General features: G+C 72.0%; 39 protein-coding genes (1 of these 39 only partly in view). 12 read left to right on the forward strand and 27 right to left on the reverse strand.

Annotated features, from left to right (window positions below; all coding sequences use genetic code 11):
* Nucleotides 1-125: the final stretch of an aldo/keto reductase gene (locus tag ACH4YL_RS00530; RefSeq protein WP_398503332.1), read on the forward strand. 736 nt of this gene lie to the left of the window's left edge; only the last 125 of its 861 coding nucleotides appear in the window; the start codon falls outside the window, past its left edge; its stop codon occupies nt 123-125.
* Between the two features lie 153 nt (nt 126-278).
* Nucleotides 279-539 carry a DUF2180 family protein gene (locus ACH4YL_RS00535; protein WP_398503334.1) on the forward strand — a complete coding sequence of 87 codons (261 nt, stop codon included), beginning with the start codon at nt 279-281 and terminating at the stop codon, nt 537-539.
* On the opposite strand, the gene ACH4YL_RS00540 is transcribed toward ACH4YL_RS00535, so the two are convergent.
* The 4 genes from ACH4YL_RS00540 to ACH4YL_RS00555 form a co-directional block, all read right to left on the reverse strand.
* A complete protein-coding gene (locus ACH4YL_RS00540; protein WP_398503336.1) occupies nt 499-1,143 on the reverse strand; it encodes a tetratricopeptide repeat protein in 645 nt (214 codons plus the stop codon). The genes ACH4YL_RS00535 and ACH4YL_RS00540 overlap by 41 nt on opposite strands.
* 82 nt (nt 1,144-1,225) lie before the next feature.
* Nucleotides 1,226-1,579, reverse strand: coding sequence for a cupin domain-containing protein (locus ACH4YL_RS00545; protein ID WP_398503338.1), 354 nt, complete (start codon nt 1,577-1,579; stop codon nt 1,226-1,228).
* A 118-nt stretch (nt 1,580-1,697) separates the two neighbouring features.
* Nucleotides 1,698-2,258 carry a dihydrofolate reductase family protein gene (locus ACH4YL_RS00550; protein WP_398503340.1) on the reverse strand — a complete coding sequence of 187 codons (561 nt, stop codon included), beginning with the start codon at nt 2,256-2,258 and terminating at the stop codon, nt 1,698-1,700.
* 69 nt (nt 2,259-2,327) lie between these two features.
* Nucleotides 2,328-3,113 carry a VOC family protein gene (locus tag ACH4YL_RS00555; RefSeq protein WP_398503341.1) on the reverse strand — a complete coding sequence of 262 codons (786 nt, stop codon included), beginning with the start codon at nt 3,111-3,113 and terminating at the stop codon, nt 2,328-2,330.
* Nucleotides 3,114-3,696: 583 nt separating this feature from the next.
* Between ACH4YL_RS00555 and ACH4YL_RS00560 the strand changes: the two genes are divergently transcribed.
* Both ACH4YL_RS00560 and ACH4YL_RS00565 read left to right on the forward strand, forming a co-directional pair.
* Entirely contained in the window at nt 3,697-5,490 is a 1,794-nt protein-coding gene (locus ACH4YL_RS00560; protein ID WP_398503343.1) for a S8 family serine peptidase, read from the forward strand.
* Nucleotides 5,491-5,693: 203 nt separating this feature from the next.
* Nucleotides 5,694-8,573: an AAA family ATPase gene (locus tag ACH4YL_RS00565; RefSeq protein WP_398503345.1), complete on the forward strand. Its 2,880-nt coding sequence runs from the start codon at nt 5,694-5,696 to the stop codon at nt 8,571-8,573.
* A gap of 37 nt (nt 8,574-8,610) precedes the next feature.
* Here ACH4YL_RS00565 and ACH4YL_RS00570 read toward each other — a convergent pair whose 3' ends face one another.
* Nucleotides 8,611-9,303 (reverse strand): TetR/AcrR family transcriptional regulator, encoded by a 693-nt coding sequence (locus ACH4YL_RS00570; RefSeq protein ID WP_398503347.1) that lies wholly within the window; start codon nt 9,301-9,303, stop codon nt 8,611-8,613.
* Nucleotides 9,304-9,448: 145 nt separating this feature from the next.
* On the opposite strand from ACH4YL_RS00570, the gene ACH4YL_RS00575 reads away from it, so the two are divergent.
* On the forward strand, nt 9,449-10,891 hold the full coding sequence (locus ACH4YL_RS00575) for a M6 family metalloprotease domain-containing protein (RefSeq protein WP_398503349.1): 1,443 nt from the start codon (nt 9,449-9,451) through the stop codon (nt 10,889-10,891).
* Nucleotides 10,892-10,895: 4 nt separating this feature from the next.
* Here the strand turns inward: ACH4YL_RS00575 and ACH4YL_RS00580 are convergent, their stop codons facing one another.
* Genes ACH4YL_RS00580 through ACH4YL_RS00610 form a run of 7 tightly spaced genes read right to left on the reverse strand, consistent with a single transcriptional unit; the run spans nt 10,896 to nt 27,159 of the window.
* Nucleotides 10,896-11,792, reverse strand: coding sequence for a galactokinase (locus ACH4YL_RS00580; protein ID WP_398503350.1), 897 nt, complete (start codon nt 11,790-11,792; stop codon nt 10,896-10,898).
* 5 nt (nt 11,793-11,797) lie between these two features.
* Nucleotides 11,798-13,660, reverse strand: coding sequence for a class I SAM-dependent methyltransferase (locus tag ACH4YL_RS00585; protein WP_398503352.1), 1,863 nt, complete (start codon nt 13,658-13,660; stop codon nt 11,798-11,800).
* The gene (locus tag ACH4YL_RS00590) at nt 13,657-14,826 is read right to left on the reverse strand and encodes a glycosyltransferase (RefSeq protein WP_398503353.1); all 1,170 of its coding nucleotides are present in this window, start codon (nt 14,824-14,826) and stop codon (nt 13,657-13,659) included. Before ACH4YL_RS00590 ends, ACH4YL_RS00585 begins: the two co-directional genes overlap by 4 nt.
* Nucleotides 14,823-15,638 carry an alpha/beta fold hydrolase gene (locus tag ACH4YL_RS00595; protein ID WP_398503354.1) on the reverse strand — a complete coding sequence of 272 codons (816 nt, stop codon included), beginning with the start codon at nt 15,636-15,638 and terminating at the stop codon, nt 14,823-14,825. Before ACH4YL_RS00595 ends, ACH4YL_RS00590 begins: the two co-directional genes overlap by 4 nt.
* Before the next feature lie 7 nt (nt 15,639-15,645).
* Nucleotides 15,646-15,948 (reverse strand): acyl carrier protein, encoded by a 303-nt coding sequence (locus tag ACH4YL_RS00600; RefSeq protein ID WP_398503356.1) that lies wholly within the window; start codon nt 15,946-15,948, stop codon nt 15,646-15,648.
* Entirely contained in the window at nt 15,945-20,390 is a 4,446-nt protein-coding gene (locus ACH4YL_RS00605) for a beta-ketoacyl synthase N-terminal-like domain-containing protein (protein WP_398503358.1), read from the reverse strand. The genes ACH4YL_RS00600 and ACH4YL_RS00605 overlap by 4 nt, the downstream gene beginning before the upstream one ends.
* Entirely contained in the window at nt 20,383-27,159 is a 6,777-nt protein-coding gene (locus ACH4YL_RS00610; protein WP_398503360.1) for an SDR family NAD(P)-dependent oxidoreductase, read from the reverse strand. The genes ACH4YL_RS00605 and ACH4YL_RS00610 overlap by 8 nt, the downstream gene beginning before the upstream one ends.
* 352 nt (nt 27,160-27,511) lie before the next feature.
* Between ACH4YL_RS00610 and ACH4YL_RS00615 the strand changes: the two genes are divergently transcribed.
* Both ACH4YL_RS00615 and ACH4YL_RS00620 read left to right on the forward strand, forming a co-directional pair.
* A complete protein-coding gene (locus ACH4YL_RS00615) occupies nt 27,512-28,405 on the forward strand; it encodes a LysR family transcriptional regulator (protein ID WP_398503362.1) in 894 nt (297 codons plus the stop codon).
* A gap of 162 nt (nt 28,406-28,567) precedes the next feature.
* A complete protein-coding gene (locus tag ACH4YL_RS00620) occupies nt 28,568-29,830 on the forward strand; it encodes a Tm-1-like ATP-binding domain-containing protein (protein ID WP_398503364.1) in 1,263 nt (420 codons plus the stop codon).
* On the opposite strand, the gene ACH4YL_RS00625 is transcribed toward ACH4YL_RS00620, so the two are convergent.
* On the reverse strand, nt 29,810-31,693 hold the full coding sequence (locus tag ACH4YL_RS00625; protein ID WP_398503366.1) for an amidohydrolase: 1,884 nt from the start codon (nt 31,691-31,693) through the stop codon (nt 29,810-29,812). The genes ACH4YL_RS00620 and ACH4YL_RS00625 overlap by 21 nt on opposite strands.
* 135 nt (nt 31,694-31,828) lie before the next feature.
* Here ACH4YL_RS00625 and ACH4YL_RS00630 point away from each other — a divergent pair, with 135 nt between their 5' ends.
* The gene (locus tag ACH4YL_RS00630) at nt 31,829-32,827 is read left to right on the forward strand and encodes a LacI family DNA-binding transcriptional regulator (protein WP_398503368.1); all 999 of its coding nucleotides are present in this window, start codon (nt 31,829-31,831) and stop codon (nt 32,825-32,827) included.
* A 363-nt stretch (nt 32,828-33,190) separates the two neighbouring features.
* A complete protein-coding gene (locus tag ACH4YL_RS00635; RefSeq protein ID WP_398503370.1) occupies nt 33,191-34,111 on the forward strand; it encodes an alpha/beta fold hydrolase in 921 nt (306 codons plus the stop codon).
* Nucleotides 34,112-34,185: 74 nt separating this feature from the next.
* Here ACH4YL_RS00635 and fxsT read toward each other — a convergent pair whose 3' ends face one another.
* From fxsT to ACH4YL_RS00660, 5 genes are all read right to left on the reverse strand, one after another.
* A complete protein-coding gene (fxsT, locus tag ACH4YL_RS00640; protein WP_398503372.1) occupies nt 34,186-38,169 on the reverse strand; it encodes an FxSxx-COOH system tetratricopeptide repeat protein in 3,984 nt (1,327 codons plus the stop codon).
* Entirely contained in the window at nt 38,166-39,431 is a 1,266-nt protein-coding gene (gene fsxC / locus ACH4YL_RS00645; RefSeq protein WP_398503374.1) for an FxsC protein, read from the reverse strand. Before fsxC ends, fxsT begins: the two co-directional genes overlap by 4 nt.
* A 1-nt stretch (nt 39,432) precedes the next feature.
* Nucleotides 39,433-40,089, reverse strand: a complete 657-nt coding sequence (locus ACH4YL_RS00650) for a TIR-like protein FxsC (RefSeq protein ID WP_398503375.1) — start codon at nt 40,087-40,089, stop codon at nt 39,433-39,435.
* 196 nt (nt 40,090-40,285) lie between these two features.
* Nucleotides 40,286-42,562 (reverse strand): FxsB family cyclophane-forming radical SAM/SPASM peptide maturase, encoded by a 2,277-nt coding sequence (locus tag ACH4YL_RS00655; RefSeq protein WP_398503377.1) that lies wholly within the window; start codon nt 42,560-42,562, stop codon nt 40,286-40,288.
* A 25-nt stretch (nt 42,563-42,587) separates the two neighbouring features.
* The gene (locus ACH4YL_RS00660; RefSeq protein ID WP_398503378.1) at nt 42,588-42,767 is read right to left on the reverse strand and encodes a hypothetical protein; all 180 of its coding nucleotides are present in this window, start codon (nt 42,765-42,767) and stop codon (nt 42,588-42,590) included.
* A gap of 156 nt (nt 42,768-42,923) precedes the next feature.
* Between ACH4YL_RS00660 and ACH4YL_RS00665 the strand changes: the two genes are divergently transcribed.
* Together ACH4YL_RS00665 and ACH4YL_RS00670 are read left to right on the forward strand one after the other, a co-directional pair.
* Nucleotides 42,924-44,171 (forward strand): glycosyltransferase, encoded by a 1,248-nt coding sequence (locus ACH4YL_RS00665; RefSeq protein ID WP_398503380.1) that lies wholly within the window; start codon nt 42,924-42,926, stop codon nt 44,169-44,171.
* A gap of 172 nt (nt 44,172-44,343) precedes the next feature.
* On the forward strand, nt 44,344-45,726 hold the full coding sequence (locus tag ACH4YL_RS00670; protein WP_398503382.1) for an MFS transporter: 1,383 nt from the start codon (nt 44,344-44,346) through the stop codon (nt 45,724-45,726).
* A gap of 112 nt (nt 45,727-45,838) precedes the next feature.
* Here ACH4YL_RS00670 and ACH4YL_RS00675 read toward each other — a convergent pair whose 3' ends face one another.
* The 8 genes from ACH4YL_RS00675 to ACH4YL_RS00710 are packed head-to-tail and all read right to left on the reverse strand — an operon-like array spanning nt 45,839 to nt 53,575.
* Nucleotides 45,839-47,020 carry a 4-hydroxybenzoate 3-monooxygenase gene (locus tag ACH4YL_RS00675; RefSeq protein WP_398503384.1) on the reverse strand — a complete coding sequence of 394 codons (1,182 nt, stop codon included), beginning with the start codon at nt 47,018-47,020 and terminating at the stop codon, nt 45,839-45,841.
* Nucleotides 47,020-48,201, reverse strand: coding sequence for a 3-oxoadipate enol-lactonase (pcaD, locus tag ACH4YL_RS00680; RefSeq protein ID WP_398503386.1), 1,182 nt, complete (start codon nt 48,199-48,201; stop codon nt 47,020-47,022). The genes ACH4YL_RS00675 and pcaD overlap by 1 nt, the downstream gene beginning before the upstream one ends.
* Complete coding sequence (pcaB, locus tag ACH4YL_RS00685) at nt 48,198-49,610, reverse strand: 3-carboxy-cis,cis-muconate cycloisomerase (protein WP_398503388.1); 1,413 nt, start codon at nt 49,608-49,610, stop codon at nt 48,198-48,200. Before pcaB ends, pcaD begins: the two co-directional genes overlap by 4 nt.
* Nucleotides 49,585-50,142, reverse strand: coding sequence for a protocatechuate 3,4-dioxygenase subunit alpha (gene pcaG, locus ACH4YL_RS00690; RefSeq protein WP_398503390.1), 558 nt, complete (start codon nt 50,140-50,142; stop codon nt 49,585-49,587). The genes pcaB and pcaG overlap by 26 nt, the downstream gene beginning before the upstream one ends.
* Nucleotides 50,142-50,951, reverse strand: a complete 810-nt coding sequence (pcaH, locus tag ACH4YL_RS00695; RefSeq protein WP_398503391.1) for a protocatechuate 3,4-dioxygenase subunit beta — start codon at nt 50,949-50,951, stop codon at nt 50,142-50,144. The genes pcaG and pcaH overlap by 1 nt, the downstream gene beginning before the upstream one ends.
* A 4-nt stretch (nt 50,952-50,955) precedes the next feature.
* Nucleotides 50,956-52,146, reverse strand: coding sequence for a thiolase family protein (locus ACH4YL_RS00700; protein ID WP_398503393.1), 1,191 nt, complete (start codon nt 52,144-52,146; stop codon nt 50,956-50,958).
* Nucleotides 52,147-52,175: 29 nt separating this feature from the next.
* Nucleotides 52,176-52,820 (reverse strand): CoA transferase subunit B, encoded by a 645-nt coding sequence (locus tag ACH4YL_RS00705; RefSeq protein WP_398503395.1) that lies wholly within the window; start codon nt 52,818-52,820, stop codon nt 52,176-52,178.
* Nucleotides 52,820-53,575 (reverse strand): CoA transferase subunit A, encoded by a 756-nt coding sequence (locus ACH4YL_RS00710; RefSeq protein ID WP_398503396.1) that lies wholly within the window; start codon nt 53,573-53,575, stop codon nt 52,820-52,822. The genes ACH4YL_RS00705 and ACH4YL_RS00710 overlap by 1 nt, the downstream gene beginning before the upstream one ends.
* A 141-nt stretch (nt 53,576-53,716) precedes the next feature.
* Here ACH4YL_RS00710 and ACH4YL_RS00715 point away from each other — a divergent pair, with 141 nt between their 5' ends.
* Nucleotides 53,717-55,378, forward strand: coding sequence for an IclR family transcriptional regulator C-terminal domain-containing protein (locus ACH4YL_RS00715; protein ID WP_398503398.1), 1,662 nt, complete (start codon nt 53,717-53,719; stop codon nt 55,376-55,378).
* Nucleotides 55,379-55,396: 18 nt separating this feature from the next.
* Here the strand turns inward: ACH4YL_RS00715 and ACH4YL_RS00720 are convergent, their stop codons facing one another.
* A complete protein-coding gene (locus ACH4YL_RS00720) occupies nt 55,397-57,634 on the reverse strand; it encodes an alpha-N-acetylglucosaminidase (protein WP_398503400.1) in 2,238 nt (745 codons plus the stop codon).
* Nucleotides 57,635-57,671: the final 37 nt, after the last annotated feature.

Here is a 57,671-nt window from a genome sequence, read left to right on the forward strand (position 1 = left end):
TCGCCAAGGCACCCGTGGTGATCCCCATTCCGGGCTCCTCGCGCCCCGAGACCATCCGCGACTCGGTTGCCGCGGCGCAGCTGGAGCTCTCCGCCGATGAGCTGGCCCGCCTCGACGCGGCGTGATGAGCTGACGGGGAGCGGGAGCGGCCGGCTCCCGCTCCTCGGTCAGTTCCCGCCCTGTGCTTGATCCACGTGCTTGATCCACATGATTGACCCACGTGCTTGACCCACACCGTCCGCCGCCGTATGCAGCCGACGGGAGAGAGGAACCGCTCCATGAACTGCTACGACTGCCAGGCGGCTGACCGTGGCGTGACCGCGGTGGCGATCTGCGGAAGCTGCGGGGCTGCCCTGTGCGCCGTGCACGCGCGGACGACATCGCGGTCAGTCCATCGGGTCAACGGGATGGGCGTGGCCACGCTGCCCCTTGCCGCCCGTCGCATCACCTGCTTCACCTGCGCCAGAGCCGAAACGCAGCTGCAGACCGAGCCGCCCGCTACGTCAGGTTCGAGCGCGCCTCGTCGACCGAGCGCATGATGCCCTTGGCCTCGGCGGCCTCCGCCAGCGTGGCCGCCTCCTCGATCAGGGCCAGCGCGTCAGCACGGCGGTCCTGTCCGACGGCGATGTACGCAAGCCCGACCAGATTGGCCGCGACGCCGGGCAGGAAGCCGATCTCGCGACGGAGCCGCACCGACTCCTCCAAGCGCTCGCGGGCCGCGTCCAGCCGTTCGGCGACATGCTCCGCGATGCCCAGATGTCTCAGTGCGTATGACATGGTCAGCTTGTCGCCCACCGCTGACGCGAGGTCGAGGGAGCGGTCGAATAAGGGGACCGCGGTGTCGTTGTCGCCTTGGACGACCTGGCGGAATATGCCGACCCAGAACAGCGACTCGGCCTCGCCGCGCACATCGCCGAGTTCCCGGTACAGCTCCGCCGCGCGCTGGAACAGCGCCAACTCGGCCGGGTCCTCGGTCCGTTGCTCTAAGAACCGTGCGTGGACGACCCGGCCGCGGGCCAGTGCGAGATCGGCCTCGACCGCGTTCAAGTCCCGGTCGGCGGTTGCCAGTGCACCGCTGTCGCCGCCGAACACAGCGCGCTCATAGAGCAGCCTGGCTCGCGCTATACGTTCGTCCGCACACATCTGTGCCCCCGCCCGTCCGAGTTGTGCGTCGCGTCAGGCGTCCCACGCCGGTCCAGCGCGGATTTGCCCGCCCGCATCCTAACTACGGCAAGGTGATCTGGTACGCCTTGCGCAGGGTCTCGTGGACGGTCCATGTGGTCCGGTCACCCTCGCGCAGCACACACGCGTCACCGGGACCGACGTCGAAAGTGGGGCCGTCCTCCACGGCGACGGTGGCCCGGCCGCTGACGACGACAAAGAACTCGTTCGCCTCGGTGTCGACCACCACCCCCGGAGTGATCTGCCAGATTCCCCGGATGTGCCTGCCGTCCTCGGACTCCCACAGCACCTTGCCGGTCACCTCGGGGGTGCCGGCCACGATCTGCGCGGGGTCGAGGGGGTCCGGCTCCAGGCCGGCGTCGGGGATGTGCACGGCGAAACTGTTCAACGTGGTCATGACGCCGACGCTAAGGCATGCCGTGTGACCCGGGGCAGGGACACAGTGCCGTGCTCCCGGCCCGGCGAGCGGACGGTATGACGACCCCGGGCCGCCGGTCCGACGTCTCCCGCGCCGCCTACGCCCGCTCGAAGGTGAGGATGGTGACGCCGTCGCCCACCACCTTGGAGTCCGCCAGCCGCAGCCGCTTCTTGTCGGTCGTCTCGCCGAAGAGACGCTTCCCGGTCCCGAGGACGACGGGGAAGACCATCAGCCGCAGTTCGTCGACCAGATCGTGCTCGAGGAGCGTCTGCACGAGGCGCGCGCTGCCGTGGACGACGATGTTCCCGTCCTGGGTCTCCTTGAGGTTCGCCACCTCCTCGGCCACATCGCCGCTGAGCACGGTGGAGTTGGCCCACTCGGGCTTGTCGAGCGTCGAGGAGATCACGTACTTGGGCATGCTGTTGAACAGGTCCGCGAACTCGCCCTCACGGGACGGCCAGGCCGCGGCGAATCCCTCGTACGTACGCCGGCCCAGCAGCAGCGCGGCCGTGTCCCGGGTCTCGTCGAGTTTGAACTGGTCGCCCTCGCCGCGGTCGATCTCGAAGCTCCAGCCGTCGTGCTTGAATCCCTCGCCTCCGCCGGGCGCCTCCATGACGCCGTCGATGGAGACGAATTCGGTGACGATGATCCTTGCCATGCTGCTCCTCCTTGCTTGCCGGGCGCGGCGGAGCACCGGGCGGGTGCCCCGCCGCGCCACCGGGACCGCTCAGGCCTCAACACCCCGGATGACGGCCAACGGCGCGCCGAACGGGTCGGCGACCATGGCCATGCGCCCCACGCCCTCCACGTCCATCGGCGGGATGAAGGTGGTGGCGCCCCGCTCGGTCGCCTTGGCGAAAGTGGCGTCGACGTCCGCGACTTCGATGTACGGATGCCACTCGGAGCGCGAGCCCGCCGCCAAGTGCTCCTGCGCGAGCTGCATGATGCCGCCCTGCGAAGCGTCCTGGCCGCCACCCGCCGGAGAGACGACGGTGTAGGCGGTGCCACCCATGTCCATGTCCTCGTAGTCCCAAGAGAAGACCGTGCGGTAGAAGTCCTTCGCGGCCGCCGCGTCCGTGGTGTAGAGCTCGGTCCACGACAGCGAGTTCACATCGGTGACCGCCTCCAGGCCCGTGTTCTCACCTGGCTGCCAGACGGCGAATTCGGCGCCGGTCGGGTCGGTGAACGCCGCCATCCGGCCCGCCGTGAACACGTCGTCCGGCGCCATGCGGACGGTGCCGCCGGCCTGCTCGACGGCCTTGGCCGTGGCGTCGGCGTCGGCGGTCTGGAAGTACGGCGTCCAGGCCGAGGTCGCGCCCTCCTCGGTGAGCGGTCCGACCGCGGCGACGGTCTTCCCGTCCAACTGGAAGAAGCCGTAACCTCCGGCCTCCGGTCCCATGGAGTGCACCTCCCAGCCGAACACGTCCTTGTAGAAGGCGGCGGCGGCCGGAATGTCGGGGGTGCCCAGGTCGAGCCAGTTCGGCGCGCCCGGGACATAGGTGGTCGTCAGCATCGCTGTTCTCCTCCCGCAGGTACGCGGTGGATGACGGATCTGGTCAGGTTTCTTCAGCATGGCAGTCGCCACTGACATCCGCCGTCCCACACGCACGACACCGGGCAACCGGTCGTACGCACGCCGCCGCCACGCACCCGAGCGCCCCGAGCCGTACGCCATCGGGCCACCTAGGTGGCGATATGGACTGATATGGCCCGACGGACCGTCAGCTCACGGGCTACGCGCCGACTTCCGCGCCCAGCACCCCCGGAGGCCGCCCCGGACCCCCGCACGGGGGTGACAAGGGTTTTCCCCGTATCGGGTTCATCTCGCCTTTCCCTACTGTCTGCCGCACCGGCGGATCTCATCCTCTGACTCTTTGATGTCAGGTGCATGTAATTCGTGAGCTCTGTCGGTGGCGGCTCTTGACCAGGGGCCGTCGCGCCGGCGGCGGCGCGCGGGCATACCCGGCCCAGGGGATCACGGATCGCACCCCCACAGCGAACCGCGATTCCTGCGCCGCCGTCGCGCTCCGCGCCGTCAGTTGAAAGGGAACACCGTGAAGCCCTTGAACGGGTCCAGACGGAGACTCATATCCGTCGTGGCCGCCAGCGCCACGATCGCCGCAGTCGCCGCCACGTCCTCCGTGGCACTCGCCGCCAGCCCGACTCCCTCGCCGAAGCCCGCGCCCGCCGCGCAGTCCATGACCGCACTGCCGGCCGCGCCCGTCGAGAAGGTCATCGTCACCTACAAGGCCAGGACGGCCGAGGCCGGCTCCAACGCGGCGGCCAGGACCGACGCCGCGGCCAAGAGCTCAGAGACCGGCGAGAGCCTGTCCTTCGAGCGCCGGCTCGCCGGCGGCGCGGCCCTGGTGGACCTCGGTGGCGAGGCCTCCAAGAAGGACCTCACCGAGGTCATGGACGCCTTCCGCGCCGACGCCTCCGTCGCGACCGTGGAGCCCGACATCCGCGCCTACGCGATGGCGGTCACCCCGAACGACACCGAATACACCAAGCAGTGGGACCTCTTCGAGGCCACCGGCGGCATGAACGTTCCCGGCGCATGGGACAAGAGCACCGGCAGCGGCGTCACCGTCGCCGTCATCGACACCGGCTACGCCGCCCACACGGACCTGGCTGCCAATGTCGTGTCCGGTTACGACTTCATCTCCAGCTCGGCGGACGCACGCGACGGCAACGGCCGCGACAGCGACGCCAAGGACGAAGGCGACTGGAACGCCACGGACGGCGAGTGCGGCGCCGGCTCCAAGGCGAGCGGTTCCTCCTGGCACGGCACTCACGTCGCGGGCACGATCGCGGCAACGACCCACAACAGCAAGGGCGTTGCGGGCATCGCGTACAACTCCAAGGTCCAGCCGGTCCGGGTGCTCGGCAAGTGCGGCGGCTCCTCGTCGGACATCGCCGACGCGATCACCTGGGCGTCCGGCGGCACCGTTCCGGGCGTCGCGGCGAACCCGACCCCGGCCAAGGTCATCAACATGAGCCTCGGCGGCGGCAGCGCGACCTGCCCGAGCGTCTACCAGAACGCCATCAACGGCGCGGTCTCCCGCGGCACGACCGTCGTCGTCGCGGCCGGCAACAGCAACGCCAACGCCTCCGCCTTCACGCCCGCCAACTGCGCCGGCGTGATCAACGTGGCGTCCACCAGCCGTGAGGGCAACCGGTCGTTCTACTCGAACTTCGGCAGCATCATCGACGTCGCCGCGCCCGGCGGCGAGACCCGCCGTGCCACGGACACCCCCGGCACGGTCACCACGCCCGAGAACGGCATCCTCTCCACGCTGAACTCCGGCGCCACCACCCAGTCGGCGGAGAACTACAAGCCGTACCAGGGCACTTCGATGGCCGCTCCGCACATCGCCGGCCTCGCCGCGCTGCTGGAGTCCGCCAAGCCGGCGCTGACCCCGGCCGAGATCGAGTCCGCGATCAAGGCCAACGCCCGCCCGCTGCCCGGCACCTGCACCGGCGGCTGCGGCACCGGGATCGCCGACGCGACCAAGACCGTGAACGCCGTCACCGGGACTCCTGGCGGTGCGACGTTCAGCAACACGGCGGACGTGACGATCGGCGACCTCGCGACCGCCACCTCCAACATCACGGTCACCGGCCGCACCGGCAACGCCCCCGCCGCCCTCAAGGTCGACGTGGACATCAAGCACACCTGGCGCGGCGACCTGGTCATCGACCTCATCGCGCCGGACGGCACCGTACGCAACCTCAAGGCCTCGTCGTCCTCCGACAGCGCCGACAACGTGCTGGCGACGTACACCGTCGACGCGTCCAGCGAGGTCGCCAACGGTGTGTGGAAGCTGCAGGTCCGGGATGTGGCTTCGGGTGACACCGGCTACATCAACAGCTGGGGCCTCACCTTCTAGAACCAGCTGCCTCAACTGCATCATGGCTGGTCAGGGGCGCGTTCGCGGCAAAATGCCGCGGGCGCGCCCTGCCGCTCGTCCGGCCGCGGACGTCCACGGCTGTCCGCATGCCGGACACCGGGCCTGGACTGCGGCGGCTCGCTCCGTATTCTCTGCTCCCACGGGCAGGGGACCCGGGCAGGCCAGAAGGGGGTGGCGGATACGTGACGACGCCATACCTCCCTCTACGCCCTGCGGGCGCGGGGGGACCCCCAGCGCCGGTCGGGCGCGAGGAGATCCTCGCCCGGCTCGAGCGAGTCCTGCACAGCCGCGGGCGCGCCCTGCTCACCGGCCCCGCCGGGGTCGGCAAGACCGAAGTCGCACTGGCCACCGCCACGCGCGCCGAGTCCCGCGGCGAGCGGGTGCTGTGGCTGGCCACGCTGCCGGCCGACCGGGACATACCCGGGGCGGCCGCCGCCGCCCTCGTCGCGTCCATAGCGGCCTGCGTCTCCTGGCCCGCGGGCCGGGCCCACGGCGGCTCCGGCGCGCACGACATCCTCGAAGGGCTGCCCGGTCCGCAGCGGACCGCTGTCGCCATGCTCTGCCGCGAGGCGCCGATCCCCGAGGGCGGCTGGGACCCGATCGCCCTGCGGCTGGCCCTCGCCCAGACTCTCCGTACGCTCGCCGCGCAGGGCCCGGTCCTGCTGGTCGTCGACGGTGTGCAGCTCATCGACGCCGACAGCGCCGACCTGCTGCGTTTCGCCCTGCATCTGGCTCCGCAGACGCTGCGGGTCATCGCCGTCGAGACACCTGAGGCGTACGGCCCGGACGGTCCGGCGACCGACCCGGCCGGCGGCGGCCCGCAGCCGCTCTGGGTGCCGTCCGAGGCCGACGTCCTGAACGTGGCGCCGCTGCACGCCGACGAGATCGCCGAACTCCTCATCCACCACCGGCTGCCGTCCCGGATGGCCGGCCGCATTCACAAGGCCAGCGGCGGCAATCCACGGCTCGCGCTCGCCGTCGGCCGGTCGCTGGCCGACGCGCGGACGCCGGTGCACCACGCCGAAGCGCTGTCCCTGTCCGGCCGCGCCCGCGATCTCGCACGGCAGCTCCTCGGCGTCGCCTCCCCCGCCGTCCGCGCCACGCTGCTGCTGGCCGCACTTGCGCTGCGCCCCACGGCGTCGCTGGTCCGCCGCGCCGGCCGCCCCACAGCCGAGGCGGATCTCGCCGCCGCCGAGCGCGCGAATCTCATCTCGCTCAAGGAGGACGGCACGGTCGCCTTCACGGCCGGTGTCCTGCCGTCCACGCTGGTGCACGACGCCTGCTGGAACGAACGCAGCGGCGGTCACGCGGCGCTCGCGCGCGTGGTGGACGATCCCGTCGAGGCGGTACGGCACCGGGCACTGGCCACGGACGTCCCCGACGAGCATCTCGCGGCGGAGGTGGCTGCGGCCGCCGAGACGGCGCGCCGCCGCGGGAACAGCGCACTCGCCGCCGAACTGGCCCTGCTCGCCGCCGAGTCGACGCCCGTGAACAACGGCACCCAGCGGCTCTCCCGGCTGGTCGACGCCGCCGAGGAGGCCGCCCGCGCGGCCCGCGCGGACCTAGCGATGCGGGCTGCGACCGATCTTCTCGCCCGCGACGCCGCGCCCACCGACCGGGTTCGCGCACGGCTCGCGGTGCTCGACACGGCCGGACAGGGGCTGACCGACCTCGACGAGATCTATGTGCACGCCATGGAGGACTCCGAGGACGACACGGCGCTGCGGGCGGCGGTCCAGCTCCGTCTTGCGGTGAAGTACGTGCTGGCCGACGGCGATCCGGTACGGTCCAGGGCCGCGGCCGTCGAATCCGCCGCGCTCGCAGGCTCGGTGGGCGACCGGCAGACGGCGTCGCGCGCGCTGACCGTGCAGGCCCGCATGGACCGGGTGCTCGGCTCGCCGGACGCGGAGCGGGTGCTCGCCGAGGCACGGGCGCTCGAGGTGTTCGAGCGGCCGCTGGGCATCCGTAACGCCGCCCAGATACTGACGATCCGTCATGCGCTGTTCGACGACCGGCTGTCCGACGCACGCGACCAGCTCAACGCGCTGCTGCCGCTGGTCGAACGGCGCGGCCCGGTCGAGGACGCCATCGAACTCTTCCGTACGCTCGCCGAGGTCGAGGCCCGGCAGGGCCAGTGCGCCGCGGCGCTCTCGCACGCCGGGCGGTCGCTCGCGCTGACGTTGGAGGCCGGGCTCTCGCCGGGGCCCGCCTGGTACGCACTGGCCCTCGCGGAGACCGCGGGCGGCAGCTTCGCCCGCGCCGCGAGCTACGCCCGGCGCAGCGTCCAGGCATCCGAGGAGGAGGGCGACCATGTCTTTCTCTCCCGCAGCCTGTACGCACTGGGCAGGGTCCAGCTCGTGGCCGGAGACGTGGCGAACGCCCTGGAGACGCTGCGCCGGGTGCAGGCCGCCGAGCTCGCCCAGTCGACGGTCGACCCGTCGATGCTGCGCTGGCACGAGGAGCTCGCGGAGGCGCTGCTGGCGAATGACGCCCCGGAGGAGGCCGCGGCCCTGCTCGCCGATGTGCGTCCCGTCGCGGAACGCCTGGGCCGGGCAACGGTGTTGCTCGGCTGCGACCGGGCGTACGCGCTCTATCTGGCGGCGGGCGGCGGCTACGAGGAAGCGGCGGATCTGCTGACCCGCACCGCCGACCACTGTGCCGCGGCGGGTCTGCCGCTGGAGCGGGGCCGGGCGCTGGTCGCGCTCGCCCGCGTCGAGCGCCGCCGGCGCAGACGGTCGGCCGCGCAGAACGCACTGCAGGCGGCGGCCGCGGTCTTCGAGCGGGCCGGCGCGCTGCCCTGGCTGGCGCTGTCGACCGAGGCGCCCTCGCGCCCGGCCGAGCCCGACCAGGCCCGCGGCGGCGCCCCCGCGGCCCTCACGGAGGCGGAGCTGCGCCTCGCCCTGCTGGTCCGCGAGGGCGCGAGCAATCAGGAGGCGGCGGCCAAGCTGTACCTGAGCGTGAAGACGGTCGAGGCACGGCTCACCCGCATCTACCAGAAGCTGGACGTCCGTTCGCGTGCGCAGCTCGCCAGCGCGTTGAACGCCTGGCCGGCGGCCGACTGAGGTCCCGTCATCGTCACCGTCACCGACGTCGTCATCGTCATCGCTGGTCGCCGGGCGTCAGGCGCTCGAGGAGCGCGTCGACGCCGGCCGTGAGCTGGGCCTCGCCGCCGCGGACCGCCAGCGCGGGCCCCAAGGCCCGGAGGTTGGGGAAGTCACGGGCCGGAAGGCGGTGCAGACCGAGACGGAAGGCTGGGTCCGGCTCGTCCGGGTCGTCGATCACCTCGCGCAGCTCGACGACGACATAGCCGAGGACCCAGGAGACGAAGGCCCGGTACAGCGTCAGAGCGTCGGCGTCGCTCAGGCCCGATGCACGCAGGATGGCGAGCAGCCGTTCGTGGCAGCGCAGGACCGACAGCGGTCTGCGCGTCAAAGGGACGGTCAGCGGGCGGGTCGCCACGAGCGGCACGACGTGGGGGTGGGCGAGCGCGACCCGGTACATCGCCAGCGCGATCACCTTCAGCGCCTCGCGCCGTTCGGTCGCGGTCACCGTGGTGTCGCCGACGGCCGCCGCCCTGGCAAGGCTCTCCTCCAGCTCGATGAAGATCGTCTCGACGAGACCGTCGAGCAGGTCGTCCTTGCTCGGCGTGTAGCGGTACAGGGCCATCGGCTCGACGCCGAGCTCGTCGGCGACCCGCCGCATGCTCAGGCCCGCGAGCCCTTCCTCATCCACGATCCGGAGCGCCGCGCCCAGGACGCGCTCCCGGGTCAGACGGGTCCGGCCACCGTTCATGCGCTCACCTCCCCGGGCGGATTTCCGGACCTTGACGTGGTCGGGAAACAGGAGCAGCGTTGTACGTATACGACATAAACGTCTGAAGTAAGCATACGACGCAAAACGTCACATCCGTTTCCTTCGAGGCAAGTGAGTGGTCGACATGCGACAGACAGTCAGGCCCCTGAATCCCCGGCTCCAGCACACCGGCCCCTGCCGGGTGCCCCTGTCGCCCAAGGCACTGGCCGATCTCTACGCCCAGTTCCTCGGGCTCAAGGACCAGCGCAGGCTGCCGGAGCGCATCACGTTCGAGGACTACTACTGGTCCTGGCGCTCCGGGCGGCGCGGCGAGAGCGGCGTCGGGCTCGACGACGGCGCGGTCTCCCTGGGGCCGAGCACCGAGAAGCAGCTGATCACCCGGCCGGACACACCGCTGAAGGGCGACATCGACACTCTGGTGCTGCTGGTCGACTTCCCCGACCGCCCGCACGATCCGGATCTCGATCCCACCCACTTCGACCGGATGCTCTTCAGCTCCGGCACCTTCCCGACCGGCAGCATGCGGGACTTCTACCGGCAGATCAGCGGCTTCGATCCGGCGGCGGACACCGGCATCGACATCCAGGGCGAGGTGCACGGCTGGTTCCGGCTGCCGCAGACGCTGTCCTTCTACGCGGACGGGAACTCGGGCACGAACGAGACGGGCTTCCCCCGCAACTCCCAGGGCATGGCCCGGGACGCCGTACGGGCCGCGCTCGCCGAAGGCATCGACTTCACCCGCTACGACGTGCTCGGCGAGGGCATGGTCACCGCGCTGTTCATCATCCACGCGGGACGCGGAGCGGAGGAGACGCGCAAGGCAGGCGACCTCTGGAGCCTCAAGTGGGGCATACCCAGAGGCGTGAAGGTCGGCCCGAACCTGGATGTGCACACCTTCCTCACCGTGCCCGAGGACTGCGCCATGGGCGTCTGCGCCCACGAGTGGGGCCATCTCGCGGCGCGCTGGGCCGACTTCTACGACACCGGGCAGCTCGAGGCCCGCGTCTCCAACGGCCTCGGCGACTACTGCCTGATGGCTTCCGGCAACTGGGGCGACTCGGGCCTGACGCCGTGTCTGCCCAATCCGATGCTCCGGATGTTCCACGGCTGGACCGAACCCGAGCTGGTCACCGAGACCAGGAACGGCATCGTGCTGCGGCCGGCGGCCGAAGGCGGCAACAGCGCCTTCATACAGAACGCCGGGCGGATGAAGGACTCGCAGTACGTGTTCGTCGAGTACCGGCGCAGCCGGGGCCAGGACGCGTTCCTGCCGGACCAGGGCGTCGCCGTGTACGTCGTCGACGAGGCCATCGAGGACGTCAACGACGAGTCGGCGCTCGCCATCGAACTGCTCCAGGCCGACGGCCGTCGCGACCTCGCCAGGATCTTCGGCCGCGGCAACCGCGGTGACGCCGACGACCTCTACCCGTCCAACGGCAGGACGACCATCGGCGAGACCACGGTCCCCGCTCTCAGCCTGCCCGACGGACGCTGGACCGGAGTGACCGTGAAGGTCGCGGGCACTCCCGGGGCGGACACGATGACGATCGACGTGACCCTCGACTGACCGCTCACTCCTCCCGGCGGGCCGCGCCCGCCACGGTGATGTTCACCAGCCGCGGTACGCGCAGTCCGCGGGCGCGGAACTCCTCGGCCACGGCGGTACGGACATCCGTCAGCCGCTCCCGCGGCAGCAGGACCATGGCGCTGCGCTCCGGCCGCCGCCCGGGCCACCAGGCGGCCGTCGCACCGGCACGCCGTGCGCAGGCCACCGCGCGCTCGATCTCGTCCGGCTCGGGGTCGTCGCCGCGGGTCACCAGCAGCGTGAGACGGGCGCCGTGGGCGTCCGGGTCGAAGCGGACTCGCTGCCGAGGGCCGCGTCCGAGCAGCAGCGCCCGCCCGGGCCGCGCGAACAGCGCCGCCTCGCGCAGCACTTCGTCCCCCTCGGGGACGGCCGCCCGGGCCAGCGCGGCCAGCCTGCCGCGCGGCAGCCGGCCTCTGGCGCGGCCGGCGTGCAGATCGGCGACCGCCAGCGCGACGGCGCACTCCAGCGGTTCGGCGCTGGAAAGCCCGGTCGCCGCGGTCAGCGTGGAGTGGATGTGCAGGTCGAGGCCGCCTCTGCCGTATCCGACGCGGGCCAGGGCGCGCAGCAGCGCGTAGGTGCGAGCCGCCCACTCGGGGTGCGGCAACGGCGGTCCGCTGAGCGGGAGTTCACAGCTGTGTGCGGGATGCGCGAGCGAACTCAGCCGTACGATCCCGTCGTCGCGCGGCGCGGCGGCGGCGGCCACCGGCCACCCGGCCGCGGCGACGAGCCGTGGCGACCCGAGATGGAAGGCGTGCGGAGCGCTCCACACGGTGGCGGGCGGCTGGTCGTGGGCGGCCTCGAGGGCGTAGGCGACCAGCCGGAAGAGAGGGTCGGCGGTGTGCCGGCGGGCGATGCCGAGCGGCCCGATCGGCTCAGGGCTCACCGCCGTCACCTCGCCCCGTGGAGCGGCGGTGTGCGGCGGGCCAGCAGGCGGTAGGCGTTGCCGCCGCTGCCTGTGGCACGGGCGGCCGCCGCGCGGGCCTTGTCCAGGACCGCCGCCGCGGCGAAGCACGGCAGTGCCGCCGTCCAGACGCCACGGCGGATCGCCCGGCCGGTCAGCGTCGCGCTGCCGGGACCCCAGGGGGCGTACGGATTGGGCGCGATCCGGTTCGCGACGAGAAGGACCGCGCCGACGAAGTCGCACGCCTGGTGGGCCGCGCCGTGTTCCTCGGCCAGCACGGTGAATCCGCGGGCTTCCAGCGCGTCACGGAGGTTGGAGATCGGCATGAGGTGCTGGTGCTGGGGCTGGAACAAGGGGATCCAGTACGGGCTGAGCAGGCGGCCGAGGCGTGACTCGGGGTCGGGGAGCTCGATCAGCAGGTGCCCGCCGGGCGGCAACACCTGTGCGGCGGCGTCGAGTTCGGCGAACGGGTCCCGGGTGTGCTCCAGATAGTGATGCATGCTGATCGTGTCGTAGCGGTGCACGAGCCCGGCAGCGAGCTCCGGGAACTGCCCGCAGTGCGCCGTTTCGATCCAGCCCCGGGCCTCGGCGCCACGCACCTCCGCGCCCATGTCGAGGCCGTCGAAGCGGGTGTCGGGCCAGACCTCGCGCGCGCTGTTGCAGAAGTGGCCGTGCCCGGTGCCCACATCGAGCCAGGCGGACGGTGTGCCGAAGGGCTTGAGCATTTCCGCGCGTCCCAGATACGAGCGGCCCATCGTGCCGAACACGTGGGAGGCGCTGCCGACGCTGAGGCCGTCGTAGAAGTCGCGGTAGTAGAAGTCGAGTCCGTCCAGGGACAGGCGCGGGTTCTGGAACACATGCCCGCAACCCCCGCACTCCTCCAGGGTGAAGCTGCCCGGCTTGGCCTGGAACAGATCGGGCATGTGGGTGCGTACGGACAGATCGGCGGAGCCGCACCACGGGCAGTCGGGGCGGCGCGGTTCGAAGAACCGCTCGGTGCCGGCCTTGAGTTCGGCCGCGTAGAGGGGCCGCAGCGCTTCCATCTCCGGCGAAAGACCGGCCGGTGACGGGTTGCCGCTGGTGGCCGTACGCACCGCGATGTGGAGGGAGTGGAGGGGCCGCGCCGCGGTGACGCGTGGCAGATCCGCCGGACGCAGCGGGCTGTCCGGACCGCCGAGGATCAGCGAGGGCTGCAACCAGTACAGCGCGAGGGCCGCAGCACCCCAGCGGCCGTCCTTCACGGCCGTGCGAGCCAGCAGGGCGAGACCGGCCAGCTGGCCCGCGGTCACCAGGCCGGGAGGCAGTCCTTGGGCACGTAGCTCCGTTGCCCGCCGCGCGGGTTCGTAGGCCGGGACGGCCAGGCCCGGAGCGATGGCGATGCCCGTGGTGGCCGGGGCGTATTCCTTCAGACGGCCCAGCAGAGTGTGCAGTTCGGCGGCGGCGAAGTCGCCGTCGGTCTCGACGCCGGCGCGAGCACGGACGTCCTCGGCGACAAGCACCGCCTGTCCCGCGCCGCGCGGCTGGGTCGTGCGTGTATAGCGTCCGCCGCCGACCTCGAGCAGGCGCAGCAGGCCGAGTGCACGTTCCGCGTCGAGGCTGCCCGGCAGCAGGTCGAGGACCTCGAGCCCGGTGCGTTCCGCGTAGGCGACGGCGGCGCTCACCGTGGCCTTGTCGACCGCGACACCCTGGGCGGTGAGCAGGTGCCACCCGTCCGTGGGGTGAGAGTCGGCGGTCACATCCAGGACGGGTACGGCGGCCAGCCGGCGGCGGGCACGCATCGTGCCCGCGGTGAGGCCCGCCAGGACGGCGATTGCGGTCCAGGGGACGCGGCGGGTACGAGACGGTGTCATGACAGCTTCTCCAACCTGTCGGCCGCGGCCGCGGCGCCGCCGGCCGCCGCGAAGGATGCCTGGATGCGGCGGGCGGCCCGCCGGTGGTGCGGATTGTCGAGCACCGCGGTGAGCGCGGCGTGGATCTCGTCGGCACGAGGCCGGCCGAAGCGCACCCGGATTCCGGCTCCGGCCGCCGCGACCTGCTGGGCGATGATCGGCTGGTCGTCCCGTACCGGCGCCACCACCAGCGGCAGGCCGTGGGCGAGCGACTCGCAGACGGTGTTGTGCCCGCCGTGACAGATCACGGCGTCGAGATGCGGCAGCAGGGCGAGTTGGGGGACGTACTCCTGGAGCAGGACCTGGTCCTCGCGCACCTCGCCGACCACGTCCGCGGGCGCTGTGACGATCAGCTGCACCTCGCCGGCCAGGCGCTCCGCGGCCGTCAGGACGGCTGCGTAGAAGCGGCCGCCCGCCTCCCTGTTCAGTGTGCCGAGCGAGACCAGCACCCGGCGTCGTACGGGATCCAGTCGCCGCCACGGGAACGACGCGGGGTCGGACGGACGGGAGCCCAGGGCGGGTCCCACAAAGGCGTGGTGATCGGGGAACGCGCCGTCCCCGCCGACCAGTTCAGGAGTGGAGAAGGCCAGCACGAGCCGGTCCGAGAACCGCGGATCCCAGCCGGCGGGCGCTCCGCAGTCGGCGAGGAATGCATTGATCCGATCCGTCACCCACTCCCCCACCTTCGGGAATCCTGCGAACGGCCCGGTGAACTCGGCCGTGGTCGTCGCGGACGTCACCCACGGCAGTCCGCGCCGCCGCGCGACCACGGCCCCGGCGAGCGCCTGCTGATCGACTACGAGCACATCGGGGCCGTACGCGTCGACCGCCGCCTCCACTCCGGGAACCATGGCGTGGGCGAGCGGGATCAGCGCCTCCTCCCACAGGAAGCGCAGAGCGGCCACGCCGCGCAGATCGCGCCAGCGGCCGTGCAGCGCGCCATAGCCTCCGGGTCCGGCGTGGTCGCCGGACGGGAGGAGCGTGACGTGGGCGGGCAGCAGGCCGGACAGGACTTCGGCGGGTCCGGTCCACGCGACCTGGTGTCCGCGCGCGGTGAGTTCGGCGGCGACGGCGACGGTCGGATTGACGTGTCCGGCCAGCGGCGGCACGACGAACAGCGCTCTCATACGGTCACCGCCTCGGGCTGCCGGCGGGCGGCGGCGGCCAGCCGGTCGAGCACGACCCGACGGAGCTCGTCGGTGCCTCCCTGCAGTACGTCGTGGCCCAGGCCGGGCAGGACACGGACGGTGCAGTCGGGTGCGTGGCGGGCCAGTTCCTCGGCACCGGGGACGAGTTCGGAGTGCTCACCGCACACGGCAAGCACCGGACGGCGCAGATGAGCGAAGTCCTCGGCGGTGAAAGGCCGGCCCGCCGCGATGTCGTCGATCAGCGACGTGCGGTTGAGGAGTTCGTCGGCGGTCGCCGTCAGCCGGGCGGCCTTGCGCGCCCCGAGCGAGGCGAGCTCCTTCGGGACCTGGCTGCCTTCGAGGTCCAGAGCCGCGACGGAGAGCGTGTCGAGCATGTTCTCGATCCACGGGCCGCTGAGCGGAGCCTCGATCAGGATCAGACCGGCGACGAGATCCGGCCGCGCAAGCGCGGTACGCAGCGCGATCGTGCCGCCGTAGCTGTTGCCGACGAGGGTCACCGGGCGGGTGTCGAGCCCGAGGGCTCCGAGCAGGGCGGTCAGGTCCTGCACGGCAGTGCCGGTGTCGTAGCCGGTGGGCGGGCGCTCGGTGCGGCCGTGGCCGCGGAGGTCGTACAGGACGGTGTCGTGCCCGGCCCGGGCGGCCGGGACGGCGAGGGTGGCGTAGAAGCTGGAGAGGTTGTCGACGACCAGGCCGTGGAGGAAGACGGCGGTCGCGCCCACGTCACCGGACACGTCGGCGGCCGGCAGCCGCTGGACATGGAAACGCAGGGAGTTGGCGAGGATCTCGGCCATCGCGTGCTCAGCCGGCCGGAGCCGACACGGGTGTGCCGGAGATATGGGCCACGAGGTCGCCGACCGTCATCGCCAGGATCTCCTCCATGTCCTTCTCGGCCAGGAAGGAGATCAGGTCCACCGCGGTGCCGTACCGCTGCTGGAGCAGTTCGGCGAGCGCGACGAACTCGATGCTCTCCAGCGCCAGGTCCTCGTTGAAGGTGGTGGCGAACGTGACTTCGTCCGCGAGGAGGAACTCGTCGCCGACGGTCTGCACGAGCATCGTGGTGATCTCGGCGAGTATGCGTTCCGCCGTGGGGTCGGATGTCATGGCTGGGCTCCGTCCGGGTCGGGGGTGGGGGGTACGGTCCAGGCGACGACGTGCGGGGTGGGTGCGGTGTCCGGCCGGGACAGGTTGTGCACGCTCTCGTCGTGCACGGTTGCGGTGCGTACCGCATGGGCGCGGCCGTCCGGGGAGACCACGCGGAGCCCGGCCGGCCCGTCGGTGACGGTCCATTGCCGCAGGCGTCCGCCCAGGCCCGTGCCCTCCGCCTTGGCCGCAGCCTCCTTGGCGCACCAGAGCGTGGTGAGCGCGTGCGCCTCGCCGTGTCCGTCGCGGGCGGCGAGCTGTCCGGCGAGGTGCCGTTCTTCGGCGGTGAGCGCGATACGGCTCAGGGCGGCCGGGTCCTCGGTGACGGTCTCGATGTCGATGCCGACGGCGTGAGCGGGGTGCGCGTAGGCCACCGCGAGGCGGTCCTTGTGGGCCAGCGAGAGCCGCAGCCCGGCGGCGAGCGGGCCCTCTGGGTAGGGGCGGCCCGCCTCGTCGTTGCCAACGGTGACCTCCACCGGGAAGAGCGGGCCGGCGCCGCGGTCCCAGAGGAGCCCGCGTACGGCGTCCTTCGCGGCGATCCGGCCGAGCAGCCAGGCGGCGCGGGCTCGCGGCGCCCGCTGCTCGTACACGGCCCGCTCGGCGGCCCCGAGATAGCGCCGCATCACCAGCTCCTGCGAGGCGGGATCGGTCCAGCGGCGCCGGGCCAGACACCAGCCGCCGGGCTGTGGCTCGCCGATGCCGCAGATCTCCGGCGTGAACTTCATCGGCCACACCCGCTCGTCGGCGGCGAACCGCCGGTATGTCCAGCCGTCCAGCCGGGCCAGCACGGTGCCGTCGGCACGGACGAGCTCCACGTCACCCTGGACGGAGTCCGCCCGCACCGAGCGGATGCGGGCGGTGGCGCGGATCAGCGAGCCGTCGCGAGGTACGGGCCCGTACAGGCTGACCCGCTCCAGCGACGCGGGAAACACCAGCCGGTCGACCGGCAGCCGCAACTGCATCCAGTGGCCGAGGAGTTGACCGGCCGCGTCCAATAGCGCGCCGGGAGCCGGCAGGGCGCGCAGCACTCCGCGGATGCCGTTGTCGGCGACGGCGGTCACCTCGTGGACACCGGCGAAGGCGGGACCGTGGAACATCCACCGGTCGCGGTAGAGGGCTTCGGCGCTGACAGGAGGCGGGCCTTCGCGGGTCAGCGCGGAGGGATCGGGCGCGGGAGCGGTGGGATGGCCGGCGTCGAGAACGACGGTGACGCTCGCGCACCCGCCGATCTCGACGCGTACGCGCCCGCCTGCGGGCTCCGGCGTCACGGCGAACTCCGCGTCCACGGGCGGCGCGACGGGCAGCCAGCGCAGCGCCCGTACGTCCTCGAAACCGGCGACGGTCGTGGTCTGCCCGGTCGCCTCGCGTGCGGCGTCCGCGGCGAGGTCGAGGAGGGTGGTCATGGGCACGACGGGGAAGCGGTCGGAGGGTTCGGGCCAGGCGTCGGGCTGGAGATAGACGCAGTGGTCGCGGACGTAGGGCATCGTGTCGAGCGACAGCCGCCGGGTCGTGGCTCTGTGCGCGGGCGGAGTACGACAGCCGTCGGCGACGGCGCGGGCCGCGTCTTCGGCCTCGTCGAGCACGGCGTCGAGGGCGGACAGCAGCCTGGGCCGGGCGGCGAGCCGAGTGCGGGCGGTCCGGGACGGACCGGCCAGTTGGAGCGCGGGCGCGGCGGCACCGAGACGGATGAGAGGCGAGCCGAGATCGAGAGGCAGGGAGCCGGTCGCGGCGGCGACGGGCTTCGCGACGGCGGCTGCGGCCGTAGCCGCCGGCTCGGTGCTCATCAGGGCAACGGACTCCGGTTCGTGCCCGGCCAGACCGTTCCAGCGGACGTCCCGGCCCTCCGTCCACAGCGCCGCCGCCAGCGAGCGGAGTTGGGCCAGGCCCCCGTCACCTCGGGACGCACCGGCCGAGACCGCCAGGTGGGGGCGGCCGTGCAAGGTGTCCGAGACGAAGCCCGGGATGCTGCCCGGTCCCAGCTGGACGAAGGCACGCACGCCCTCCGCGTACAGGCGGGTCGTCAGCTCCCGGAAACGCACCGGCTCCAGCAGGTGGCGGAGCACCACATCCCGTACCTCGCGCTCGTCCTCGGGGTACGGCGCGACCGTGGTCGCAGACCAGACCGGCAGCGTCGGGGGCCGCAGCGGCAGTCGGCCGAACGCGGCACGGACCTGGTCGAGGTACGGCGCCCACATCGGCGTATGGAAACCCGAACGGAACGGGAGCTCCTGCGTGAGCACACCCTGACCCGCCAGCCGTCGCAGCGCCTCCCGCACCGGGCCCCTTTCGCCGCAGAGCACCGACTGATGGGGACAGTTGTCATGGCTCACGGCCACCGAGTCCAGGCCCTCCAACGCCTCGGCGGCCTGCCCCGATCCGCAGCCGAGGGCCGCGTACACCAGATCCGGAACATCGAGATCGCCCGGCCGCAGCGAGTCCAGGAAGGTGTCGACGGCCCGCTGCGGATACATTCCGGCGGCCACCATCGCGGTCCACTCGCCGAGGCTGTGACCGGCCAGCAGGTCGGCCTCGATGCCGAGTTCCGGCAGGACGCGGGCGAAGAAACGGCCGACGGCGATGGCGTCCACCGCCCGCTCCATCAGCGTGCCGCCGCCGGTCAGGGCGGGCCGGGACAGGCCGAAGTGGTCGGCGACGTCATCGACGTACGGCGCGAAGTCCGGCTCCAGGCCCGGGAAGACGAAGGCCAGCCGGCCGTCGCGCGCGAGCAGTGGGCTCGGCGTGAACCAGACGCCGCCGCGCCCGCGCCACGGCTTTCCGCGGGCGACGACCGCGGCGGCCAGCGCCCGGCGCTTCGGGGTCAGTCCGAGGATCGCGAGACGGCAGGGACCGTCCTGTCTCGGCCCGGCCTGAGGCAGCGCCTCGACCATGCGGGCGAGTTCGGCGGGCGTCGCGGCGGCCAGCAGCGTGACATCGGCCGATACGGACTGTCGGGCGCGGCCGGCAGGCACGACCGCTCCCGGTGCCTCCTCCAGCACCACATGGGCGTTGATCCCGCCGAAGCCGAACGCGTTCACCCCGGCGCGCCGCGGCGCGCTCCCCCGCCGCCAGGGCTCCGCCGCCGTCACCGGACGCATCCGCGTCGCGGCAAAGCCCTCGTGCGGCTCGTCCAGATGGAGAGTCGGCGGCAGCGTTCCGTGGTGCAGTGCGAGTACCGCCTTGATCAGCCCGGCCATCCCGGACGCTTGCATGGTGTGGCCGAGCATCGACTTCACCGAACCCATGGCCACCGGTTCGGCGCCCGGTGCGGGCGGGCCGAACACCTTGGCGAGTGTGGCGAGTTCGGCCTCGTCGCCGACCGGCGTTCCGGTGCCGTGGGCCTCGAGCAGGCCGAGCGCGTCGGGCGCTGTCGGATCGAGGCCGGCCGCCGACCAGGCCTTTTGCAGAGCACGGACCTGGCCGTCGACCAGCGGGCTCATCAGGCTCGCGGCCCGGCCGTCGCCCGCGACGCCGACTCCTCGTACGACGGCATAGACGCGGTCTCCGTCGCGTTCGGCATCGGCCAGACGTTTGAGGACTACGACGCCGGTGCCTTCGGACAGCAGTGTGCCGTCGGCGCGGCGGTCGAACGGGCGGATGTGCTGGCTCGGACTGAGCGCCCGCAACTGCGTGAAGACGCTCCAGAGCGTGGCGATATGGCAGTGGTGCACGGCTCCGGCGGCCACCACGTCGCAACTCCCGCTCGCCAGCAGGCCGACCGCCTGCTCGACGGCGATCAGCGACGAGGCGCAGGCGGCGTCGAGCGTGTAGGCGGGGCCGCGGAAGTCGAGCCGGTTGGCGGCGCGGGCCGCGGTGAAGCTCGGCACGAGGCCGATGGACGCCTCCGGCTGTTCGGGACCGAGTCCGGCCTGGAAGGCATCGCGCACGGCGGCGATCCTGTCCTCGCCGAGTTCGGGTGCGAGTTCGCGCAGGGTCGCGGCGAGCTGGTGAGCGGTGCGTACGCGCTGGTCCAGCCGGGCGGTGGCGACGCCCATGAAGCCGCCGCGGCCGAGGATCACACCGATGCGGGACCGGTCGGCGGGCAGCCGCTCCTCGCCGCCCGCGTCGGCCACGGCCTCGGCGATCACGCGCAGCGCGAGCAGCTGATCGGGCTCCGCACCGGCCACGGCGGCGGGCATGATGCCGAAACGGGTCGGGTCGAAGGCCGTGAGGTCGTCGATGAATCCGCCGCGCCGGCAGTAGAAGCGGTCGCTCCGGGCGAGGCCTTGCGACCCGCCCGGGTCGTAATAGACCTCAGGGTCCCAGCGGTCGGGCGGCACGTCGCTGATCGCGTCGGTGCCGGCGAAGAGATTGCGCCGGTATGCGCTCAGGTCTCCCGCTCCGGGGAAGACCGCGCCCATCCCGACGATGGCGGCGTCGGTGGGGCGCGGCCCGCCGTCAGCCATGCGAGCCGTCCCCGGCCAGGAGCACGACCTGTCCCTCGGTGCCGTGTGCCAGCTCCGCGAGGAACGCCTCGGTTCCCGCAGCCGGATCGAGGAGCGGGATGCCGCGGCTCGCGTACATCCGTGCCAGCTCCGGTGTGACCATGCCGCCGGCCTCGGCCGCCCACGGGCCCCAGTCGACGGCCAGCACTCGGCCCGGGAAACGGCGCGACCAGGCAGGGGTGGCGGCGAGCGTGTCCAGGGCCTCGTTGGCGGCCGCGTAGTCGCCCTGACCACGGTTGCCGAAGACGCCGGCGACGCTGCCGAAGAGCACGAGGAAGCCGGGGACCGGTCCGTCGCCGTGGTCGGCGGCGGCGCGGGCGAGGTGGCGGGCGCCGTCGACCTTGGTCGCGAAGACCCGCGCAAAGGATGCCGGGTCCTTGTCGGCGAGCAGCCTGTCCTCGATGGTTCCGGCGCCGTGCACGATGCCGTCGAGACGGCCGTGGCGGGTGCGGATGTCGTGGACGACGGCGTGCACTGCTGCGGCGTCGGTCACGTCTGCCACGTGGTAACGCACAGAGGCGGCCGTGCTGTTGAGGGCGGCGAGCGCGGCACGGACCTCCCGTGCGGCAAGGACGCGGGTCGCGGCGTCCTCTATCTCGGCGGGTGTGCGCAGGCCCTTCCCGAACAGGGCGGCACGCAGGGACACGCGGTCGTGGGCATGGGCGACGGCCGGGTCCTCGGCGTCGTCGGGCCGTGGTGTGCGGCCGATGAGTTCGATGTGGCAGCCGGTCGCGTCGGCGAGGGCGAGGGCCGTACGGGCGGTGATGCCGCGGGCTCCTCCGGAGAGCAGGACTACGGCGTCGGGGCCGATCGGGAGCGGTGGCGTCGGTCCGGTGACCGGCAGTGGTGCGGAGGCGGTGCGCAGGGTGTTGCGGGTGCCGTTGGTGTAGCCGATGACCAACGGCTCATCGGGCGCGCACAGTTCGGCGATCAGATGCGCGGCGATCCGCTCGGGTCGGTCCTTGGGGTCGACGTCGACGGCACGTACGGCGGTTCCGGGGTGTTCGATCGCCGCGGTCCGGGCGAAGCCGTACAGTCCGGCGCCGGGGACGGGGTCGGGCGAGCCGGTCCGGCCGAAGTCTCCGCCGCGGCCGGTGACGAGCAGGAGCCGGTGCGTTCCCGCGGCCAGGATGTCGCGCAACGCGGCGAAGCTCTCCGGGAGCACGGGAACGGGGGCGGGCCGCAGGGCGCTGAGGTCCACCACCCCGTCCGCTCCGGCGGCGTCCGCGAGCCGGTCCGGGTGGAGGGTGCGCACCTCCGCGCCGTGGGACTCCAGCGCGGCGGCGAGGGCCGCGGCGACCCCGAGCCCGTCGTCGACGACGGCGAGCCGCAGTCCGGGGAGCACGTCGGCGGGGTTGCGGGCGTCGGGCGGTGCGACGGGGACGACTTCGACGACCAGCCGGTCGGGCCGGGCGGGCCGCGGGACGGAGGGCGCCCCGCTGCCCGCTGGGGTCAGGGCCGGGCCCGGTCGCGGCGCGCCCTGGTCGGCGGCCGGCACAGGTCCCGTGGCCGCGACAGGTTCCGCCGCCGCGTCCCGCGTCACGATCCAGTCGACGATCCCCCCGATGGTCTTCAGCCGCGACAGTTCCTCGACAGCCGACTCCGCCGGGCCGTCCGCCCCGCGCGGGAGTCCGATCCGGTCGGCCAGCGCGCCGATGATCTCCACTCGCTTGATGGAGTCGACCGACAGATCGGCCTCCAGATCCAGCGTCGGGTCGAGCATCTCCCTCGGGTAGCCGGTGCGGACATGGACGATTTCCAGGACCGCGTCCAGGAGTTGTTCGGGCGTCAGAGGAGGAGCACCGGCAGCAGGCTCCTCGGAGACCGGTCGCACCGAAAGCGGCACCGGAACCGGCCCCGCCTGCGGCTCCGGCAGCCGTTCCGGCACAGCCCTCGGAGCCGCTTCCGCTCCCAAGTAGCCCAGCAGCACGTCCCGTTGCGCGGCCACCAGTTCCCGTGCCCCGCGCAAGTACTCCAGGACCGCGTCCTCACGGCGGTCCACGGTCTCCGCCGCCGGACGAACCGGCGTCACGCGCTGCGCGGGGAGCAGTCCGCCGGCCACCGGAACGCCGTCCGCCGTGCGGACGAGATGGCCGTCGACCAGCCATCCGGCCCGGCGCGGCGGCTCGGCGGGCAGCGCCGAGGCGCGGCCGGCGAACAAGGGCTCCGGGTCGAACGGCACGCCGGCCGCGGCGAGTTCGCCCAGCGCGCTCACCAGGCGGGTCAGACCGCGTTCGCCCACGATGTCGATCGGTACCGCGGTGTGCGGCCGGTCGCCGAGGATGCGGCCCACCAGGCCGGTGAGCACCCTGCCCGGGCCCGCCTCCACGAAGGTCCGCACGCCAGACGCGTACATCGCTTCGATCTGTTCGGCGAACCGCACGGGTTCGGCGAGCTGACGCGCCAAGAGCGCCCGTACGGACGCGGCCTGAACCGGGTAAGGGCTCGCGGTCGTGTTGGACCACACCGGGAGCGCGGGACCGGCGACGGACGAAGCGGCCAGCTCCCTCTCCAGCGCATCCGCCGCGCCGGCGACGACCTCGCTGTGGAAGGCGCAGGCGACCGGGATGCGTTCGGCCCTGATTCCGCTGTCCCGCAGCGTGCCGATCGCGGCTTCGACCGCGGCGGTCGGGCCGGATATGACGCTCTGCGCCGGGGCGTTGTGGTTGGCGAGGACGCATCCGGGCGGCAGTTCGGGCAGCTCACTCGGCGCCGCGGACACCGCGGCCATCGCTCCCGGGTCGTCGCCCGCGGCGGCGAGGATCGCCTGAGCGCGTCGGTCGCTGAGCCGCAGCAGGGTCTTGGTGTCGTACGCGCCGGCGGCCCAGAGCGCGACGAGTTCGCCGTACGAGTGACCGGCGGTGCAGTCGGGCCGTATGCCCAGCGAGGTGAGCAGCTGGTGCGCGGCGGCGCCCGCGATGCCGAGCGCGGGCTGCGCGGTGCGGGTGTCGGTGACGGCGGCGCGCTGGGCGGCGCGCTCCTCGGCGGTGAAGGCCGCGGGCGGGAACATCGCGGCCGCGAGGCGCGGATCCGCCTCGTACAACAGCCCGCGCAGGTGGGGAAAGGCGATGAAGAGATCGTTCAGCATGCCCGGCCGCTGGCTGCCCTGGCCCGGGAAGAGGAAGGCGGTCCGGCCGCCCGGCGCGGGCGCGTCGTCGCGTACGTGGATCCCGTCGCCGGCCGTGAAGGAGCGGGCGTTGCCCAGCTTGGCGGCCAGGTCGTCGAGGTCCGTGGCGACGACCGCGACCTGGACGGCTCCCTCGCCGCGCGAGGCCTCCGCGGCGAGGTCGCGCAGCGGCCACGGCCGTCCGGCCGCGTCGTTCTGCTCCAGTCGCGCGGCCAGACGGTCAAAGGCACCGAGCGCGGCGGCCCGGTCGGCTCCGCGGAAGCAGAACAGCTCTGCGGGCCAGGCGTCCAGTCCGTGCTCGGGCTCGCCGCCGCCGTGACCGTCTCCGTGTCCGGCCAGAACCGCGTGGTAGTTGGTGCCGCCGAAACCGAAGGCGCTGACGCCCGCGAGCCGCCTTTCCGCGGGCGAGGTCCACGGCCTGGCCTCGGTGTCGAAGCAGAAGGGGCTGGCGTCGGGCTTCCAGTCCGGGTTGGGGCTGGTCAGATGCAGGGTCGGCGGCCGCACGCCGGAGTGCACGGCCCGTGCCGCCTTGATCAGCCCGGCCAGGCCCGCCGCACATTTGGTGTGGCCGAGCTGCGACTTGACCGAGCCGAGCGAGCAGAAACCCGCCCGGGAGTCTTTGAAGACCTCGGTGAGGACGGCCAGTTCGGTGCTGTCGCCGACGACGGTGCCGGTGCCGTGTGCTTCCACGAGTCCGATCTCGGCGGGTGCGACTCCGGCGCGCCGGTAGGCGCGTTCCAGTGCCCGTCGCTGCCCCTCGGGCCGGGGCGCGGTGAGGCCGAGGGAGCGTCCGTCGCTGGACGCGCCGACGGCCTTGACGACGGCGTAGATGCGGTCGCCGTCGCGCTCGGCGTCCGCGAGGCGTTTGAGCACGACGCAGGCGACGCCTTCGCCGAGCGCGATGCCGTCGGCGGACGCGTCGAAGGGCCGGCAGCGGCCGGTGGGCGACAGGGCACGTACGGAGGCGAACATCAGGTAGTCGTTGATGCCGTTGTGCACATCGGCGCCGCCGCAGAGCACCATGTCGCTGTCCCGGTCGCGCAGTTGCTTGCAGGCCAGGTCGAGTGCGGCGAGCGAGGACGCGCAGGCGGCGTCGACGGTGCAGTTGGCGCCGCCGAGGTCGAGGCGGTTGGCGACGCGTCCGGCGATGACGTTCGCGAGGACGCCGGGGAAGGAGTCCTCGGTCAGCTTGGGTAACTGCTCGTCGAGTGCGGGCGGCAGTTCGCCGAGATAGCCGGGGTGCAGGGCGCGGAATCCGTACGCACCCGCGAGATCGGTGCCCGCTTCGGCCCCGAAGACGACCGAGGTGCGGGAACGGTCGAACTGCCTCCGGCCCGCGTATCCGGCGTCGGCGAGTGCGCGCGCGGCGATGTCGAGTGCGAGCAGCTGCACCGGTTCGATGCTGCCGAGCGAGGCGGGAGCGATGCCGTGCGTGAGCGCGTCGAACGGTGCCGCCGGCAGGAAACCGCCCCACCGCGACGGGGTCCGCTCGCCCGCGCGTGCCGGGTCGGCGTCGTAGTGGACCTCGGGATCCCAGCGGTCGGCGGGGACTTCGGTGACCGAGTCGGTGCCGGCGACGATGTTGGACCAGTACGTGGCGAGATCGTCGGCGCCGGGATAGCGGCAGGCCATGCCGACGACGGCGATGTCCAGCGGCTGGGCGGGCTCGGGCGCCTGCGCCGCGGCCCGCAGCTGCTCATGTCGCTCTTCCAGCAGCCGTGTTGCGCCGTCGGTGACCTGGGTGTGCAGTTCGGCGACGGTGGTGATGGCGGTGCGTGCGGCGGCGATCTGGCCGAGCATGTACAGGCCCTCACCGCGCTGCTCGGCCTCGTTCACCGGCACGAGTCCGGTCTCGGTGCGGCGCAGGCCCTTGCTGGCGAGCCGCAGCCGTCCGAGGTTGAGTTGCTCCAGCTCGGCCCAGATCTCGCTCTGGCTCGCGCCGTCCTGCCGCAGCCGTTGCGCGGTGGCGGTGAAGGCGTCGACGTACGGCGTGGTGGCGCACCGGGTCGCATGGCCCGGGGAGGTGTGCAGCAGCGTGGTGGCCTCGCAGCCGATCGCTTCCTGCTGGAAGCCCGGCAGTACGGCTCCGGCGGTGACGGCCTCCTCGGTGAACAGGTAGGCGGTGCCCATGAGGACGCCGATCCGGGCGCCGCGTTCGGCCAGCGGGCCGGCGGCCGCCATGGCCATCGCGGCCGACCGCTCGTCGTGGATGCCGCCGGCGAAGAGCACGTCGAGTTCGGCGGCGTACGGGCACGAGAGCAGCCGCTCGATCTGTTCCTCCCAGAGCGGGAAGGCGGCGCGCGGGCCGATGTGGCCGCCGCACTCCAGCCCTTCGAAGACGAACCGCCGCGCGCCTTCGGCGAGGAACTGCTCCAGCAGGCCTGGTGAGGGCACATGAAGATAGGTCCGGGTGCCTGCGGCCTCCAGCGGAGCGGCCTGGGCGGGCCGGCCGCCGGCGATGATCGCGTACGGAGGCCGTGCGTCGGCGACCGCGGCGAGCTGTTCGCGGCGCAGTTCGTCGGGTGCGAAGCCGAGCAGTCCGACGCCCCAGTCGCGGCCGGCCAGGCGTGCGGCGGTCTCGGTGAGCAGTTCGCGTACGTCGGGGCCGTTCATCACGGCCAGCGCGAGAAAGGGCAGCCCGCCCGACTGGGCCACGGCGCAGGCGAAGGCGGGCCGGTCGCTGACGCGGGTCATGGGTCCTTGGGCGACGGGCAGATGGCCGTCGCCGGGGCGTGGCCGGAGCGGACGGGCCCGTACGGCCGCCTCGAGGTGGTCGGTGATGGCCGCTCGCACCGCCTGCACGACTGAGCCGGTGGTGCGGTGGCGCTCGGCCAGCCGGGCGGCGGCCGCTCCGTCCTGGCCGACGGGCAGCGGCTGGGTGTGCAGGCCGCGGGCGCCGAGCTGTTCGGCGACTTCGCCGTGAACGGGTGCCAGGTCGGGGCGGATGTAGACGCGGTGGCCGCCGACGACTGCCGTTTCGCTGCCGTCCATGGCCCGGATCGCGGCCTCGACGTCGGCGGGCAGTCCGTTCGCGCCTTCGGTGGTGAGCGCGAGCTGGCTGTCGAGCACGACGCCGGCGGCTCCGCCCGCGACGGCCGCGGCGGCCGTGTGCGGCCCGATGCCTCCTGCCGCATGGACGGGCACGGTCAACTCGATGTCGGACAGCAGTAGTTGAAGCAGCACGAACGTGGTGAGTTCGCCGACGCGGCCGCCGGCCTCGTGCCCTTTGGCGACCAGCCCGGACGCTCCGGCGGCGACGGCGGCCCGGGCCTCGGCGACGTCGACGACCTCGGCCCATACCCTGCGCGCGCCCCACCCGCTGGTTCCGCTGCGCCAGTGCTCTGCGGCGAGCAGGACGGTGTCCACTGCGTCGGGCAGTTCGCCCGGTGCGACGGGGCATCCGGCCGGTATTCGTACGCCGTACCGTCCGCGCAGCTCGTCCATCGCGGCCCGTGCCCGTTCGCGGTCCCTGCCGAGGTCGAGCAGGCCCAGCGCACCGGCGCGTTCCGCGGCCGCGACCAGCCGCGCGTTGGGCTCTTCGAACGGGCTCACCACGACGACGAGATCCCGGGCGGCACGGCGGAGGGTGGGGTGAGGGATCACGGGCTCTCCTTGGGTTCCGAGCAGGGCCGGGCGAGGGAGCGAGCGTGGCGCAACTGCCTCATCTCCGCGGAACGCCGGCGGCACGGCACCGCGGATACGCAGGCATGACAGGTCGTACCGCGACGGGTCCAGGAGGTACGGGCTCCGGCTCGTCGAGAGCGGTACCGGGCGGTAACCCGCCATGCCGCGTTGAATCCTGCGGCGGTCGGCCTTCAGAGTCAACGCTCAGCCGCGAGCCATGCCACAGAGGTATGGACGGCCGCCTTGCGGAGCCTCAACTCCCGTATGCGGACGGAAATTTGTTCACCATCGCGCTCTTACACCTGCAACACCTCAGGACTACCGTCCGCACATGACCCCCACACTTCAGCAGCTGCGTTACCTCGTAGCCGTCGCGGACTGCCGGTCCATCACGGCCGCGGCGTACTCGGTCTACATCGCCCAGCCCGCTCTCTCCCGGTCCATCCAGGCACTGGAACGCGACTTAGGGGTGGAGCTCCTGGACCGTAGGAGCCGGGGCGCGACGCTCACCGCGGAAGGCGCTCGTGTCGTGCGGCTGGCCCGCACCGTCCTCGACGCCGTGGAGGCGATCGAGGACATCCGTCCGGCGCACGCGGGCAGCTCGCGCGCCTCGCTGACCGTCGCCGCGACCCCGACCCTCTCGCTGGATCTCGCCGCCGACCTGGTGCCATCCTTCGCCGAGCGCCATCCGGCCATCGATGTGCGCCTGCTCCAGCACGAGAGCCAGGAGGCACTCGTACGGGCGCTGACCGACGGCGCGGCGGAGCTGGCGCTGGTCGATCTGCCGGTCGACAAGGAACTGTCCACGCACCACCTCCAGGACCGCGAGTTCGTGCTGATCTCGCCGCCCGGCTCCGGACTGCCCGATCCGGTCCCGTTCCGGATGCTCGGCGGTCTGCGGATGGTGCTGCCGACGCCCGGCACCGGGCGGCGCACGGAACTCGAGGCGATGTTCGGCCGACTCGGCGTACGGCCAGTCGCCGCGGTGGAGTCGGACGAGCGGCCGGCGTGGGTGAGCAGCGTCGCGGACGGACGCGGCTCGCTGATCTGGTACCGCGACATGGTCCTGCGAGCCTTCGGCCGTGGCGTCGAAGTCCGCTCCTTCACCCCTCCGCTGCTGCGCGCCGTCGGCATCGTGCACCAGCGCCGCCCGCTCAGCCGGTCCGCCCGCGCGTTCCTCGCGCACGCCCGGCACAACGCACCGGTACGGGAGCCCGCCGGGTAGGGCGAGGGGCCCTCATGCCTCCCGGGCATCGGTCGCCGCCGGACCATCTCCAGTCCCGCTCTCCCCTCCGTCAACCGGCGCTGACCAGGCAGTTGGCCATGTCGTGCAGTGTCGGGATCTGCTCCTTGCCGCGGCTGCGGAACGCCATGAGGATGGAATGTCATGGCGACGGTTGCACTGGTGGGCACGCTGGACACCAAAGGCGTGGAGTACGGCCGGCTGCGGGACCATCTGCACCGGCACGGCATCGAGACCATCCTCATCGACACCGGAGCGCTCGGAGAGCCGCGAGTGCGTCCGGACATATCCCACGCCGAAGTGGCCAGCGCGGCGGGCGTCGACCTGGCCCGGCTCCAGGAGCAGGAGCGCGGCGCGGCGGTGTCGGCCATGGCGCGCGGCGCGACGGCCGTCGTCCTGGATCTGTTCGCCGACGGCCGGCTGCACGGAGTGCTGGCGCTCGGCGGCAGCGGCGGTACGTCGATGGCGACGCAGGTGATGCGTGCGCTGCCGATCGGCGTGCCCAAGCTGATGGTCTCCTCGATGGCTTCGGGCAATGTGGCGCACTACGTCGGCGCCAGCGACATCACCTTGATGTACAGCGTCGTCGACATCGCGGGCATCAACCGGATCTCGGCGCCCCTGCTCGCCAACGCCGCGGACGCCATGGCGGGCATGGCCGAGGGCTATGCCCGCGGTCCGCGTGCGGTCCGCGCAGCGGATCTGCTCGCCGAAGGCAGGCCGCTGGTGGCGGCGTCGATGGCGGGCGTGACCACGGCGGGCGTCGACGCGGCACGCGAGCGGCTGACCGAACTCGGCTACGAGGTGCTGGTGTTCCACGCCAGCGGATCCGGCGGGCGGTCGCTGGAAGCGCTGGCGGGACAGGGCCTGTTCGCCGGCGTGCTGGACCTCACGCTCAGCGAACTCGCCGACGATCTGGTCGGCGGCATCCTCACCGCCGGACCCGACCGTCTTCAGGCCGCGGGACTTCGCGGCGTGCCTCAGGTGGTGAGCCTGGGAGCGCTGGACATGGTCAAGTTCGGGCCGCTCGACAGCCTGCCGGCCGAGTTCCACGACCGTCACGTCCGGGTCCACAACCCCTCCATCACCGTCATCCGCACGACGGCGCAGGAGTGCGCCGAACTGGGCCGCCGGGTCGCCGCGAAGCTGCGCACGGCGACCGGTCCGACGGCCGTCTTCGCGCCGTTGCGCGGACTGTCGACGCTCGGGGACCCCGGCGGGCCGTACCACGACCCGCACGCCGACGCCGCGCTGGTCGCCGCGCTCTCCGCCGGACTCAACAACACAAACGTCGAATTCCGGACCTTCGACACCCACTTCAACGACCCGGAGTTCGGACAGGCGGCCGCGGACCGGCTGCACGAGATGATCGTCGGTCAGTCCGGATCAAACGCCGCCACGGCCTGAGCCGGCCGTACAGCCGCAGGCGTCGTGCCGGCCGCCGTGCACCCGGGCGAGTGCGGCCGGCCGGGCCGACCTGTTCTCGGCGGCCGGTGACTGTGCTTCATGCACCGGCTGTCCGTTGACGAGCGTCAGCCGCACACCGGTGGCGCTGAGCTCCTTGACCGGCACCCGGGTGACATCGCGGTCGAGGACGACCAGGTCGGCGGCCTTGCCGGGGGTGAGAGTGCCGATGTGCCGTTCCATGCGCAGCTGGTACGCGGAGCCCGCGGTGTGCATCCGCAGTGCGGTCGACCGGTCGAGCCCCTCCACCTCCGGGTGGAGAGCGCCTTGTTCGGCCACCTCGCCCTCCCGGTCGATCGCCGTGCGGATCTGGTTCCAGGGGCTGAGCGGATCCACCGGCCAGTCCGAACCGCCCGCCAGCACCGCTTTGTGCCGCCGCAAACTGCGCGCCGGATAGAGCAGCCGGTGGCGGTCCTCGCCGATGTACGGCAGCAGCGCCTCCATCGTCCAGACATCGCGCATCGCCCACTGCAACTGCATACAGGCCACCACGCCCAGGCGCGCGAAGCGCCCGAAGTCGTCCGGGTGGACCAGCTGGAGATGTGCAACGGTGTGCCGGTTGCCGCGTCGGCCGTTGGCGCGCCGCGCCGCCTCGTAGCCGTCGAGTGCGGTACGCACCGCACGGTCGCCGATGGCATGCCCGTGCAGTTGCCAGCCCGCGCGGTCCAGGGCGGTGGCGAGCCGGCCGTATTCGGCGGCGGTGACATACAGGTCGCCGCGGTTGTCGGTCGGCCTGCCGTGTCCGTCGAGATAGGGCGTGAGCAGTGCGGCGGTCTGCGCCGGATGCTCGATCACGCCGTCCAGGAAGACCTTGACCGTTCCGAAGTGCAGTCCTGCCACCTCGCCGTACTGCTTGCGCAGTCCGCGTACGTACGTGAGCGCAGCGGCCGGGTCCTTGGTGTGTTCTGCGTCGAGCCGCAGGGCGGGCACGATCCGCTGGAGCAGCCGCCCGGTGCGGGCGAGACCCGCATAGGTGTCGAGATCGCCGGCGCCCGCGGCGGCGTCCATGAACGTGGTGATGCCCATCGCCGCCGCCCGGGACAGGGCCTTGGCGCAGGCGTCGAGCAGTGTGGCCTCGTCGGGCCCGGGGATCAGCCGGGTCACCAGGTCCTGGGCGGTGTCCTTGAGCAGTCCGCTCGGCGAACCGTCGGCGCCGTGCACGATCTCGCCGCCCGCGGGGTCGTCAGTCGCCGCGGTGATGGCGGCGAGGTCGAGCGCGCGCCGGTTGACCCAGGTGTTGTGCGCGTCGCTGCCGAGCAGGGCGATCGGGCGGCGGGTGGGCAGAGCGTCCAGGATGCGGTGGTGGGTCTCGGTGCCCGTGGGCAGACCGACCGGGTTCCAGTCCTCGACCACGAGCCAGCCGTCGGGCTCCTGACCCGCGCTTTCGGTGAGGAACCCGCGCAGCTTCTCCTGGAGCTGCTCGACGGTGAACGACTCGTTGGCGAGCGAGGGGTTGAGTGAGCGGGCGCCCGCGCCGAGGGGGTGGGCGTGGGCGTCGACGATGCCGCTCATCACCGTGGCGCGCCGGGCGTCGACGACCTCGGTGTCCCGGCCCGCCAGCCGCCGCACGACGGCCGAGGGGCCGACGGCCAGCACTCTGCCGTCGCGCCCGACGGCGATCGCGTCGTGCACCGGTGCGTGGCGCTCACCGGTCAGGAGGCGTGCGTTGTGGACGACCAGCGCGGCCGAACGCCGCCGGGAGGCGGTCGCGGGGACGGCGGTCGCGGACGCCGCCGGTGTCAGGGCCGCGGCGGCTCCTGCGCCAGCGGCCGCCAGCAGTCGACGGCGGGACAGGTCAGGGCTCACGGCTGCTCCCAGAACTCGGCGGGACTCGGTTGCGCCGCACCCTCCGTGATTAATTCCATAATCACCAGCACCCTCGGACTACCGAAATGCGTTGTCCACTCCCGCTTCTGCAACGGATTCCGTAGGCTGTGCCACGTGACCCGAGTGACCATCGCCGATGTCGCCCGAGCCGCCGAGGTGTCCACGGCAACGGTCTCCAACGCCCTCAACGGCACCGGCCGGCTCGCCGATTCGACCCGCGCCCGCGTCCGTACGGTCGCCACCGCACTCGGCTACGGCTCCACCGGTGCCGCGCCGCGCACCCTCGGACTGGCCGTCACCACCTACGGTGAGCGGCCCTGGAACTTCGCCGACGTCCCGTACTTCGCCCGGGCCATCAGCGCCGCCACCGCAGCCGCCCACGAACGTGGCTACGCGCTCATCGCGCTGCCCGCCACACCCGACGAAACGGTCTGGCGGTCGATCGCGGTCGCCGGAGTGCTGGTCCTGGACAGCCCGGCCGACGATCCCGTGGTCCGCGTGCTGCGCGCCCGCGGCATTCCGCTGGCCTTCGACGGCCGCCCCGCCGGAGTGCACCCGCACGAGGCATGGGTCGACAACGATCACCGCGCCACCACGCACCAGGTCCTCGACCATCTCGCCGACCGAGGCGCACGCCGGATCGCCCTGATGGCCGGTCCCGGCGAGGAGCACTACACCCGCAGCTGTCTGGCGGCCTATCGCCGGTGGTGCGTTGAACACGACACCGAACCGCGCACGATCGCGCTGACCCCCGAGGACGACGAGGGCCGCGACCTCGACCCGCTGCTCCGCGGGCCGGGGCGCCCGGACGCGGTCTACGGCATCTACGACCCCTGCGGCCGCCGGGTACTCGCATCGGCCGCGCGCTGCGGACTCCGTGTGCCCGACGATCTGCTGGTGGTGTGCGCCAGCGAGGACCCGGCCTATGCGACCACCGACCCGCCGCTGTCCACCGTGTCACTGGCCCCGCAGGAGACGGTTGCGCTCGCGGTCGCCGCGCTCGTCGAGATCGTCGAACACCCGGACCGCGAGCCGGAGCCGGCGATCGTGCCCGCGCACCTCCAGATCCGGGCGTCCACCGGCCCCGGCGGCTCACGAGCCCGGGGCGCTTGAGCCGGGCCACCGGAGCAAGGCTGACCGGACGGCGCGTCGCGTACGGAGTAGAACTCCCCCTTGTGGCCGAATCTCTGACGCTTGGTCAGAGCACGGAGGAGACAGGTCCGGCCCGCCGTCGTCGTCGGCGGCCCAGGGAACCGCAGGGGCACAGAAGGCGTCAACCACGGAAATGCAGGCTCACCCCCGCAATCCCGGAACGCCTGGGGGGTTCGCCGCGCGCTGTCCAGGCCCGTCGGCTACCTTCGTAACCGCCGACGCTGGCAACTCGGCTGATTAGAGCGCTGCCAACGGCACCAAAGTCCACGATCCTGGACTCTGGTGCCGTTCCGGGCTTAAGCCGCTGGCAACGGGAGGCAACGGGTGTTCGGTTTGGTGAAAGCGCCCGACCGCGACGGGAAGCTGGCGTACGAGGAATGGGGCGACCCCAAGGGGTACCCGGTCTTCCTCCTGCACGGCACGCCCGGCAGCCGGCTGGGCCCCAAGCCGCGCACCTTCGACCTCCACAAACTCGGCATCCGGCTCATCGCCTACGACCGCCCGGGATACGGGGAATCCGGCCGCTACGTGGGCCGTGATGTCGCGCATGCGGCGCAGGACGTCATCGCCATCGCCGACCACCTGAGACTCGGCCGCTACTCGGTCGTCGGCCGCTCCGGCGGCGGACCACATGCTCTGGCGTGCGCCGCGCTGAGCCCCGACCGGGTGGCGAGCGCCGCCGCGGTGGTCACCGTCGCTCCGCCGGACGCCGAAGGCCTCGACTGGCTGGCCGGCATGGCCGACTCCAATGTGATGACGTACGAAATGATGGAGAACTCGCCCGGTCTCACCCAGGTGGGCGCACTGCTCGCCCGCAATGCGGACGCCATCCGGAGAAACCCGTCCTCGCTCCTCAGCTCGCTCAGCCAGGAGATGCCCGATGTGGACCGGCTGGTCGTCGAGGACGCCGGCATCCGGGACCTGCTGATGCTCAACTACCTCTCCGCGGTGGGCGAGTTCACCGGTGCGAGAACCGAGCTGGAGGATCCGCCGGAGCCGACGGGCTGGCTGGACGACCTGGTGTCCTTCCGCAAGCCATGGGGCTTCTATCCGGAGAAGATCGAAGAGGTGCCCGTCCTGCTCTGGCATGGAGAGCAGGACGTTTTCTCGCCCGTGAGCCACTTCCGCTGGCTTGCGGAACGCATTCCGCACGCGTGCGCGGTGCTGCAACCATCGGCAGCGCATTTCGCCGCACTGCCGGCGCTGCCGCCGATCCTGGCCTGGGTCCGCGACAACGCCGCCTGAGCACGAGTCCTTCGAGCATCGCACCGAGCCCGCCCCGGCCCCGCCCTGGAGCAGCGCCGCCTGTCAGATCGGATTCAGATCGGATGCGGCTCGAGTTCCAGGCCGGTCCGCCGCCAGGAGTGCAGGGCCACGGTCTTCGGGTGGTCGGCGCCGAGCAGGTTGGCCATCTCCATCAGCACCTCGTCGCGCATGGTCTCGCCCGCGCTCTCGTCACCCAGTTCCCGCAGCAGCACGGCGAGGTTCCCGGCGCACACCAGTGTCGACGGATGCCTCGATCGCAGCACTTCCCGGAGCTGGTCGAAGACCGACTCGTACGTCCTGCGGGCCTCCTTGTGCCGACCGCACTCCGCCTGCGCGTTGGCCAGATTGACCCGGGAGACCAGCACATGCGGATGGCTCTCGCCGAGGATCTCGGTGAACGCCGCCACCACCTGCTCGGAGATGGTCGCGGCTTCGGCGGCCTCTCCGGCGGCCATCAGATGCACCGCATAGTTCGCCGAGCACGCGACGGTGGACGGATGGTCGTCGCCCAGCCCGCGCTGCAGGCCGTCGAGGACTCGGCGCACCAACTCCAGACCGTCGTCCTTGCGGTCGAGCGCCATCAGATCGCTGGCCAGGTTCATTTCGATCAGCAGCCGTTCCGGCGAGTCGCCGGCTTCGCCTTCCGGCATGTGTTTCAGCACATGCCGCGTGAACTGCTCCGCCTCGCCGGGACGGCCCGCGCCGCGCAGCGAACCGGCAAGCCCCTTCACCGTGTTGAGCACCGTCGGCGCGCCTTCGGTGAGTTCGACATTGCGCAGACAGCGTTCGTGAGCGCGCTTCAGCAGGCTGACGGAGGCGGCGTAGTCGCCGCAGTCGCGCAGATCGCGTCCCAGATTGACCGCCGATTCGATGGTCAACGGATGGTCGGGCAGCAGGATTTCCTCGCGGGTCTCGAACGTCTTGCGGTCGAGATCGCAGGCCGCGTAGTAGTCCCCGGAGGCGCGCAGCGAGACCGCGAGGTTGTTGGCGGCGGTCAGGGTGCGCGGATGGTCGTCGCCGTAGAAGTCGCTGTATCGCTGGTGTGTCTCGCGGTCGTGCTCCAGCGCTTCGGAGAACCGGCCGAGTCCGCGCAGATCGGCGGCGATGCTACTGGTGGTCATCAGGACGTGCTGGTCGTCCTTGTCGTCGAACAGTGCGATCTGCCGATCGCGCACCGACTCGTCCAGGGCCAGGGATTCCTCGTACTTGCCCTGTGCGCGCAGGATGTTGCCGATCTGGAAGCGCATGTGCAGCGTCCAGCGTTCGTCGGGTTCACCGCCCGCGCACCAGCCGTTGACACATCGCTCGCTGAATTCCAGGGCCTGGGCGAACTCGCCGCGCCGCCGCAGCTGGCGGACGCGGTCCACCATCAGTTCGCGGACGCCGTCGTCGTCGGTGGTGTGCGCCCACGCGGTGCCGAGGTGCGGCCAGAGGATCCGGTACTGGTCCCATGTGTTCGGGTCCTCCGGGTCGTCCTTGCCGGGCCGCGCCGCGACGAGCGCACGGTAGACGACCTCACGCGCGTCCTGCTGTTCCTGCTCGGTCATGCTGCGCCGCATGGAGAGCTGGACGAGCCGGTGCACCTGGACGCTTCTGGCCTTGCGGTCGACGCGGACGAGGGCGAAGCGGCTCAGTTCCTGGTAGGCCCGGGCCACGGTGCGGCCACCGCCGAGGGCTCGCGCGATCTCGATGCCCTCCAGCAGGTCCATGGAGATGGGTTCGGGGCTGAAGAACGAGCACAGTTGGAGGAGGCGTACCGCCGGCGGATAGCTCTCGCGCAGCCGCCCGATCGCGAAGTCCCAGGTGCCGCCCGTGGTGTTGGTGAGGACGGCGAGATCACCGTCGCCGCGTTCCTCGCCGCCCGCCGCCGACCGCTGGAGCAGCTTGATGTACTCGCGGGCGCTCAGGCCGGTCTGCTTGATACCGGCCGCCGCCTGTTCGACCGCGATCGGCAGGTCGCCCAGCGCGTCGGCGACCAGGTTGGCTTCCTCCGGGCCGAAGTCCGGGAGCCGGCGGCGCAGATGGCTGACGCTCTCGGGCCGGCTGAAGACGCCGACCTCGATGGTCTCCGCGTATCTGCTCCAGCCCTCGGAGCGCTGGCTGGTGACGAGGACATGTCCCGAGCCACCGCCGGCGAGGAAGTCGGTGAGGCCGCCCGCACCGTCGGCGTTGTCCAGGATCAGCAGCCAGCGGTGGTAGGGCTCGCCGCTGTCGAGCGCTTCCCGTACCGCCCTGGCGGCGTCGGTCGGGTTCGTCCGCTCGGACAGTCCGAGCGGACGGGCCATCCCCGCGTACTGCTCGACCGCGAGGCGCTGCTGCTCGGCCTGGATGTGCCAGACGACGTCGTAGTCGCCCTTGTAGCGGTGTGCGAACTCCTGGGCCAGCAGCGTCTTTCCGACCCCTCCCATGCCCCTGAGCAGGATGGTCTGACTGCGTGTCCGCAGGCCCTCGCGGATGGTCTCCAGCAGCTCGGTGCGGCCGGTGAACGACGTGGTGCGCAGCGGGACCGACCAGACGGGCGGCTCCGCTCCCGGATAGCGCGGAGCCAGCCGGTCCGCGCCGGTGAAGTGGGCGCGCGAACGCATTTCGGGCGCGGTGTCGAAGGCACGCAGCAGCGACTCGCGTGCGGTGTCCTCGGTGTCGCAGCGCGTCAGGTCGACCAGCCGCTCGGTGAACGGCGCGCTCAGGGACACGTCCTCCACCCGCACCGGCACCAAGTGGCGGCGGTTGGCCAGCCGGTCCGGTGAGAACAGCGCCTCCCAGGTCGTCCTGAAGCGGGAGGAGCGCAGATACGCGCCGGACAGCACGGCGAGCGTGTGGGAGGTGGACTCGACGCCCCGCTCGGTCTCGGTCTTGAGCCGTGCGCCTTCGTCGGTGCCTTCCTGCGCCAGATGGACCCGGAATTCGGCGGCTTCGAGCGCGGCCCGGATCCAGTCGGCCCAGGTGCGGTCCTGCGGGACGTAGCTGATGTACACATCGGAGACGTCGAGCGGACGGCGGCGGGTGTACAGGTCGAGGTACTGCTGGCGCAGGCCCTCCTCCATACGCGGCATCGCGGTCACCTCGCCGTCGGAGACGACGGCGGTGAGCCGCTCGTACGCGGCGAGCAGCGACGAGGGGTTGGCCGGGGTGTCGCGGAAGGGCGCGAGTAATTCCTCGTAGGAGTACGCGGGCCGGTACGGGATCTCCACCTTGCCCCAGTAGTCGTGCGGTGGGATGCCGGTGTGCCGGCCCAGCAGCCTGCCGAACCGCAGCCGGATCTGGGCGCGGGCGGCATCCAGCCGGTCGGCCTGGCCGTTGGTGTCCTCGACCCGCATGGGGACGGGCAGGATGCGGATGTTCCGGTTGCCGTACATCGCCTCGATGCGCTCGGCGACCGCGGCCGCGCCGTCGATGCTCTGGCTGCTCGGGGTGAAGCAGGTGACGAGCGTATGGGGCAGGTTCACGGTGCAGATGTCGGAGATGTCGCTGAGGCCGGTCCGGCTGTCGATCAGGACGTAGTCGTAGTTCTGGACGAATCCGCGCTTGAGCGACTCGATGAATTCGGTGGCGAGCGGGCCGTCCATGAACGGCTTCCAGTCGAACTGCGAGAACGCGCTCAGATAGCCCTTGGTCTTGGTGCCGGCCGGGAGGAAGTCGAGCCGGCCGTTCTGCGGGAAGTCCCAGATGACGGGGATGACGCAGTGGTTGAAGCGGGCTCGCTCGGCGACCCAGGTGTCGTCGACGTCCGGGACCTTGTCGGTCATGCCCCAGCCGCCGAGGTACTGGCCCTCGCCCTGCCGCTGGAGCTCCAGCACCGACTGGCTGAACCGGGTGACCAGGTCGATCACGCCGGGTGTGGTGAGGAGCTTGTCCCGGTCGAGGAACGGGTGCAGAAAGCGGTCGAGGCCGGGGGCGTCGAGGTCCCAGTCGACCACCAGCACCCGTTTGCCGGCCGACGCCAGGATCCAGGCGGTGTTGGCGAGTGCCATCGTCCGGCCCGTGCCGCCCTTGTACGAGTAGAACGTGATGATTCTGCCCGCGTCCTCACCGGTCATGGCCTGGCCTCCGCGCCGCCCTCGTCGGTACCGAGTCCGTCCGCACCGACCCCCGGCAGTCTCCCCTGCGCCGTACTCCGCGGGGACGATTGCGGATGAATGTATCGCAGATATCTCATGTAGGCCGACTCCGCCAACTCGCCGAACCACAGGGCGAATGCGTCGGCCGTGACGAGCCCTCGCACGGCGTCCTGCTGCCCTATTCTTCCCTCTCGCAGATAGCGGGTGAAGGTCGATTCGAGGAGTCCGCGCAGTCTCTCGGAGTGCTCCTTGGTCTGCGGATCGTCGTCGGCCAGTGCGGTCAGCACGGCGGTCCACGGCCGGTGCGCCTCGTCGAACGCCCTGGCCTGGCCGGCCACTTTCGCGTCCTGGAGCGCCCAGGGGTCCACGATCAGGATCCATGGCGCGGCCGGTGTGTCCGCGCTCCGCAGATCGACCAGCGCCTTGTCGAACGACACCACTTCCGGATCGAAGCCGAGATTGCGGGCCAGTTCGGTGACCTGCTCGGCGACCGGCCCGCCCGCCACCGGACCGTACGGCCGCCAGTCGAGCGGCCGTGGACCGTATCGCGACGCCTCGCGGCCGATCGGCAGCCGGTCCTCGGACGGCGCGAGCACGGTGACCCGCAGCGGAGGGCTCGGCGGCGTGGCCGCGAAGGCGTCCGGAAGCCGGGCGAGAGAGGCCGCGTCGAGATGGTCCGGAGCCGAACTGCCGGGCGCGACCGCGGCGATGCGCTGTGCGATCCAGTCGATGACCTGGCGGGCCTGGCTCACTCCACGGGTCTGGCTCTCCTCCAGATCCAGCAGCTCCTGGCTCTCCTCCAGGTCGAGCAGCTGGTGCAGCCCCATGGCCGCGTAGCCTTCCTCGGCGTCGCCGGTGCCGTCGGGGACGGCAGGCGTCTCCTGCACGGCCTCCGGAACGGAGGCGGCGGGGTAGGGCGTCCAGAGCACGGGCACGATGCGGGGCGCGGGGACCGAGGCGGACCGCCGGGTGATCGCGGACCACTGGCGGCCGCAGAGCGGATCGGTGAAGTACCGCTTGGAGTAGAGCGGTACGAAGACCCGGCACTGGGACAGGGCTCGTAAGGACTCCTCCCCGGGCGTTCCCTCGTGGGCGACGAATCCGGCCGCGGACTCGGCGACTCCGGCGTGTGCGGCGACTCTGCCGCGCAGCTCCTCGTAGAAGTCGAAGACCAGCTTGTCCGGGTCGTGGCCCGAACGGCCGCCCGGGATCCGCGCGTAGCTCAGGAAGAAGAGCGGCATCTTACGATCCCTCCTCGAAGACATTCCGGAGGTCGTCGAACAGTCCTGTGTCGCACGGTTCGAGGCGCGCCTGCTGGGCGACCTTCACGATGGTCTGCGCGATCGCCCAGACGGCCCTGCGGTACTGCACTGCGTAGCCCGCCTCACGCAGTCCGTAGAGACCCATCTTGAGGTATTGCTGTCCGAGGTCCGGATGTGTGTACTGGACCGCCTGGGCGACCGGCGGCAGATCCAGGTGTGAGGGGCTCAGCCACAGCACGGGGACGATCGCATTGACCGTGTACGGCCGGGTCTTGTGCTGGAGCGCCTGGCGCCGGGCGAAGGCGTCCCACTCCTTGCCGCACCATTCTCTGGAGAAGTACCTCTTGGCGTAGACGGGCACGAACACCCGGCAGGTCGCCAGGGCCCGCTTGAGGTTTCTCTCCCAGTCCGTGCCGGGGTCCATCCGCCGGTCCAGGAAGCCGGGCGGTTCCGTGCCGTCGTGGTCGGTCAGCTGCATGACATGGCGGCATAACTCCCGGTGGAAGTTGAACAGGTCCCGGTCCGGGTGGTCGCCGCTGCGCTCGTCCTCGGTCGATGGAGTACGCGCATAGCTGAGAAAGAAGTAGGGGTCCAGGTTCTCGGGCGCCGACGGCGCGGACGCGAACGGATGGGTCATCGCGTCGCCTCCCCCGTCGTCGCCCGCCGTCTGCCCGGTCGCGAGTTGCCTCGGTACCGGGAATGGTCCTCAGGAATCCATTGGAGCCTGAAACCAACTGCCGGTGCTAGAGGGCGAAGCATGCCACTGGCGGCGTGGGCCGGTCCATGGTGCCTCCCCGGCGCACCCGCCGGCGTGCGCCCGCGCGCGGAGCGGTTCACGGCCGTGCCCGGCCGAGCGCCCGGGCTGTCGTCCGCAGACCGGCCAGCAGCCGCTCGCCCACGGCGGTCGGTGCGCCCGCTGCGGACAGGGTGTCCAGGGCGGACCGGACCGCATCGAGCCAGTAGTCGGCGAGCCGGACGGCTTCGTCCCGGTCGGCTTCGCGCAGCGCCTGTTCGGCACGGGTCGCCCAGACATCGGCGACCGCCAAATGTGCGTACGTGCCCTGAAGCACGGCGTCGAGCGGACGCGGGTCGGGACGCCAGGCGACCAGGTGCCGGCCGCCGCCCGGGCTGAGCAGGTCGTACATGTCCTGCAGCGCACCGAGTTTGACGTGCTGGAACTCGTGGATCAGCAGCAGCGCCAGCGCCTCGGCGGACGGCGGCAGCGCCATGCCGAACGCGCCGAACGCGTGCCGGGACGTCTCGGCGACCACATGCCCGGACGGCGCGACGAGCGGGGTCACCGCGCGTAGCCCCGCGGCGAGCCCTTCGGCATAGCGCGGAAAGCCGGCGCGCACGATCCGCCAGGCGGCCTCGAACGCCGTCTGCCACTCCTGGAATTCGGCGTCGGTGAGCCGGGGCCGGGCCTCGACCTGATACGGGGCGCGGTAGGGGTCGAGGTCGTCCAGTGCCACCCTGATGCCGTCGGCCACCAGATGGCGCAGGGGCTGCCAGACGAGTCCCTCCGGCAGCGCGTCCAGCGGCCTGCCTGCGAACAAGAGCCGGCCCGACTCGACGGAGACGGTCACCTCGCCCCGCGGCTCGGACACCACCAGCCGTCCCAGGAGCGGCAGTTGCACAGTTTTGTCCCGCAGCGGCACCGTGAGGCTCAGCCGCCCTCCGCTTCGTGCGGCGGCCGACAGGGCGATCTCGGCGGGCCGTCCCGGGTCCGCGCCCTTCCCTTCGCAGACCGCCAGCGCCCACACCCGCAGATACGGATCGGCGAGCGCCGCTTCCACTGCGGCCCCGGAGAGCGCGAGGACCGCCTGCCAGCCCTCGGACGGCTCCGGATCGGCCCGGTGGGCGGCCGCGAGCAGCACCCGACGCAGGCTGTGCTGCGCCTGTTCCAACTCCTGGAGGGCCGCCGTGCCGCCGTAGCCGGCGGCCAGCTCGTCGAAGTGCGCGGGACGAAGCCCGTGGGCCGGCCGGCTGTCGTCGGCCCGTTCCACATGCCTGATCAGCTTCAACAGATCGGCGCAGTACACGGACGGGTTGTCGAAGTCGCCCGAACCCTGCGGGCCGGTACGGAAGCGGTGTCCGTAGAGGCCGCCGCCGCACACCGCGACCACCGGGCACGCCCGGCACTGCGCCGAAAGGCCGTCCAGGCCCTGCCGCTGGGCCTCGACACCGGGATGCGCGGCGGCGGCGTCGAAGCTGTCGCGCGCCACATGGAAGCCGGTCTCCGGAGCGCCGTGAGCGACGGTCTTCAGCCAGTCCGCCTGTTCGATCGCACCGTCGGTCTCCACCACCAGCAGGTCCGAACTGCCCAGGCCCAGTGCCTCGGTGAGGCTCACACCGCCGTTGGCGAGCCGGGTGATCGACTCGAACATCCGGATACGGACCGGCTTTCCGTCGGCCGTCCACTGATTGTGGACGGCGATCAGCCAGTCCGCGTAGTCCGTCCCGCCGTACGGACGCGACGGCGGCCGGTCCCAAGTGGCGTGCGGCAGCAGGAAGTCGATGCCCGGCGGGTCGAGTTCGACCAGCGCCTTGTAGACGGCGACCGGGTCGTTCTCCACGTCGACGGTGCACAGCAGCCCGCCGAAGGCCCGCTGGTAGGCGGACTCGCCGAGCTTGCGCACGGCACGCACCGCACCGTCGAAGCTGCCCGATCCGTCGGCCCTGATCCGGTGCCGGTCGTTGGAGTTGCGGTCACCGTCGAGCGAGACGCCGGTGACGATTCCCTCGTCGGCGAGCATGGCGCAGAACTCGTCGTCCAGCCGCAGCCCGTTGGTCTGCATCCGCAGGTCGAGCGTGCTCTCGCCGTCCAGCGCCGCGCGCAGTTCGCGGGCGAAGCCACGCAGCCGCTCACGCCCGGCCAGCAGCGGTTCCCCGCCGTGCAGCACCACATGGACGCGGGGCAGTCCGTGGGCGGCCGCGTGCTCGGCGATGCGTCCCGCGGTGAGCCGCAGAACCTCCTCCGACATCGTGACGGGCCGACCGCGCCAGCTCTGGTCCGCGTGCATGTAGACATAGCAGTGATCACAGGCCAGGTCGCAGCGGCTGTGGACCTTGATCACGAACTGGCGGAAGGGCCGTGTCCCCGCGGGCACTTGAGCGTTCCTCCAGACCCGCGTTCTAGGTTGACAGCTGGGTGGATCCTGAGGACTGGAAAGCGGACATCGTCTCACCGCGCGCCGAACCCACCCGTGCCAGTACGGCGATCTGAGCCTCCTCGGAAACCCGGCCCAGGGGGGTTCCGCTGTGGTCCGGGAGCACTCCAGGGATGGTCGCGGGCTGCAGCTCGTCGCTGTCCATGGGGTCTCCTCGACTGTACGGCTCCGGGCGGCATTCCTTATCGTGATGCCCCGTCAACGCGACTACAAGACGCCCACCGGCCAACTCGTACATGCATGCGGACGCGGCGGAGCGTGCCGCGCACGGCTGGCCGGGCTTCCCGGACATACTGCGATCATGCGCGTGGCAATCATGACGGCGGGTTCTCGAGGCGATGTGGCTCCCTACACGGGCCTCGGCCATGGTCTGGCGCGCGCTGGGCACGACGTCACGCTGGTCACGCATGAGCGCTTCGCGCCACTGGCCGCGGCGGCGGGCATCGGATTTCATGCGCTGCCCGTCGACCCGCGCGCCGAGCTGGAGTCCACGGCGGGCCAGGGCCTGCACCGCAGCAGCACCGGCGCCGGGAAGCTGGCCCGCATGATCTCCATGGCCCGCGCGCTGGTGGGGCAGCTGACCGATGATCTGCTGGCCGCCGCCCGGGCGAGCGACGTGCTTCTGCTGTCCGGTTCGCTGGGGCCGCTCGGCCACACCATCGCCGAGGGGCTCGAACTGCCCAGCATGGGCGTCTATCTCCAACCGATCGCCGCCACCGGCGAGTTCGCTCCGCCCGTCGGCGGCACGCGCTCCCTGGGCCGGGTGGGCAACCGGCTGGCCGGGCGAGCCGTGAACGCCGCCGTGGACCATGTCTTCGCCGCCACCGCACCCGAACTGCGGGCCCGTCTCGGTCTGCCGCGCACCGGAGCGCGCGCCGCACGCCACGCCCGCGAGCGGCAGGACTGGCCCGTCTTCCACGGTTTCAGCGAGCTGGTCCTGCAACGGCCGCGCGACTGGCGGCCCGGACTTCGGATCGCCGGATACTGGTGGCCGCACGACCCTCCGCAGCCGCAGCTGCCGCCGCGGCTTCGGGACTTCCTGGCCGACGGCCCGTCGCCGGTCTTCGTCGGGTTCGGCAGTTCCACGGTGCCCGACACCGAGCGGGCGAGCGAGACGGTGGTGCGCGCCCTGCGCGCGGCGCGACTGCGGGGCGTCGTGCAGAGCGGCTGGAGCGGACTGCACGCCGAGGGCGAAGACATGCTCACCGTCGACGAGATCCCGCACAGCGCGGTGTTTCCCGCGATGGCCGCGGTGGTTCATCACGCGGGCGCCGGGACCACGGCCGCGGCCCTGCGCGCCGGAGTCCCGGCAGTCCCCGTACCCATTCAGTTCGACCAGGCCTTCTGGTCCGCCCGGCTGGCCGCGCTCGGCGTCTCACCGGGGCCGGTGCCGTTGCGCCGTCTCAGCACGGAAGTTCTCACCGCGGCCCTGCGCCAGGTGACGGCAGATCCCGACTACGGTCAGCGCGCCCGGGCCCTGGCGGCGCGACTGCACCAGGAGGACGGCGTGGGTCCGGTCCTCGCCGCGGTGGACCGCCTCGGCGCATAGCGCCCGCTTCGACGAGGGCGCCGCGACTTCCGCGTGCACATGCATTGACACCGTCCCGCCTCACGCGGACACTCAACGCACCCCGAGCAGTGAAATGAAGTTCACCAGGCGAACAAGCCGCTCAACTGAACGAGCCGCCCGCACCACACCCGCTCGCACCCAGGGAACAGACATGACTTCCACCGAGACACCGGGCACGCCCGCCCCGGACCCCGATCCGCCGTCGCACACCTTCCGCAGCGTCCTCCCCGTCCTCGCGCTGTGCTGGCTGGCCGTCTTCTTCGACGGCATGGACGTCAACATCTACGGCGCCGTGATGCCGCACATGCTCGACGACCCAGACCTCGGACTGACGCCGGCGACCGCGGGCACCATCGGCAGCTGGACCACCTTCGGCATGCTCATCGGCGCGCTCGTGGCCGGGAACCTCACCGACTGGCTGGGCCGCAGGTCCCTGCTCATGGTCAGCGTGACGCTCTTCTCGCTCGGCTCCGCGGTCTGCGCGATGGCCGGGTCCCCCGCACTGTTCGGAACCGGCCGCTTCATCGCCGGCCTCGGCCTCGGCGGTCTCATGCCGCTGTGTCTGGCGATGGTCATGGAGTTCGCGCCGCCCCGCCGGGCCGCGTTGACGACCGGGCTGCTGATGACCTCGTACCACTTCGGCGGCATGGCGGCCACGGGACTCGGCCTGACCGTCGCGCCGTCAGCGGGCTGGCGCTGGGTGTTCTGGGCGGGCGTGCTTCCCGCGCTGATCGCCGTACCCCTGCTGTACAAGCTGCTGCCCGAGTCCCCCGGCGTCCTCCTCGCCCGCGGCGACCGCGCACAGGCCACGGCGGTCGCCGACCGCTACGGGCTCCCGCGGCCCACCCCGGTCGAGGCCCCGGCCGCAGGCGCCAAGGGCCGCTTCGATTCGGTGCTGGCCCTCTTCAGGCCCGAGTCGCGCTGGGCCACGCCGCTGTTGTGGCTGGCCTCCTTCTGCGGACTGCTGCTCGTGTACGGCGTCTCCACCTGGCTGCCGCAGCTGATGCGGGCCTCCGGCTACGGGCTCACCTCGTCGGTCAGCTTCCTGCTCGTCATCAACGCGGGCGGCATCGTCGGCATGCTCATCGCGGGCCGTACCGCCGACCGGTTCGGGCCCGTGCGGGTCTCGGCCATCTGGTTCGTCCTCACCGCGGCCGGTGCGCTGCTGCTGAAGTCGCACCTGCCGCTCGGCATCACCTATGTCGTGGTGGCCCTCACCGGCATCTGGCTGTTCAGCGCCCAGGTGATGGTCTACGCGGCCACCAACACGGTCTACCGGGGCAGCGAACGGGCCGCGGGCCTCGGCTGGGTGACCGGCGTCGGCCGCACGGGCGCGGTGCTGGGACCTTGGCTGGGCGGCGCGCTCGCCCAGGGCGGCAACGAGAGCTGGGGCTTCACCGCGTTCGCCATCGCCGGGCTGCTCGGAGCGGTGGCCATCTCGCTGGTCCCGCTGGCGGCACGGTTCGGCAGTCGCGACGCGGCCCCGGGGGCCGTGAAGTCGGGTGCGTCGACCGTCACCGCCGCGGACGCCTGACGCGTCGCTGCGGCAATTGCGGAGGCCCCCTCACGCCCTGGGGCGTGAGGGGGCCTCTTGGGCGACTGACGTGCGGAACCGGAGCAGGCGCCCCGGTTCCGGGCCGTCGCCTCTAGCCGATCGGCAGCCCCGTGTAGTTCTCCGCCAGTTCCGCCGCCGCGTGCGCCGAGCTCGTCAGGCGCGTGAGCTGCGACAGCTGCAGCCTGGTGTCGAACGGCGACTGGGCCGGATCCGTGTGCAGCGTCGTCGTCATGAAGTACGAGAAGTGCTCGGCCCGCCACACCCGGCGCAGACAGGTGTCCGAGTACGCGTCGAGCAGTTCGGCCGACCCGGTGTTGTGCTCGTGGATCAGGGCCCGCGCGAGGACGATCACGTCGGAGGCGGCGAGATTGAGACCCTTGGCGCCGGTCGGCGGGACAATGTGGGCAGCGTCGCCCGCCAGGAACACGCGGCCGTACCGCATGGGCTCCGTCACCGAACTCCGCATCGGCAGCACCGCCTTGGCGGAGACCGGGCCGCGCTCCAGCTTCCAGCCCGGATCGGCGTCCACGGCGAACCGCGCGTCGAGTTCGTCCCAGATCCGCTCGTCCGGCCAGTCGGCGGGATCCGTGTGGTTCGGAACCTGGAGATAGAGCCGGCTGACGGCCGGCGAACGCATGCTCGCCAGTGCGAAGCCGCGCGTGGAGTGCGCGTAGATCAACTCGTCGTAGACGGGCGGCGCTTCGGCGAGGATGCCGAGCCAGGAGTACGGATAGGTGCGCTCGTACGTGGTCCGCACCGACTCCGGAACCGCATTGCGCGCCACGCCGTGGAAACCGTCGCAGCCGACAACGTAGTCACAGGTCAGCGTCTGCTCCCGGCCTTCGTGGACATAGCGGATGACCGGCCGGTCGCCGTCCGCGCCCTCCACCGAGCGCACCTGGGCGCCGAACAACAGCGGGCCGCCGTCGGCGAGTTGGAGTGCGATGAGGTCCTTGACGACCTCGGTCTGCGCGTACACCATCACGCTCCGGCCGCCGGTGAGCGCCGGAAAGTCCACGCGGTGCAGACCGCGGTCGAAGCGCAGCTCGATGCCGTGGTGGACCATTCCCTCGCGGTCCATGCGCTCGGCCGCTCCGGCGGCGCGCAGCGCGTCCACCGTGCCCTGCTCGAGGATGCCTGCCCGCTGACGCTGCTCGACGTATGCGCGGTCGCGCGACTCCAGCGTCACGCTGTCGATTCCGGCGTTGCGCAGCAGCCGGGCCAGCAGCAGCCCCGCGGGGCCGCCGCCGACGATGCCGACGGTGGTGTGCATCAGCGCTCCTTTTCGTTCTCTGGGTTCTGGTCGTGGGCGCGCAGCACCTCGTCCGCGACGGCGAAGGCGGCGTTGGCGGCCGGGACACCGCAGTAGACGGCGGTCTGCAGCAGGACCTCGCCGATCTCTTCGGGCGTCAGTCCGTTGCGCAGGGCGGCGCGGACATGGAGAGCGAGTTCGTCCTTGTGGCCGCCCGCCACCAGCGCGGTGAGCGTGATACAGCTGCGGGTGCGACGGTCGAGTGTGTCCCGGGTCCAGATCTCGCCCCAGGCATAGCGGGTGATGAAGTCCTGGAAACGGGCGGTGAAGGCCGTGGTGGCGGCCACTGCGCGGTCCACATGCGCGTCGCCGAGCACCGTGCGGCGCATCGTCATGCCGTCGGATCCGCCCGGGTCATGGCCGAGACGGCTGAGATGGCTGAGATGGGCGAGCAGGGCGGTTTGCACGGCCCTCGGCTGCTCGACATTGGCCAGGTGGGCGGCGCGCGGCAGTTCGACGAGCTGGGCGTCGCGGATCCCGTCGGCAAGCCGGCGCGCGTGGGGCGGCGGCGTGGCCTTGTCGTCGCGGCCCGCGACGACCAGCGTCGGCGCGGTGATACGGGCCAGGTCGGAGCGGAGGTCGAGGCCGGCCAGCACCTCGCAGCACGCCGCGTAGCTCTCGGCGTCGACGGACCTCTGGTCCGCGGGCAGAGCGTCGGCTGCCGGGTCGCCGCCGGTCGCGAAGGCCGGCGTGAACCAGCGGTCGCGTGCGGTGTCCGCGAGCGGTCCGACGCCCTTGGCACGGACCAGTTCGGCCCGCTCCAGCCAGGGTTCGGGCTCGCCGAAGCGAGCGGACGAGCAGACGAGCGCAAGCGAGGTGATCCGCGACGGATGGTGCGCGGCGAGCCAGGTGCCGACGGCTCCGCCGAGCGAGATGCCCGCATACGCGAACGATTCATGGCCGAGCGAGTCGGCGAGATCGAGGACCAGGCGTCCGAGATCGGCGATGGTGGCAGGCGCGGGAAGCAGTCCGGCCGGCGAGGCTCCGTGGCCCGGCAGGTCCCAGCGGATGACCCGGTGCCGTTGCGCGAGCGCCTGTGCCTGCTTGTCCCAGACGGCGAGCGAGGTGCCGAGCGACGGCCCGAGGAAGAACGCCGGTGCGCCGGGCGGTCCTTCGGCGCGGTGGTGAAGTTTTCTGGTCATGGGGTGTCCTGGCGGGGGTGGCGCTCCAGCGCGCGGTCGGTGAGCGCCGCGGCGGAGCCGAGGTATCCGAGGGGATCGGTGAGTTCGCGCAGCCGGCCGTCGCCGAGGGCTTCGGTCACGCGCGGGTCCTGGCGCAAGGCGTCGGCGAGGTCCGTGCCGTGTCCGGCGGCGCGGCGCGAGGCCTCGGCGAGCAGCTGTTTGGCGGCGGCGCGCCCGATGAGCGGGGCGAGTTCGGCGTTCAGCCGTTCGCTGAGCATCCGGCCGCCGGTCAGATCGAGATGGGCCCGCATCCGGTCCGGCAGGATCCGCAGGCCCGCGCAGAGCTCGGCCGCGGTGTGGGCCGCTCCGCCGGTCAGCCGCAGGGCCTCGCGCAGCGGCTGCCACTCCGCGTGCCACGGTCCTGCGGACCGTTCGTCCTCGGCGGTGAGCGAGCCGAGGAGGATCGCCGAGAGCGCCGGGACCTGGCGGGCGGCGGACGCGACCAGGGTCGCCCTGACCGGGTTGCTCTTGTGCGGCATGGCGGAGGATGCGCCGCCGGCCGCCTCGGCGACCTCGGCGATCTCCGTGCGGGACAGCACCAGGACGTCGGCCGCGATCTTTCCGAGTGCACCTGCGGTGAAGGCGAGCGCGCCTGCGAGGTCGGCGATCGGTGTGCGCAGTGCGTGCCACGGCAGATCGGGCGCGGCGAGGCGGAGTTCACCGGCGTACGCGGCGGTCAGCTCCAGCCCTGCGTCCCCTTCGGCATCCGGCGCGTAGGCGTGGAAGGCGGCCAGTGTGCCCGCCGCTCCCCCGAGTTGGGCGGGCAGCGAGGCGCGGACGCGGGTGAGGCGGTCATGGGCGTCGAGGACGAGCGCGCGCCATCCGGCGGCCTTGAGGCCGAACGTGGTGGGCACGGCATGCTGGGTGAGTGTCCGGCCCGGCATCGGCGTGTCGCGGTGTGCGGCCGCCAGGCCCGCGAGCGAGGCGGCGGTGTCCGCCAGATCGGCCGTGATCAGGTCCAGCGTTCGAGCGGCGACCAGCATCAGAGCGGTGTCGAGGATGTCCTGGCTGGTGGCACCGCGGTGCACGAACTCGGCTTCGTCCGGGGCGAGTTCGGCCACCACGGCGGTGAGGTCGGCGACGAGCGGGATGACCGGGTTGCCGCCGCTCCGGGCCCTGAGCGCCAGCGAGCGTACGTCGAAGCGGTCCGCGCAGGCGGCCTCGGTGACCGCCCGACCCGCCTCTTTCGGGGCGAGTCCGAGCGTGGACTGGGCGCGGGTCAGCGCGGCTTCGGCGTCCAACAGCGCCTGGAGAACGGCCCGGTCACCGGTCGCGTACTCGGCCGGGCTTCCGGCTCGTACGGGAGAGAGCAGGCCGACGTCCTGCTCCGCGTCGTCCGGTGCGTCATCGCCGGGAGTCGTGGAAGTCAAGGAAGACCGTCTCCTTCTCCCCCTGCAGATGAATGTCGAAGCGGTGGACCCGCTCCCCCTCCGGTCGTGCCATCAGGGTCGCCCTGCGGCCGGGCGGCAGCGCGGACAGCAGCGGATCGGTGGCCGGCTGCTCGAAGTAGGCCCGGGTGAACAGGTGGTGCATGAGTCCGCGGGCGAAGACGCAGACCGCGAGATACGGCGCGTCGGCGTGCGGCGGCAGGGTGCGCACGGCCCAGTGGCCGTCCGCGTCGGTGGCCACCCGGCCGAAGCCGGTGAAGTCCACGCCGCTGCGGCCGAGGAAGCCGCCGGTGACGGGATCGCGTCGCAGGGAGCCAGGCTGTGCGCCGGACGGCACGCGCTGCCAGGTCTCCAGCAGCGCGTCCGGCACCGGGTCGCCGTTTCCGTCGCGTACGTACCCGTGCAGCGTCAGCGTGTCGGGATGGCCGGCCGGGGCGATGTCGCCGCCGCCCGGGAAGGGCAGGGCGTAGCCGTAGAACGGGCCGACGGTCTGGGACGGAGTGGGCTGCGGCATCAGTGGTCCTCGGGGTCCGGGAGCGTGGCGGCCGGGCCGTCGAGGACGATGTCCCAGCGGTAGCCGAGCGCCCATTCGGGACGGGACAGCTCGTGGTCGTAGGCGGCGACCAGCCGCGCGCGGGCGTCGGCGTCGGTGACGGACTGGAGGATCGGGTCGTACGGGAAGAGCGGATCGCCCGGGAAGTACATCTGGGTCACCAGACGCTGGGTGAACTCCGTGCCGAAGAGCGAGAAGTGGATGTGCGCGGGCCGCCAGGCGTTCTCGTGGTTGCGCCACGGATACGCGCCCGGTTTGACGGTGGTGAACGAGTACCGGCCGTCGCCGTCGGTGAGGCAGCGGCCGACGCCGGTGAAGTTCGGGTCGAGCGGCGCCGGATGCTGGTCGCGCTGGTGGGCGTACCGCCCGGAGGCGTTGGCCTGCCAGACCTCGACGAGTTGCCGGCGGACGGGCCTGCCTGTCCGGTCGAGTACGCGCCCGGTGACGACGATCCGTTCGCCGAGCGGTTCGCCGGCGTGCTGCCGGGTCAGATCGGCGTCGAGTTCGGTGACGTCGGTGACCCCGAAGACCGGTCCCGACAGCTCGACTGCCTCCGGATCGTGGCCCATGGCGATGAGCGGCTGGTGGGGGTGGCGCAGGACGCTGCTGCGGTACGGCGTGAAGTCCCGGCCCGGGTGCTGCGGCGGCGCGGCGCCCTCGGCCGCCGCCTTCCGGGCGGCCTCGCCGGCTGCTTCGTGGGCGGCGGTGATCTCGGCGCTTATCTGCCGCTGTGTCAGCACTGCTGATGTCACACGGGTCGTGGCGGTCATCGGGTCACTTCTCCAGTACGAGCGCCAGGCCCTGGCCGACGCCGATGCACAGGGCCGCGAGGCCGGTGCCGGAGCCCGCGGCGGCGAGCTGGTGGGCGACGGCTCCGGTGATGCGCGCGCCGGACGCGCCGAGCGGATGGCCGATGGAGATGGCCCCGCCGCGCGGGTTGACCACGGCCGGGTCGAGGCCGGGCCACTGGCCGACGCAGGCGAGCGCCTGCGCGGCGAAGGCCTCGTTGAGTTCGAGAGTGGTCAGCTCTTCGACTCCGCGTCCGGCCTTCTTGAGCGCGCGGTGGACCGCTTCGACGGGTCCGGCTCCGAAGTACTGCGGCTCGATGCCGGTCACGGCGGTGGCCCCGATCCGGGCCAGCGGTTCGCGGCCGGTGGCGCGCAGTCCGTCCTCGTCGGTGAGCAGCAGCGCTGCCGCGCCGTCGTTGAGGGGCGAGGAGTTGCCCGCCGTGACGGTGCCGCCGTCGCGGAACACGGGCTTCAGCTTGGCGAGTGCTTCGGTGGAGGTGTTGTCGCGGATGCACTCGTCGCGGGCCAGGTCGACGCCGTCGACCGGAACCACCTCGGCGTCGTACAGCCCGGCGTCCCAGGCGCGGGCGGCCTTCTGGTGGCTCTCGAGCGCGAACGCGTCCTGTGCCTCGCGGCCGATGCCGTACCGGTCGGCGACGAGTTCCGCGCCTTCGCCGAGTGCGACGGTCCACTCCTCGGGCATGCGCGGGTTGACCATCCGCCAGCCGAGAGTGGTGGAGTACATCTGCTGATGGCCGGCCGGGAAACCGCGGCCGGGCTTCGGCACCACCCAGGGCGCGCGGCTCATCGACTCGACGCCGCCGGCGACCGCGATGGAGGCGTCGCCCACGGCGATGGCGCGGGCCGCCTGGATGACCGCTTCCATGCCGGAGCCGCAGAGCCGGTTGACGGTGGTGCCGGGGACGGTGACGGGAAGCCCGGCGAGCAGCACGGCCATGCGGGCGACATCGCGGTTCTCCTCTCCGGCGCCGTTGGCGTTGCCGAAGAAGACGTCGTCGATACGGGCCGGGTCGAGGTCGGGCGTGCGGGAGACGAGGGCGCCGAGCACGCCGGCGGCGAGATCGTCGGGCCGTACGCCGGACAGCGCACCGCCGTATTTGCCGATCGGTGTGCGGACGGCGTCGACGACATAGACATCACGGAGGCGGTCGGTCATGTCAGCTCCTGTGCGGGCGGAGGCGGGCGTTAGTGGGTGGGGACGGGGATGCGGACGGGTGCGGCCGTGTGCTGCTGCACCTGGTCCGGGGTGACGCCGGGGGCGGTTTCGACGAGCACGAGGCCGTCCTCGGTCACGTCGAGTACGGCGAGGTCGGTGATGATGCGGTGCACGCAGGCCTTGCCGGTCAGTGGGAGTGTGCATTCCTGGACGATCTTCGGGGAGCCGTCCTTGGCGGTGTGGTCGGTCAGCACGATCACTCTGCGGGCGCCGTGCACCAGGTCCATGGCGCCACCCATGCCCTTGATCATCTTTCCGGGGATCGACCAGTTGGCGAGGTCGCCGGAGGCGGAGACCTGCATGGCGCCGAGGACGGCGGCGTCGATGTGGCCGCCGCGGATCATGCCGAAGGAGAGCGCGGAGTCGAAGAACGCGGTGCCTGGCAGCACGGTGACGGTCTCCTTGCCCGCGTTGATGAGGTCCGGGTCGACATCCGCACTGGACGGGTAGGGGCCGACGCCGAGGATGCCGTTCTCCGAGTGGAGCACCACGTCGACGCCGTCCGGCAGGAAGTTCGGCACGAGTGTGGGCAGGCCGATGCCGAGGTTGACGTACGAGCCGTCGGTCAGCTCGCGGGCCGCGCGGGCCGCCATCTCGTCGCGTGTCCAGGGCATCAGCCTCGTACCGTCCTCTTCTCGATCTGCTTGTCGGCGGCCTGCTCCGGGGTGAGCACCACCACGCGCTGCACGAACACTCCGGGCAGGTGGACGGCGTCGGGGTCCAGCTCGCCGGGTTCGACAAGCTCTTCCACCTCGGCGATGGTGACCCGTCCGGCCATCGCGGCGAGCGGGTTGAAGTTCCGGGACGACTTGTTGAAGACGAGATTGCCGTAGCGGTCCCCCTTGGCGGCCCGTACCAGCGCGAAGTCGGTGGTGATTCCGTACTCCAGGACATGCTCGAGACCGTCGAACGTGCGGATCTCTTTCGCCGGTCCGGCGACGGCCACCGAACCGTCCGGGGCGTACCGCCGCGGCAGGCCGCCGTCGGCGACCTGGGTGCCGACGCCGGCGGGAGTGAAGAAGGCGGGGATGCCGCAGCCGCCGGCCCGCAGGCGCTCGGCGAGCGTGCCCTGCGGTACGAGTTCGACCTCCAGTTCACCGGCGAGGTACTGGCGGGCGAACTCCTTGTTCTCGCCGATGTAGGAGCCCGTGACACGGGCGATGTGCCCGGCGGCGAGCAGAATGCCGAGACCTGCGCCGTCCGCCCCGCAGTTGTTGGAGACCACCCGCAGTCCGCGGACGCCACGTGCATGGAGCGCCTCGATCAGCGTGTTCGGCACACCGCTCAGGCCGAAGCCGCCGACGGCGAGCGAGGCGTCGTCCTCGATGTCGCCGACCGCCTCGGTGGCGCTCTGCTTGACTTTGTCCATGGAGGGCTTCCTTGGGGGTGCGGCCGGGAGTGCAGTTGTTCGCCAGATGAACTATGGTTCATTCCTATGGGATGAGTGTGCGTTCACCTGACACGCATGTCAATGGCTTCCAGAGACGCTCGAGAACCGCACGGAGGTCCGATGACCGTCACGACAGCCGCCGAGGACACCGCGCCCGCCGAGGCCGTGGGTCCCCTGATGCGCGGTATCGCGGTGCTGCGCGACATCAGCGACGCGGGTGGGCGCCTGACGGTCAGCGAACTCGTCCGCTCCACCGGTCTCGCCCGCTCCACCGTCGACCGGATCGCCGCCACCCTGGCACGCATGGGCTACCTCCGTCTGGACGGGAATGCCGCCGTGCTGGCGCCGCGCCTGATGGAACTCGGCAACGCCTATCTGGCCGCGATCCAGCTGCCCGGACCGCTCGGCCCGCTCGCCCAGCGGCTGGCCGAGGAGCTCGACGAATCGGTGTCCCTGGCCGTGCCCGACGGCGACGGCATCCGCTTCGTCCATCAGACCACCCGGCGGCGCGCCATGTCCCTCACGTTCCGCATCGGCGACCTGCTGCCCGCCGAACGCACCGCGCAGGGAACGGTCTTCGCCGCAGGCTGGTCCGGGGCCCAGTGGTCACGCTGGCGCGAACGGCGGGCCGCCGACCCGGACGGCCGCGCGTTCACCGCCGTACCGCCACCGCACGCACAGGACGCCGGACGCACCTTCGAGGAGCGCGCGGCCGAAGCCCGCGAGCAGGGCTGGGCCGTGGACGACCAGCTCATCGAGCCCGGCCTGATCGCCCTCGCCCTGCCGGTCCGCGCGCCGGACGGAGAGGTGGTCTGCGCGGTCAGCGTCGTGAGCCACACCAGCCGCCACAGCGCATCGTCGCTGCGAACCGCACTGCTGCCGAAGGCGCGCGAGGCCGTGGCCGCCATGGAGCAGCGACTGCGCCAGGCCCCTGAGCCCGCCGGGCGGCAGCCTGCCGGCGGGCTCGCCGACTGGACCAACGCCTCCAAGCAGGAGCTCGGCGCGGAGTTCGTCGAGTCCCTGGCCCGCGGCCTCACGGTCATCACCGCTTTCGGGGACGGCCGGGCGGAGCTCGCTCTCGCCGCCGTCGCCGAGGCCACCGGTCTCGCCCGTGCCACCGCCCGTCGCGCGCTCATCACACTGGAACACCTCGGCTGCGTCGAGGCGGGAGAGCGCACCTTCCGCCTCACGCCGAGCGTGCTCGGGCTCGGCTATCCGCCGCTGTCGCGCACCACGCTCTCCGAGGTCGCCGCACCCCATCTGGTCACCCTCGTCCAGCGGGTGCACGACTCGGCGTCGCTGGCCGTGCTCGACGGCAACGCCATCCAGTACACCGCACGCGTCGCCACCGGCCGGATCATGAGCGTCAACATCCAGATCGGCACGAGGTTTCCGGCGTACGCGGCCTCCATGGGCCGTGTCCTATTGGCCGGCCTGCCGGCCGACACCCGCTCCGCACTGCTCGCCGGCACCGATCTGCGGGCGCTGACTCCGCGCACGCTCACCCGCCTGCCCGAACTCGACGCGGAACTCGATCGCGTGGCGCACCAGGGCTACGCGCTGGTCGACGAGGAACTCGAAGAGGGCCTTCGCTCGCTCGCCGTACCGGTGCACGATCTCGCCGGGCAGGCGGTGGCGGCGGTGAACGTCGCGATGCACAGCAGCCGTCGCTCGGTGGAGCAGTGCCTGTCCGAGGTGCTGCCCGAACTGCGCGCCACGGCGGCCCGGATCGAGGCCGATCTCCATGTCGCCGGGCGCTTCACCCGGATCCCGAACGCCTGAACCGGCGCCGCGGGCGGCTCAGCCCGCGACCGTGTCCCGCACCTGGCGGGCCAGCGCGTGGATGGATCCGTGCGGCTTCACCGGATGGGTGTCGTGCCGGTGCGCCCAGTCGTCCTCCATTGCGAACCAGTCGGTCTCCGCCGGGGGCCGGCCTTCGGCGAGCGCGGCGGACAGTTCGGCGAAGTACGTCTTCCAGCGCAGCCGGTACAGGCTGCCGACCAGCCCCGACCACTCGCGGTTCGCATAGTCGTGCAGCCCTTGCTCGCTCGCGGCCCGGCCGCCCCAGGTGGTGATGACCGACCGGGCGTCGTACTCGAGCCGGTCCTTCTCGGCGCGGTCGGCGCCCCAGGACCGGGCGCCGGCGAGCCAACGGCCGAGCAGGTGCTGTTCGGAGGTCGCCAGCACCTCGTCCAGCAGCGTCATCCAGTCCAGCCATGTGGCCGTCAGCTCGGCGAACAGGGGCCGCTCCGCCGCCTCGTACGCCGCCTTGATCCGCGGCAGCAGCAGCCGGCTGCGATTGGAGAGCACCTGGCGGGTCACGTCGAGCAGGTCGTGGCGGTACGCGGAGCTGTCGCGCAGGCGCGGTGCGACTTGGAGGAGTTCGCTGAGCGCCCGGTCGAATGCGGCAAGGTCGTAGCGGGCTGCGTCCGGGCTCCAGGAGGCGGCCCTGGTGGCGGTCAGGCTCGGCCTGGCTGCGAAGAGGCCGTCCGGAGCCTCGCTCCACGAGTCCGCGCGGGTCGTGCCGTACGCCGTTTCACGCAGGACCTGCCAGGCCGCGGCGGCGTGCGGATCCTCGCCGCCGTAGCGGGAGACGGCGTACGCGGCGAACCAGTCGTCCAGGTCGACGGAGCCCTCTGTCCAGGCCAGGTCCGTCAGCAGCGCGAAGGCGGCCGGATTGTTGTCCGCCGCCTCCGGCATGGCCGCGATCCCGGCGAGCGCGCTGCCCGCCTTGTCCCGCCACCGCGGGTACAACTGAACCCAGTCGGGCGCGTTGGCGCCCATCGCCGTGTGACCGCCGAAGTTCCAGATGCTGCCGAAGGCGTACGGCGTTCCGCCCCAGTCGCTCTCGCGGTCGGTGACGGTGGGGAACCGGTCGGAGAGGCCGTCGACGATGAGCATCCGGGTTCGGTCCACGGCATCGAGGATGTCGCGGCGCGGGTTGTTCTGCCAGCCGAGGATGGCCCAGACGGCAGCCGGACGCGCGGTCCGCAGTGCCGTCTCGACGGCACGGGCGGCCTCGCCGACAGGTACGTCGCCGGCCTGGCCGCCTTCGTGCAGCAGGTCCATCTTGTACATCGTGCTGTCGCCGCATCGTGCCCGCTGGTGGCGGTAGAACGCGGCGGCGACCGCTGCGAAGGAGGGCGTTCGCGGGTCGAGCCAGTCGGGCCGCCGGAACCCGCACCAGTCTCCCTGCGGCACGACGCGTGAGCCCGGGTTCCTGGCGGTGAAGTCGTCCGGCACGGTGCCGAAGTAGCCCGGCAGCACCGGCGTCATGCCCAGATCCCGCACCCGGCCGATCACCTTCTCGGCGAGCTGGGCCCGCCGCTCCAGCAGCCGGCGCGAAACCGGTCCGCCGAATGCGGACATGTTCTGCAGCAGCCACCACGGCTGATGGGCGGGGGCCGGGATCCAGGAACGCAACTCGGCGTCCGAGTAGCCGAACTCGCGGAACGTGTCGTAGTAGACGGCATCGGTTCCGATGCCGAGCAGGACGGCATTGACACCGTGCAGCGCGAACACGTCCAGTTCGCGCTGCCATGCGTCCCAGTCCCAATAGGGCCCGGTGTAGCCCTCGTTGGTGTCGTTGAGGACAAAGCGGTACGGGACGTTCGCGGCAGCGGTGATCTCGGCCCCGGGAGCAGGCAGAGTGCGCGGAAGGTTCATCTGCTCGCCGTTCCAGGAGACATGCGCCTTCGCGGCACGGCGGAGATACGCATGGAGTCCGGTGAGGAGCACGGCCGGGCTGGTGCCCTCGACGACGATGCGTCCGTCACTGCCGGTGACGCGAAACCGGTCCGTGGCGCCGCTGACCGCCCGCAGGGTGATCTGCCGGTGATGGTCCGGCACCAGGCGCCGCAGAGCTTCCCGGGCCGCTGCTGTGTCGAACACTCCGTCCCTCCCGGCCGTGGCCGCGGCGTGCGGCGACCCGCCCAGCACGGCGCCGCTCAAGGCAGCCGCACCCGTCAGCAGCCTGCGGCGGGTCACTCCTTCCTGACGGCCGTCGTCGTTCCCGATCGCCCTTGGTGGTTCCGCCATGCCGTCTCCCCTCTGCCGGCCGGACTGCGGAGCACAT

This window comes from Streptomyces sp. NPDC020681, from assembly GCF_044334895.1.
In the GTDB taxonomy this organism is placed as follows: Bacteria; Actinomycetota; Actinomycetes; order Streptomycetales; family Streptomycetaceae; genus Streptomyces.

Bases quoted from the DNA above. Each gene is read 5' to 3' on its own strand.
- ACH4YL_RS00555 (WP_398503341.1), bottom strand. From the start codon at position 3,113: ATGCTGACGACCACCTATGTCCCGGGCGCGCCGAACTGGCTCGACCTG.
- ACH4YL_RS00705 (WP_398503395.1), bottom strand. From the start codon at position 52,820: ATGCCCTGGACACGCGACGAGATGGCGGCCCGCGCGGCCCGCGAGCTG.
- ACH4YL_RS00615 (WP_398503362.1), top strand. From the start codon at position 27,512: ATGACCCCCACACTTCAGCAGCTGCGTTACCTCGTAGCCGTCGCGGAC.
- ACH4YL_RS00710 (WP_398503396.1), bottom strand. From the start codon at position 53,575: ATGGACAAAGTCAAGCAGAGCGCCACCGAGGCGGTCGGCGACATCGAG.
- ACH4YL_RS00575 (WP_398503349.1), top strand. From the start codon at position 9,449: ATGCGACAGACAGTCAGGCCCCTGAATCCCCGGCTCCAGCACACCGGC.
- ACH4YL_RS00715 (WP_398503398.1), top strand. From the start codon at position 53,717: ATGACCGTCACGACAGCCGCCGAGGACACCGCGCCCGCCGAGGCCGTG.
- ACH4YL_RS00675 (WP_398503384.1), bottom strand. From the start codon at position 47,020: ATGCACACCACCGTCGGCATCGTCGGCGGCGGCCCCGCGGGGCTGCTG.
- ACH4YL_RS00650 (WP_398503375.1), bottom strand. From the start codon at position 40,089: ATGACCCATCCGTTCGCGTCCGCGCCGTCGGCGCCCGAGAACCTGGAC.
- ACH4YL_RS00545 (WP_398503338.1), bottom strand. From the start codon at position 1,579: ATGACCACGTTGAACAGTTTCGCCGTGCACATCCCCGACGCCGGCCTG.
- fxsT (WP_398503372.1), bottom strand. From the start codon at position 38,169: ATGACCGGTGAGGACGCGGGCAGAATCATCACGTTCTACTCGTACAAG.
- ACH4YL_RS00595 (WP_398503354.1), bottom strand. From the start codon at position 15,638: ATGGCCGAGATCCTCGCCAACTCCCTGCGTTTCCATGTCCAGCGGCTG.
- pcaG (WP_398503390.1), bottom strand. From the start codon at position 50,142: ATGCCGCAGCCCACTCCGTCCCAGACCGTCGGCCCGTTCTACGGCTAC.
- ACH4YL_RS00585 (WP_398503352.1), bottom strand. From the start codon at position 13,660: ATGACACCGTCTCGTACCCGCCGCGTCCCCTGGACCGCAATCGCCGTC.
- ACH4YL_RS00700 (WP_398503393.1), bottom strand. From the start codon at position 52,146: ATGACCGACCGCCTCCGTGATGTCTATGTCGTCGACGCCGTCCGCACA.
- ACH4YL_RS00600 (WP_398503356.1), bottom strand. From the start codon at position 15,948: ATGACATCCGACCCCACGGCGGAACGCATACTCGCCGAGATCACCACG.
- ACH4YL_RS00570 (WP_398503347.1), bottom strand. From the start codon at position 9,303: ATGAACGGTGGCCGGACCCGTCTGACCCGGGAGCGCGTCCTGGGCGCG.
- ACH4YL_RS00540 (WP_398503336.1), bottom strand. From the start codon at position 1,143: ATGTGTGCGGACGAACGTATAGCGCGAGCCAGGCTGCTCTATGAGCGC.
- ACH4YL_RS00665 (WP_398503380.1), top strand. From the start codon at position 42,924: ATGCGCGTGGCAATCATGACGGCGGGTTCTCGAGGCGATGTGGCTCCC.
- fsxC (WP_398503374.1), bottom strand. From the start codon at position 39,431: ATGCCGCTCTTCTTCCTGAGCTACGCGCGGATCCCGGGCGGCCGTTCG.
- ACH4YL_RS00620 (WP_398503364.1), top strand. From the start codon at position 28,568: ATGGCGACGGTTGCACTGGTGGGCACGCTGGACACCAAAGGCGTGGAG.
- ACH4YL_RS00720 (WP_398503400.1), bottom strand. From the start codon at position 57,634: ATGGCGGAACCACCAAGGGCGATCGGGAACGACGACGGCCGTCAGGAA.
- ACH4YL_RS00550 (WP_398503340.1), bottom strand. From the start codon at position 2,258: ATGGCAAGGATCATCGTCACCGAATTCGTCTCCATCGACGGCGTCATG.
- ACH4YL_RS00670 (WP_398503382.1), top strand. From the start codon at position 44,344: ATGACTTCCACCGAGACACCGGGCACGCCCGCCCCGGACCCCGATCCG.
- pcaH (WP_398503391.1), bottom strand. From the start codon at position 50,951: ATGACCGCCACGACCCGTGTGACATCAGCAGTGCTGACACAGCGGCAG.
- pcaD (WP_398503386.1), bottom strand. From the start codon at position 48,201: ATGACCAGAAAACTTCACCACCGCGCCGAAGGACCGCCCGGCGCACCG.
- ACH4YL_RS00660 (WP_398503378.1), bottom strand. From the start codon at position 42,767: ATGGACAGCGACGAGCTGCAGCCCGCGACCATCCCTGGAGTGCTCCCG.
- ACH4YL_RS00535 (WP_398503334.1), top strand. From the start codon at position 279: ATGAACTGCTACGACTGCCAGGCGGCTGACCGTGGCGTGACCGCGGTG.
- ACH4YL_RS00605 (WP_398503358.1), bottom strand. From the start codon at position 20,390: ATGGCTGACGGCGGGCCGCGCCCCACCGACGCCGCCATCGTCGGGATG.
- ACH4YL_RS00590 (WP_398503353.1), bottom strand. From the start codon at position 14,826: ATGAGAGCGCTGTTCGTCGTGCCGCCGCTGGCCGGACACGTCAATCCG.